36 protein-coding genes and 1 other RNA gene are annotated in these 40,691 nt (G+C 46.5%); 33 read left to right on the top strand and 4 right to left on the bottom strand.

The features are described 5' to 3' along the window. Positions 1–154, top strand: a 154-nt coding sequence (locus tag ABDK92_05225; protein MEN3186025.1) for a NifU family protein, incomplete at its 5' end; no start/stop codon positions are given. Between the two features lie 122 nt (positions 155–276). Here the strand turns inward: ABDK92_05225 and ABDK92_05220 are convergent. After that, the gene (locus tag ABDK92_05220; GenBank protein ID MEN3186024.1) at positions 277–1,047 is read right to left on the bottom strand and encodes a formate/nitrite transporter family protein; all 771 of its coding nucleotides are present in this window, start codon (positions 1,045–1,047) and stop codon (positions 277–279) included. A gap of 115 nt (positions 1,048–1,162) precedes the next feature. On the opposite strand from ABDK92_05220, the gene ABDK92_05215 reads away from it, so the two are divergent. The 17 genes from ABDK92_05215 to ABDK92_05135 all read left to right on the top strand — a co-directional run bounded on the left by ABDK92_05215 (position 1,163) and on the right by ABDK92_05135 (position 19,950). Next, complete coding sequence (locus tag ABDK92_05215) at positions 1,163–1,804, top strand: corrinoid protein (GenBank protein MEN3186023.1); 642 nt, start codon at positions 1,163–1,165, stop codon at positions 1,802–1,804. A 93-nt stretch (positions 1,805–1,897) separates the two neighbouring features. Beyond that, entirely contained in the window at positions 1,898–3,592 is a 1,695-nt protein-coding gene (locus ABDK92_05210; protein MEN3186022.1) for a formate--tetrahydrofolate ligase, read from the top strand. A gap of 20 nt (positions 3,593–3,612) precedes the next feature. After that, on the top strand, positions 3,613–4,599 hold the full coding sequence (locus ABDK92_05205; GenBank protein MEN3186021.1) for an FAD-dependent oxidoreductase: 987 nt from the start codon (positions 3,613–3,615) through the stop codon (positions 4,597–4,599). An 89-nt stretch (positions 4,600–4,688) separates the two neighbouring features. Then, complete coding sequence (locus tag ABDK92_05200) at positions 4,689–6,011, top strand: 4Fe-4S binding protein (GenBank protein ID MEN3186020.1); 1,323 nt, start codon at positions 4,689–4,691, stop codon at positions 6,009–6,011. Then, positions 6,008–6,379, top strand: a complete 372-nt coding sequence (locus ABDK92_05195) for a hydrogenase iron-sulfur subunit (protein MEN3186019.1) — start codon at positions 6,008–6,010, stop codon at positions 6,377–6,379. The genes ABDK92_05200 and ABDK92_05195 overlap by 4 nt, the downstream gene beginning before the upstream one ends. After that, positions 6,376–7,026: a methylenetetrahydrofolate reductase C-terminal domain-containing protein gene (locus ABDK92_05190; protein ID MEN3186018.1), complete on the top strand. Its 651-nt coding sequence runs from the start codon at positions 6,376–6,378 to the stop codon at positions 7,024–7,026. The genes ABDK92_05195 and ABDK92_05190 overlap by 4 nt, the downstream gene beginning before the upstream one ends. Further along, positions 7,023–7,940, top strand: a complete 918-nt coding sequence (locus ABDK92_05185) for a methylenetetrahydrofolate reductase (GenBank protein MEN3186017.1) — start codon at positions 7,023–7,025, stop codon at positions 7,938–7,940. Before ABDK92_05190 ends, ABDK92_05185 begins: the two co-directional genes overlap by 4 nt. A 2-nt stretch (positions 7,941–7,942) precedes the next feature. Continuing rightward, positions 7,943–8,437 (top strand): 4Fe-4S dicluster domain-containing protein, encoded by a 495-nt coding sequence (locus ABDK92_05180; protein ID MEN3186016.1) that lies wholly within the window; start codon positions 7,943–7,945, stop codon positions 8,435–8,437. Then, on the top strand, positions 8,427–12,905 hold the full coding sequence (locus tag ABDK92_05175; GenBank protein ID MEN3186015.1) for an FAD-dependent oxidoreductase: 4,479 nt from the start codon (positions 8,427–8,429) through the stop codon (positions 12,903–12,905). Before ABDK92_05180 ends, ABDK92_05175 begins: the two co-directional genes overlap by 11 nt. Then, on the top strand, positions 12,899–13,339 hold the full coding sequence (locus ABDK92_05170) for a hydrogenase iron-sulfur subunit (GenBank protein ID MEN3186014.1): 441 nt from the start codon (positions 12,899–12,901) through the stop codon (positions 13,337–13,339). Before ABDK92_05175 ends, ABDK92_05170 begins: the two co-directional genes overlap by 7 nt. After that, positions 13,332–14,270: a 4Fe-4S dicluster domain-containing protein gene (locus ABDK92_05165; protein MEN3186013.1), complete on the top strand. Its 939-nt coding sequence runs from the start codon at positions 13,332–13,334 to the stop codon at positions 14,268–14,270. Before ABDK92_05170 ends, ABDK92_05165 begins: the two co-directional genes overlap by 8 nt. 11 nt (positions 14,271–14,281) lie before the next feature. Further along, the gene (locus ABDK92_05160) at positions 14,282–15,295 is read left to right on the top strand and encodes a 4Fe-4S dicluster domain-containing protein (GenBank protein ID MEN3186012.1); all 1,014 of its coding nucleotides are present in this window, start codon (positions 14,282–14,284) and stop codon (positions 15,293–15,295) included. Further along, entirely contained in the window at positions 15,252–16,091 is an 840-nt protein-coding gene (locus ABDK92_05155) for an FAD/NAD(P)-binding protein (protein ID MEN3186011.1), read from the top strand. Before ABDK92_05160 ends, ABDK92_05155 begins: the two co-directional genes overlap by 44 nt. A gap of 18 nt (positions 16,092–16,109) precedes the next feature. Further along, complete coding sequence (locus ABDK92_05150; GenBank protein MEN3186010.1) at positions 16,110–17,441, top strand: folylpolyglutamate synthase/dihydrofolate synthase family protein; 1,332 nt, start codon at positions 16,110–16,112, stop codon at positions 17,439–17,441. Beyond that, positions 17,435–18,235, top strand: coding sequence for a dihydropteroate synthase (locus tag ABDK92_05145; protein MEN3186009.1), 801 nt, complete (start codon positions 17,435–17,437; stop codon positions 18,233–18,235). The genes ABDK92_05150 and ABDK92_05145 overlap by 7 nt, the downstream gene beginning before the upstream one ends. Positions 18,236–18,258: 23 nt before the next feature. Next, the gene (locus ABDK92_05140; GenBank protein ID MEN3186008.1) at positions 18,259–19,107 is read left to right on the top strand and encodes a hypothetical protein; all 849 of its coding nucleotides are present in this window, start codon (positions 18,259–18,261) and stop codon (positions 19,105–19,107) included. Positions 19,108–19,119: 12 nt separating this feature from the next. Continuing rightward, on the top strand, positions 19,120–19,950 hold the full coding sequence (locus ABDK92_05135) for a hypothetical protein (protein MEN3186007.1): 831 nt from the start codon (positions 19,120–19,122) through the stop codon (positions 19,948–19,950). Here the strand turns inward: ABDK92_05135 and hydF are convergent. Genes hydF through purH form a run of 3 tightly spaced genes read right to left on the bottom strand, consistent with a single transcriptional unit; the run spans position 19,947 to position 24,190 of the window. Continuing rightward, on the bottom strand, positions 19,947–21,200 hold the full coding sequence (hydF, locus tag ABDK92_05130; GenBank protein ID MEN3186006.1) for a [FeFe] hydrogenase H-cluster maturation GTPase HydF: 1,254 nt from the start codon (positions 21,198–21,200) through the stop codon (positions 19,947–19,949). The two genes, ABDK92_05135 and hydF, sit on opposite strands and share 4 nt — an antisense overlap. Next, entirely contained in the window at positions 21,196–22,623 is a 1,428-nt protein-coding gene (locus ABDK92_05125; protein ID MEN3186005.1) for an aspartate ammonia-lyase, read from the bottom strand. The genes hydF and ABDK92_05125 overlap by 5 nt, the downstream gene beginning before the upstream one ends. 16 nt (positions 22,624–22,639) lie before the next feature. Continuing rightward, positions 22,640–24,190 carry a bifunctional phosphoribosylaminoimidazolecarboxamide formyltransferase/IMP cyclohydrolase gene (purH, locus tag ABDK92_05120; GenBank protein ID MEN3186004.1) on the bottom strand — a complete coding sequence of 517 codons (1,551 nt, stop codon included), beginning with the start codon at positions 24,188–24,190 and terminating at the stop codon, positions 22,640–22,642. A gap of 133 nt (positions 24,191–24,323) precedes the next feature. Here purH and rbsK point away from each other — a divergent pair, with 133 nt between their 5' ends. From rbsK to ABDK92_05045, 15 genes are all read left to right on the top strand, one after another. Then, on the top strand, positions 24,324–25,292 hold the full coding sequence (gene rbsK / locus ABDK92_05115; protein ID MEN3186003.1) for a ribokinase: 969 nt from the start codon (positions 24,324–24,326) through the stop codon (positions 25,290–25,292). Next, the gene (locus ABDK92_05110) at positions 25,282–25,947 is read left to right on the top strand and encodes an MgtC/SapB family protein (GenBank protein MEN3186002.1); all 666 of its coding nucleotides are present in this window, start codon (positions 25,282–25,284) and stop codon (positions 25,945–25,947) included. Before rbsK ends, ABDK92_05110 begins: the two co-directional genes overlap by 11 nt. Positions 25,948–25,971: 24 nt before the next feature. After that, positions 25,972–27,264, top strand: a complete 1,293-nt coding sequence (hisS, locus tag ABDK92_05105; GenBank protein ID MEN3186001.1) for a histidine--tRNA ligase — start codon at positions 25,972–25,974, stop codon at positions 27,262–27,264. After that, complete coding sequence (aspS, locus tag ABDK92_05100) at positions 27,239–28,981, top strand: aspartate--tRNA ligase (protein ID MEN3186000.1); 1,743 nt, start codon at positions 27,239–27,241, stop codon at positions 28,979–28,981. The genes hisS and aspS overlap by 26 nt, the downstream gene beginning before the upstream one ends. 56 nt (positions 28,982–29,037) lie before the next feature. Next, positions 29,038–29,195: non-coding RNA, 6S RNA (ssrS, locus tag ABDK92_05095), on the top strand. Between the two features lie 38 nt (positions 29,196–29,233). Then, positions 29,234–31,186 carry a S1 RNA-binding domain-containing protein gene (locus ABDK92_05090; protein MEN3185999.1) on the top strand — a complete coding sequence of 651 codons (1,953 nt, stop codon included), beginning with the start codon at positions 29,234–29,236 and terminating at the stop codon, positions 31,184–31,186. Next, positions 31,183–32,178 (top strand): ExsB family protein, encoded by a 996-nt coding sequence (locus ABDK92_05085; protein MEN3185998.1) that lies wholly within the window; start codon positions 31,183–31,185, stop codon positions 32,176–32,178. The genes ABDK92_05090 and ABDK92_05085 overlap by 4 nt, the downstream gene beginning before the upstream one ends. Beyond that, a complete protein-coding gene (alaS, locus tag ABDK92_05080) occupies positions 32,178–34,808 on the top strand; it encodes an alanine--tRNA ligase (GenBank protein MEN3185997.1) in 2,631 nt (876 codons plus the stop codon). The genes ABDK92_05085 and alaS overlap by 1 nt, the downstream gene beginning before the upstream one ends. After that, a complete protein-coding gene (ruvX, locus tag ABDK92_05075; GenBank protein ID MEN3185996.1) occupies positions 34,786–35,187 on the top strand; it encodes a Holliday junction resolvase RuvX in 402 nt (133 codons plus the stop codon). Before alaS ends, ruvX begins: the two co-directional genes overlap by 23 nt. Continuing rightward, on the top strand, positions 35,184–36,170 hold the full coding sequence (mltG, locus tag ABDK92_05070; protein MEN3185995.1) for an endolytic transglycosylase MltG: 987 nt from the start codon (positions 35,184–35,186) through the stop codon (positions 36,168–36,170). The genes ruvX and mltG overlap by 4 nt, the downstream gene beginning before the upstream one ends. Continuing rightward, positions 36,151–36,669: a YqeG family HAD IIIA-type phosphatase gene (locus ABDK92_05065; GenBank protein ID MEN3185994.1), complete on the top strand. Its 519-nt coding sequence runs from the start codon at positions 36,151–36,153 to the stop codon at positions 36,667–36,669. Before mltG ends, ABDK92_05065 begins: the two co-directional genes overlap by 20 nt. After that, entirely contained in the window at positions 36,666–37,523 is an 858-nt protein-coding gene (aroE, locus tag ABDK92_05060; protein MEN3185993.1) for a shikimate dehydrogenase, read from the top strand. The genes ABDK92_05065 and aroE overlap by 4 nt, the downstream gene beginning before the upstream one ends. Then, positions 37,519–39,210, top strand: coding sequence for a type II secretion system ATPase GspE (gene gspE / locus ABDK92_05055; protein MEN3185992.1), 1,692 nt, complete (start codon positions 37,519–37,521; stop codon positions 39,208–39,210). Before aroE ends, gspE begins: the two co-directional genes overlap by 5 nt. Before the next feature lie 12 nt (positions 39,211–39,222). Then, positions 39,223–40,293 (top strand): type IV pilus twitching motility protein PilT, encoded by a 1,071-nt coding sequence (locus ABDK92_05050; GenBank protein ID MEN3185991.1) that lies wholly within the window; start codon positions 39,223–39,225, stop codon positions 40,291–40,293. Next, positions 40,293–40,691 (top strand): type II secretion system F family protein (locus ABDK92_05045; protein ID MEN3185990.1); only part of this gene is annotated, 399 nt, incomplete at its 3' end. The genes ABDK92_05050 and ABDK92_05045, both read left to right, overlap by 1 nt.

Below are 40,691 nucleotides of genomic sequence, written 5' to 3'. Positions count from 1 at the left end.
CGAACTTGTGGATATCGTCGACGGGGTGGTGAAAGTTCGATTGAAAGGAATGTGTGGCGCCTGCCCTATGTCGATGATTACCCTGAAAGATGGAATTGAAAGGGTAGTGAAAGAGGAAGTTCCCGAGGTAAAATCAGTCGAGCAGGTCTTTTAACCCTAAAAGAGGACAGGAGAGTCCTCTTTTAGGGGTTTTATGAACTTGCTTCATTTCGTGGTTTGTCAAAGATCTCCATTAAAGAGGAAAGTTACTTTGCTTACACAGAAATGTGATGGAAATCACTCATTACGGAGTATAATCCAATACAGAAATCCTACGAAGAAACTTCCTCCTACTATGTTTCCCAGAGTGACTGGGAAAAGGTTGGTAAAAATGACTTGACCCCAGGTGATGGGTGATGCTTCTCCCAGGTATTTTTGTGCCATTATTCCTGCAGGGAAAAAGTACATGTTGGCAATACTGTGCTCATAACCGAGGGCTACAAACGTGGTGATTGGGCCAGGAATGGCCAGAATACGATTTAGGTTGTTTTCCGCCATGATACAGAAGAAAACCGCAAGACAAACCAACCAGTTGCAGAGTATTCCCCTCACGAAAGCCTCGGAAAAAGTAAGACTGATTTTAGTCTGAGCAATATCTGCTATACGCTGTACCAGCACTCCTCCTCCCATTTTAAAAAGACCGGAGTGGGCGTAAAGTAGAGCAAGAAAGAAAGAGCCCAGAAAATTTCCCAAGTATACAACCAACCAGTTATAAAGGGTTATTTGGACGTAGCGGTACCCATGGAAACACTGCGCAAAAAGAAGGCAGTTTCCAGTGAATAGATCAGCTTTGCCCAAGACCACCATGACCAGTCCTACCGAGAAAGCCACGCCTCCCAGAAGTTGAGTCATCCCGAACGAGAGAACTGGCACTGCCGTGACCAGAGTGAAGAGTTGACTAGCAAAACCGATGTACACGCCAGCCAAAATTCCTCCAATAAAAAGGCTGAGGGCATCTTTTTGATTTTTAACCTGACACCATTTGACGAAAGTCTCCTTTCCTGACATATTTTCCTCCTTCTCATAACTTAATAATTTTTTAAAATTATATATCTATTTTATAGATTTTTCTCCTTTTTTTTGCTAATATTATTTTCAAATAATAGAGAGGGAGGGTTTCGATATGGCAGAAGTACTGGAACAGATTGCTCAGGAGCTTTTCGCTGGGAATGCTAAGGCAGTAGCTGAGTTGGTTCAGAGAGCCCTTGACGAGGGCATGACTCCGGGAGATGTTTTAACTGGTGGACTCATTAAGGGAATGAACGAGGTGGGGGTAAAGTTTAAGAACAACGAAATCTACGTCCCCGAAGTGCTCATTGCGGCTCGAGCTATGAAAGCAGGGATGGAAATTCTAAAGCCAAAACTTTCAGAGACTGGAGTAAAACCAATGGCGAAGATGGTCATTGGAACCGTGAAGGGGGACCTCCATGACATCGGGAAGAACCTGGTTTCCATGATGATGGAAGGAGCAGGTTTTGAAGTGATTGATTTGGGAATTGACGTACCAGCTGAAAAGTTCATTCAGGCTGTTAAGGAAAATGATCCTCAGCTGGTGGGCATGTCGGCTCTTCTTACCACTACCATGGTGCAGATCCGGGAAAACATCAAAGCTTTCAACGAGGCTGGTATCAGGGATAAGGTAAAGATTATGATTGGTGGGGCACCGGTAACCCAAAAGTTTGCTGATGAAGTTGGTGCTGATGGGTATGCACCCGATGCAGCTTCTGCAGTGGATAAGGCCAAGGAACTTTTGCATTTTAACTGAAGAGAAAGGGGGATTACCCCCTTTTTTGAACGCTTTTAATTAATTAACTTAACTAACGAATAATTAAGACACAAAATTTTCGGGAGGGAGATTATGCTCAGTGATCTTGAAATTGCCCAGAGAGCAGAAATGCAACCTATCACGGAAATTGCCCGGTCATTAGGTCTGGAGGAAGAGGATATTGAGCTTTACGGAAAGTATAAAGCAAAGGTTTCACTGGAAGTTTTGAAAAAGTTTCACCACCATCCACTTGGCAAATATATCGACGTTACCGCGATTACTCCGACTCCGCTGGGAGAGGGAAAAACCGTAACCACCATCGGTCTTTCGATGGCTCTTAATAGAATTGGTAAAAGGAGCATCGTCTGCATTCGACAGCCGTCCCTGGGTCCGGTATTTGGGATTAAAGGTGGTGCTGCGGGGGGCGGATATTCGCAGGTAGTTCCTATGGAAGATTTTAACCTTCACCTGACCGGGGACACCCATGCCGTTTCGGCAGCCCATAATCTTCTTTCTGCCTTCATTGATAATCACCTTTTTCATGGAAATCAACTTGGTATTGACCAGTTCAGTATAAGCTGGCCTCGGGTGGTGGACATCAGTGATCGTGCCTTGCGAAAGATCGTTCTCGGTCTTGGGGGAAAGGATAATGGGATTCCCCGGGAGAGTGGCTTTGATATTGCGGTGGCTTCAGAAGTCATGGCAATTTTAGCATTAACCACGGATATTTTTGACCTCCGCAAGAGGTTAGGAAAAATTGTAGTTGGATACACGAAGGATAAAAAACCAGTTACGGCGGAGGATTTGCAGTGTGCTGGAGCCATGACGGTGCTTCTTCGAGACGCTATTAAGCCGAACCTTTTGCAGACTCTGGAAAATACCCCCTGTTTTGTGCATGCTGGACCTTTTGCCAACATTGCCCATGGGAATAGTTCCATCATTGCGGACCAGATTGCATTGAGATTGAGCGAGTACGTGGTGACTGAAAGTGGTTTTGGAGCTGATTGTGGGATGGAAAAATTCATGGATATTAAATGCCGTTATAGTGGTCTTAAGCCTGATTGCGTGGTGATGGTCTGTTCCATCAGAGCTTTAAAGATGCACAGTGGTAAATATAAGGTGGTGCCTGGGAAACCCCTGGATGCAGAAATTATAAAGGAAGATCTTGATGCCCTGGTAAAAGGGTCAGAAAACCTCATAAAGCAAATTGAGAATGCCCGTCTTTTTGGGGTACCAGTGGTCGTAGCAATTAACGTTTTTTCTACCGATACCGACCGGGAAATTGAAACAGTGCAAAGGATTGCCCTGGAAAATGGTGCCTTTGCGGCTACAGTTTCTGAGGTATGGGCTAGGGGAGGAGAAGGCGGCCGGAAACTTGCTGAAGCGGTTGTCCAGGCCTGCGAGGAACCGAATCGATTCCAGTTCCTCTATCCTCTGGACATTGCGATTAAGGAAAAAATTGAAATCATCGCCACCAAAGTGTATGGTGCTGATGGTGTTGTGTATGAGCCCATGGCAGAGGAGAAAATAAAACAATTTACCGACTTTGGTTGGGATAAGCTCCCAATATGCATGGCGAAAACCCACCTTTCTCTTTCTCATGACCCGAAGTTAAAAGGAAGACCTCGAAATTTCAAACTTCCCATCCGGGACATTCGTCCCTCTATTGGTGCTGGTTTTCTTTATCCTCTTTGTGGTGAAATGCGTACCATGCCTGGATTGCCCTCTGTGCCAGCAGGAAATAAAATTGATATTGATTCTGAAGGAAACGTGATTGGTCTATTCTGAGAAAAGAGGAGGCAAACGTTTTGGATTTTGACGTCCTGATTTTAGGAGGAGGAGTGGCAGGATTGAAAACTGCAGAGTATCTCCAGAGTGATTTTCGGGTTGCCGTTCTGGAGGAGGAAAGATCCCCAGGGGGTCTTGCTTTGCAGCTGGGGTGTAAGGCCACTTCAGAGTGTCTATACTGTGGGGTTTGCAGAGCGCTCTCGGTGAAGAGGAAAAAACCAGAGTTTCCGGTATTCTCTGGGCGGACGGTTCAGGAAGTGCAAAAGAAAGCAGAAATGTTTTTCCTGTTTACCAATCGAGAAGTTCTCAATGGAAGGGCTCTCGTTGTTGCCACTGGTGCTTCCCCTTTTGATGCTCGAGAATTACCCAATTTAGGTTGGAAAAAGTTCCCAAATATTTATACCGGATTTGAAATTGAAACGAGTCTAAACCAGGGTATTTTTCAAAAGTTTGCCCACTGGAGGAGAATAGCATTTGTACAGTGCGTTGGTTCAAGAAACGTTAAAGAGAAACGTGGATACTGTTCTCAAGTGTGCTGCCGCTATGCTCTGCGTCTGTCTGAGGATTTACTCTTTCTGTATCCTCAGCTGGAAATCGACTTTTACTACATGGATCTCCAGATAGTCGGAAAGAAGACCGAGAAACTTTGGGAAACAACAAAGAAAATTCGGCTGGTACGGCAAATGCCTTTTGAAGCGAAGGAAAAGGACGGAAAGATTTTCTTGATTTTAGAAGGGAACTCTGGCGAGGAGCCCTCAGGATATGATGCAGTTATCCTTTCGGTGGGTATGGTTCCCTCACCAGGAACGCAAAAAATTGGGGAGATGTTACGGCTCAATTTTACTCCTGAGGGATTTATCAGAGATTATGGTGAGGGGACCACTTCACAGGAAAGAGTTTTTGTTTGCGGAACTGCCTGTGGTCCTCGCGATATCGAGGGCAGTCTGCATAGCGCCTGGCAAGTTAGCCAGAGAGTCCGAAAAACGATAGGGAGGATAAAGCTTTGAGGAAAGCACTCTGGCTTTATACAGACAATTGGAGCGTATCACCTTCCTGGATTTGGGAAGTGCAAAAGAAAACAGGGATTGACATAAAAGTGAAAAGATACGATGAAGATTTTTCTCCTGAATCTTTTGAGGAAATCTTTATTCTAACTGACAGTTTTTCCTGGGATAGAGAGCGAACGCTCAGATTCGCTCTAGAAAGAAAGGTAAATCCATTGAAAATCAGGGTTTTCCCCTGGGAAGAAATACAGCATGCTTTCCCCACCAAGGCTCTACAAACATTCGAACATTTCTTTATGGATGCTATAAAAAGGCAAAAGAAACCCCCCTCTGTTAAGGCTACTCAGCTTCTGCCCGAAAAACGAGTGCTCGTTACTCCTCGTCGAGAGACGATGCTGGAAGAAGCACTGTCCCGCTTGGATATTCCATACATTGTGAGAAAGGAACCGCTTCTGGTAAAAAGAGAGGGAATAAACTTTCTTCTCTATGATTCCCCTTCAGGGGAAACAGTAGGAGCAATCATTCTTCTTCCTGAATGGGATGAAAAACCACCGCTTTTTATTCCTCCTGAGGTCGAAGAAACAAGACGAATACTTCCCCTTAACCAATTTAAGAATGGTATGACTCGAAAGACGATGCGAAATAAAACCCTTGTTTTCATTGTGCCTCCAGATAGTTCCTCATTGTTGGAGGATTGGAAAGAAGTCTTTGGGCTTTCTCGGCGCCTGGCCGAGAGGGAACGAGCACAAGTTTTCGTTTTGGCCCAGGAAATCGTAGTGGCTGGTGCTTCCTTAGAGCAAGAGTATCGCGAGGCTCGAAATCAGGGAGTTTTATTTGAAAAAGTCAGGATGGATGCGGTGAAGCTACAACCTACTTTAGAAATGCAAGGAGCTTGGGTGGAGTTTGAAACTGAAAGAGATGGATACAGCCTCAAAATCAGAGCAGACTGGGTGATCTATGTGCCTCGACGAACATATCTTCCCTTTCCCGCCATACCCTGGTGGAAAGGAGAAAAGGAAGAAGAGGAATTTGGCGACCTTGAGAACCCAAATTTACCACCTTTTTCTTCGTTTCTTGATGGGGTATTCGTCTTCTCCCGACGTGATCAGGACAACTTCCTACAGCTTGCCCAGGCAGTGGAAGAGTACTTGAACCAGGGAAGGCTTACTCTTTCCGAATGTGCTTCAGTCGATGAGGAAAAATGTGTGCTTTGTCTCACTTGTTTTCGAACCTGTCCCTGGAGAGCCGTCAGTATCGAGGGAGAGAGCAAGAGAAAAAAAGCCCGGATTAACTGGGAACAGTGTCATTTGTGTGGTATCTGTATGGCTTTTTGTCCTGCCTCAGCTATCGGAATCAATAGCCTGTATACCGAAGATTTTTTCTTTATCAAGTCTACCTGGAGTGAAGAACAATGAGGATTGCATCGATTGGTTGTAATCAAGGCGGTTTTACGGCGCTCCTCCGCTTTCTTGAGGTATTTCCAGAGCATGAAATGGACGTTATGGCTGTCCCCTGCTTAGGGGTGGTTAATGAGGAAATGATGTTGAAGGTTTTGGAAAACGGCTATCAGTATTTGATTTTGGCGGGCTGTCCTTTGGGAAGTTGTGTGAATCAGCGAGGAAGTGATTTTGCATTTCGGAAAACTCAAAGAGTGAATACTCTTCTAAAAGAAGCGGACATCGATAAGAAAGTTGCGTGTGTGTTGGTCACAGCCGAAAAGGTGGGAGAGATTCAGAGAGTCCTTGAAAGTCTCTTATTGAACACCGTGGGAGAATCAAAATGATTGTTGGAGAGAGGAAACCCATTCGCGAAATCGTAGATAACCTAAAAACTTCTCGGAGTGTGCTGGTTTTAGCTTGTGGGACCTGTGTTACGGTATGCATGTCTGGGGGGGAGAAAGAAGCCAGGGAACTTGCTGCTATCCTCCGTTTGAAAGGATTTACAGCGCAAGCTTCGGTGGCGGAGAGGCAGTGCGAACCGGAATTCAACCTTGTGCTTCAAAAGGAGATTGCTTCGTACGAGGTGCTCCTTTCGTTGGCCTGTGGAATTGGAACTCAGGTTCTCTCCGAATGTTTTCCTGATAAGTTGGTTTTACCCGGTCTCAATACCACCTTCATGGGGGCGCCGGTCCACCAGGGAATATGGGAAGAACGCTGCTCAGGATGTGGAGATTGTACCGTTCATCACTTTGGGAATGTTTGTCCGGTGACTCGCTGTGCCAAAAGCTTACTCAATGGTCCCTGTGGAGGATCGAAAGGTGGTAAGTGTGAGGTGAAGTCAGAGCGGGATTGTGCCTGGCAGCTCATCTACGACCGTATGAAAATGCAGGGTAGGCTGGAAGAGCTTCTCTCGATTCAACCACCCAAAAATTGGTCTTCCTCTCGGTATGGGGGTCAGAGAAAGATGCTTCGTGAGGACGTGACATTATGAGCTTTTTAGCAGAAATTCTTGGTAGGGGAATCTTTGCTGTTACGGCTGAAGTGGGACCACCTAAGGGAACCGAAAGAAGTATCATTGAGAAAAAATGCTTGCAGTTACGAGGGTATGTTGACGCGGTAAACATCACCGATAACCAGACCGCCATTGTGCGCTTAAGTAGTCTTGCCAGTTGTCTTATCGCTCAGGATTGCGGAATAGAGCCAGTAATGCAGATGGTATGTCGAGATCGTAATCGCATTGCACTCCAGAGTGATTTTTTGGGAGCCTGTGCTCTGGGAATTGAGAACATCTTGTGCCTTACCGGTGACCACCAGAGTATGGGCAACCATCCTCAGGCAAAGAATGTTTTTGACGTCGATTCTGTCCAGCTTCTCAGTATTTTCCATAACATGCGTGACAGAAAGATTTTTGAAAATGGTGAAAATTTGAAAGGAGAAGTCAAAGTTTTTCTAGGCGCTGGGGAAAATCCTTTTGCTGATCCCATGGAGTTCCGGGTGTACCGTCTGGCAAAAAAAATCCAGGCGGGAGCCCAATTTATTCAAACGCAAGCTGTTTTTGATGTGGAGGCATTCTCCCGCTTCATGGAAGAAGTACGAAAGATGAAGCTTCATGAAAGGGCGTTCATTCTTGCCGGTGTCATACCAGTGAAGTCTATCCAGGCTATGCACTATATGCAAAAAGAAGTGCCTGGTCTTGTAATTCCTCAATACCTCGTGGAGAGGATGAAAAGGTCAGAGGACCCAAAGGAGGAAGGAGTTAAAATCTGTGTGGAAATTATCGAGGAACTAAAGAGAATAGAAGGAGTTCGAGGAGTGCATATCATGGCCATTGCCTGGGAAAGTATTGTACCGGAGATCGTCAAAAGGAGTGGCCTATACCCTCGACCCTTAAGAGAGGTTGAGTAACCATGATAGAAGAACGGTTGATTGATCCACAGTTTAAGTACCGGGTTGCTTCGCGTACCGGAGGAGAAGGGTTGCTGGTATGCTTTTCTTGTGGAGTGTGCACAGCTGGATGTCCGGTGGCGGAAGTGGAGGCGAATTTTAACCCCCGGCGCATTATCCATCAGGTTCTTTTAGGGGAAAAAGAAAAGGTGCTTACTTCTAAGTACCTGTGGATGTGTGTGGGGTGTTACCGCTGTACCGCCCACTGTCCCCAAGATGTTGAATTCACCAACATTCTCAAAGTCCTTCGAGAAATCGCCGTAGAAGAGGGATACGTGAGCAAAGAGTGGAAGGAGATTGTCGAAGACCTGGATCGAAGAACGCAGAAGCTACGGCGCGACTGCCTCGATTACCTTTTTGAGAATGCCATTTTTTCCTTTCCTAGATACCTCGGTTTTTATCAGAAAGAGATTGAAAAACTCTCTTTTGTAGATGGAGGGAGGGAAGATGAGCGATAACCACCTCAGCGGAGCAGTAATGGTGGTTGGTGGTGGTATTGGAGGAATCCAAGCTTCTCTCGACCTTGCAAATGCTGGCTTTAAGGTATACCTGGTGGAAAAAGATTTTTCCATTGGGGGAATGATGGCCAAGCTCGATAAAACTTTTCCCACCAATGACTGCGCCATGTGTATTCTTTCTCCGAAACTGGTGGAGTGTGGGAGGCATCTCAATATTGAGGTTCTTTCTTACGCTGAGGTTGAGTCGATTCAAGGTGTGCCGGGTGATTTCACCGTAAAAATAAGACAGAAAAGCCGATTTGTGGACGTAACGAAGTGCACCGGGTGTGGAGATTGTGCAGTCGTTTGTCCAATAAAGGTACCAAATGAATTCGACGGAAACCTTTCGGAACGTAAAGCCATTTATCGACCTTTTCCTCAGGCTTTTCCCAGTGCCTTTGGAATTAGAAAAAGAGGTGTACCAAACTGTCAGGCTGCCTGTCCTCTGGAACAGAAAGCCGAAGGATATGTAGCTTTAATCCGAGAAGGACGTTTTGAAGAAGCGCTTCGAGTGGTGCGTATGGACAATCCCTTTCCTGGTATCTGTGGTCGGGCTTGTCACCATCCCTGTATGGAACAATGTCAAAGGGGACTTCTTGATGAGGCAGTGGGAATTCCATATTTGAAGAGATTTTTGGCTGACTTTGAAGTGAAAAACAACATTGTTGCTCTTCCTAAAAAACAGGAAGAACAACAAAAGCGTGTTGCCATCGTGGGCGGTGGCCCCAGTGGGTTGAGCTGTGCATACTTTTTGCGACTCCTGGGATACCAGGTCACCGTATTTGAAGCCCAGGATCGCTTAGGTGGAATGATGACGCTGGGGATTCCTGCGTATCGCTTGCCAAGGGATATTGTGGAACGAGAGATTAATACCATTAAAAACATGGGTATTCAGGTTGCGTTGCAGAAGAGATGGGGAAAAGATTTCACAATTGAAGATTTGTTCCAGAACGGTTTCCAGGCGGTATACCTGGCCTGTGGTGCCTGGAAAGGGCTGAAAGCAGGAGTGGAAGGTGAAAACCACCCCCGGATTGTGGATGGTTTAAGTTATCTCATGCTGCTGAATAAGGGCGAAGAAGTGCCGGACGCCGAGACAGTAGTGGTCATAGGCGGTGGTAATGTGGCTATCGACTGCGCTCGAAGTGCCTTGCGGAAGGGAGCCAAAAAAGTAGCAATATACTACCGGCGTTCCCGGGAAGAGATGCCAGCCCGCGAAGAAGAGATTGAAGAGGCTCAGGAAGAAGGGGTAGAATTCTATTTTTGCGCCAGCCCCAAAAGGTTTTTGGAAAAGGATGGGAAACTTGTGATGGAAACCCACGTCATGAAGCTTTGTGCTCCGGACGAATCAGGGCGTCGGAGACCAGAGGTCATTCCAGGGATGGAGTACGAAGTGGAAGCAGACCTTTTTATCGTGGCCATTGGTCAAAAGATTGAACTTCCCGAGAGCGGTGTTGAACTGACTTCCTGGGGAACTGTGGCTACGGATGAAAATCTTCATACCTCCCGAAAGGGTGTTTTCGCCGGTGGAGACTTTGTGCTCGGTCCAGCAACTCTGGTTGAAGCCATTGCTCATGGGAAAAGGGCTGCTTTTGCCATTGACCGGTATCTTGCGGGGAAAAATGGGGACGTGTTATCCAAAATTCCCGCCCCATTGCATCTACCCTGGAAAGAACGAAGGATAGCAAGGGTGCAAACTCCAAAACGTGCTATTGATGAACGGATCAAGGGGTTTTTAGAGGTGACTCAAGGGTACACGATTCAGGAAGCTCAAGAGGAAGCAAGAAGGTGTCTTTCCTGTGGGGAGTGTTCGGAGTGCATGCGCTGTGTGGAAGCGTGCCAGCGCCGGGCCATTCAGCACGAAGAAAGGGAATACACGAAAGAAATTCGGGTGGGAGCTCTGGTTTTTGCTACTGGGAGCGAAATTTTCGACCCGACTACAGCGTACCGTGAATTGGGGTACAAGAAGTACCCCAATGTGGTCACAAGCTTAGATTTCGAACGTATCCTCAATGCTTCAGGTCCTTTTCAGGGTAAAGTCGTCCGTCCATCGGATAAAAAGGTTCCTCAGAAAGTTGCCTTTATCCAGTGCGTTGGTTCTCGTGATGAGGAGCGGGGCCATTCCTACTGTTCGTCGGTGTGTTGTATGTATGCCATTAAAGAAGCTTTGGTGGCCAAAGAACACTTAGCGGTGGAAAAGAGGGCAGAGAGCGCTTGTGCTCTGTGTGGTTGTGAAACCTCCTTGCCTTTAGTTGATGAAAGGGAAGAAAAATCGATTCTTGAAGTGGCTGTTTTTGCTATCGATGTCCGAGCTTACGGAAAAGACTTTGAACGTTACTATGAACGAGCCAAAAAAGAGGGAATTCGGTTCATCAAGGGAAAAGTTGGGAATGTCCGTGAGTTAGAAAACGGTGACTTGGAAGTGACCTATGTTGATGAACGTGGTTTGGTGAAGAAAGAGGTTTTCGATCTTGTGGTGCTCTCGGTAGGATTGCACATTTCCCAAGAAGAACAGGAAAAGCTGGAAAACCTTGGTTTATCCATTGCCCCCTGGGGACTCCCGTATACCGACGCTTCCTCTCCCATTCATTCCACAAAAGAAGGGATATTTCTCTGTGGTACCATATCCTCTCCCAAGGATATTCCGGATACAGTTCAGGAGGCCAGTGCTTGTGCCTGTGAAGTGGCTTCTTTCCTTCACTCCGCGCGCTTCAGTGAAGTGCGGGAAAGAGAGTACCCGATAGAAAGAGATGTGAGCACAGAACCAGTGCGCATTGGAGTTTTTATCTGCCGATGTGGGATTAACATTGCTGGCATTATTGATACAAGTGTGCTGGTAGAGTGGGCACGGAGTTTTCCTGGTGTCGTTTACGCCGAAGAAAACCTGTACACTTGTTCTCAGGATACTCAGGAACGGATTAAGGAAAAAGTTCGTGAGTATGCCTTGAATCGAGTCATTGTTGCCTCATGTTCTCCGCGAACTCACGAAGGGCTTTTTCGGGAAACCCTCCGGGAAGCAGGGCTCAATCCTTATCTTTTTGAGATGGCTAACATCCGCGATCAGTGTTCCTGGGTACATCAGGAATGGCCTAAGGAAGCTACCGAAAAAGCCAAAGATCTTGTGGCTATGGCCATTGCCAAAGCTTCTCTTCTTGAGCCTTTGGTTTCCGTACCTCTGGCCATTCAGAAATCTGTACTGGTTGTTGGTGGTGGACTCTCAGGCATGGTGGCTGCCTGGGAAGCAGCGCAGCAAGGGCTGGAAGTGTACTTAATTGAAAAAGAAGAAGAGCTAGGAGGGAGATTACGGGAATTTCGTGAGTACTTCACTGTGGAAGGGCAGAACCTTGTTCAGATTAAAAACGAACTCGCAGCAAAAGTCAGCAACCATCCTCGAATTCACGTTATGGTCAAAAGCAGGGTCAAGGAAAGTAGCGGTTTTGTGGGCAATTTTGAGACGGTGATTGAAGAGGATGGACAGATAAAAACCATAAAACATGGAGGAGTGATTTTGGCAACTGGAGGGATATCGTACCATCCTAAAGAATTCCTATATGGAGAAGACCCGAGAGTGATGACTCAAACTGAACTGGAAAAAATCCTTGGAAAAGAAGGCTTCTCCCAACCTGGAAAAGTGGTTATGCTTCAATGTGTAGGTTCTCGAAACACGGAGCATCCGTACTGTAGCCGGGTTTGTTGTCTTACAGCCATTAAAAACGCATTAAGAATTAAAAAACTCTATCCCGAAATGGAAGTGTATATCCTCTATCGCGATATTCGCAGTTATGGTCTTTACGAACGGTACTACCGGGAAGCTCGCCAAATGGGTGTGGTTTTTATCCCCTTTGCGGATGGTGATAATCCGGTGGTTTTCCGTGAGGATAATCAACTCTTGGTGCGGGTGCGAACAACTATTCTGGATGAAGAAATAAATTTACCAGCAAACTGGCTTATCCTTAGCACTGGTATTGAGCCTGAAATTGGAAATCGGGAATTGGCCCAGATTTTCAAGGTTCCACTTAATCAAGATGGATTTTTCCTTGAAGCGCATGTGAAACTTCGTCCGGTGGATTTTGCCACAGAAGGCGTTTTTGTCTGCGGTTTAGCTCATGGCCCCAAGTTGGCTCAGGAAAGCATGATTCAGGCAAAAGCCTGTATTGCTCGCCTTATGACCATCTTGAGCAAGGAAATCATTCATGCTGAGGCCCAAATTGCCAGGGTCATGGAACGTTGGTGCACGGCTTGTGGGGACTGTGAACGAGTGTGTCAGTACGGAGCTGTCCGGATCAATTTTGAAAAGAACGTGGCTGAAGTGAATCCCGCTCTCTGCAAAGGATGTGGATTGTGCAGTGCAACCTGTAAGAGTGGTGCTATCACGGTACAGGGTTTTGCTCCGGAGCAAATCCTCTCGGAGGTGGAATACCTCTCATGGTAAACGAAAATCAATGGGAACCTAAAATTGTGGCGTTTCTCTGTCACTGGTGTAGTTACGCTGGGGCAGACCTTGCTGGTGTGAGTCGGATTCAGTATCCTCCCAATGTTCGGGTCATCCGTGTGCCGTGTTCAGGTGCCGTAAATCCACTATACATTCTCAGAGCGCTCCGTGAAGGTGCCGATGGGGTGCTGGTTTCAGGATGTCACCCAGGAGATTGCCATTACTTCAGTGGAAACTACTTTGCCCGTCGGAAATTCTTTCTCCTTAAGGAACTCTTGAATTGGCTGGGCGTAGAAGAGGAGCGCGTTCAATTTTCCTGGGTTTCGGCTTCCGAAGGGCAGCGGTTTGCCCAAGTAGTGCAGGATGTGGTGGAAAGTGTGAAGCGGATCGGTCCTTCCAAAAAGATGGTAAAGGAGTTTTCTTCCCATGTATGAAGAAGAAATCCGTGCGTTGAGCGTCAAAATCCTTGGTGAGGTCGAATGGATCATTGGTTATGCCCATGGTACTCTTCCTTTTCGAGCTCGCCCATTTTTGTGTCAGAAAAAGGAAGATGTTACCCAGCTCACTTTTAATCATTTTTGTGGACATAACCTCGTCAAGTACCTCCTGGATAGAAACGCAAAAGAGAGAAAGGTCGCCATCTTTGCTAAGGCCTGCGATGTGAGAGCAATCATGGTACTCATTCGAGAGAGACAGGTCAAACGGGAAAACCTCGTTATCGCTGGGATTCCCTGTTACGGAATGGTAGACCGAAAAAAACTTGAGGAACATTTCGGATCAGTTCGGCCCTCGGATTTTGAATGGCACTTAGATAGCTTTACTTTTCGAGGAAAGACCATGAGCATTGGTCCTTTTTTAGATGCAACCTGTCAGCGGTGTCTTCATCCCAATCCTCCGCTTTATGACTACTTAGTAGGCCAGGAGGTTCAGTACATCCCCCGGGAACGATGGAATCAGAATGCTCTAAAGAAAGTTGATACACTTTCTAGAGAAGAACGGTGGACGTTTTTTGCTGGGGAGTCCAAAAAATGCATTCGCTGTTACGCGTGTCGAAATGCTTGCCCTTTGTGCTACTGTAAGGAGTGTTTCGCCGAAATGCAACGCCCCTACTGGTTGAGCGGAGCAGCAACGCCCAATGAAAATTTGCTTTTCCACATTGGACGAAGCCTCCACATGGCAGGACGATGTGTAGAATGCGGGGCTTGTGAAAGAGCCTGTCCAGTCGGTATTCCCATTGCCCTTTTGCCCTGTAAGGTTGAGGAGTTAATTCGGGAAAACTTTGATTTTGAAGCTGGCGTCAACCCTGATAAAGAACCACCGCTTCTCACCTATCGGGAGAATGATCCAAATGAGTTCATCAGGTAAGAGGGATGATCATGAGAGAAAAACTTATTACTCTGGAAACGTTCAGGAAAAAGGTGGCCGAGCACAGTGATTCGTTCCTGGTCACCGAGCAGGCACAAAAAATGTATTGTACACTTCTTCCCCAGGGTTTGAGAGTGGTTAAAACACCGAAAGAGGTCGTTTTTCCAGAATGGGAGGAAGTGTATCGGTTTTCTTTTCAGGATCGAAGCTGGAAATTGACAGAAACAGCAGGAAATGATTCCACTTTGCGTTTCCTTTTCCTCCTTCCCTGCGAAGCGAAAGCGGTGGTTGAAGTTTTGGATGGCAATTTTTTGAAAAAAGACTACGTCGATAAAAATTACTGGCAGAGAAGAAAAAACCTTCGTCTTGTCATTCTCGGTTGCTCCACTATGCCAGAAACTTGTTTCTGTTCCCTTGTGGGGGGTAGCCCTCTATGGCGAGATAAAGAGAGTATTTTTGTTTTCCCTTTCCAGGAAAGACTCTATGTGGAAAATGATGACCTCGCGCTTTTTGAAGAGGGAAAGAGAATCGACGCCGAGCAAAGGAAGGCCCTGATGTTTGCAGAAGAAGAACTCAAAGCCAAACTCCCGCCGTCTTTACCGCCTGATTTTCCCCAAAAGCTTTATGCACACTTTGAGGAAACGATATGGAAAGAATTGACCTGGCGATGCATCAATTGCGGTGCCTGTACTTTTCTTTGTCCTACCTGTTACTGTTTTGACTTGTCTGTGGACGGAAGGTTACAAGGTTTGGCCCTAAAAACCTGGGACAGTTGTATGTTTCCCAAGTTTACTTTACACGCTTCTTCGCATAATCCTCGCCCCACCGGAAAGGAACGAGTGCGACAGAGGGTTATGCACAAGTTTTCTTATCTTCCGCTGCGAGAAGGATACTATGGATGTGTGGGATGTGGAATTTGCCGGGAAATTTGTCCAGTGAATTGGGACATTCGAGAAGTAGTGGAAAGGATGGCGAAACACATTGGATACTCTATCCGTACCTGTCAAGAACATCTATCTTCCTGAATTAGTTCTAATTCAGGAAGTCATTGAGGAAACCAAAGATATTAAAACTTTCCGTGTTCGACGCCCCCAGGATTTCGAGTATCGTCCTGGTCAGTTTGCTGAAGTTTTTGTCCCCGGAAAAGGAGAAGCACCGTTTTCCATCACTTCTTCGCCCACTCAAGAGGTACTCTTGGAATTCAGTATTAAAAGAACTGGTACGGTTACCGAAGCACTCCATCGACTAAATCCTGGAGAGCTTATTGGAGTGCGAGGTCCCTATGGAAATGGTTTTCCGATTGACTCACTTAAGGGACAAAACCTCCTCTTTGTTGGAGGAGGGATTGGACTTGCTCCACTTCGTTCCCTCATCAATTATGTCCTGAGTGCTCCGTACCGCAAGGACTTTGGTGAAGTCTTTATCCTTTATGGAGCCAGGACGCCTCAGGACCTTGTTTTTCGTTGGGAATTGGAGGCTTGGGGGAAGCGGAAGGATCTCTCGCTTCTTGTTACCGTGGATCGCGGAGAAAATTCTTGGAATGGAAGAGTGGGACTTGTCCCAGAAGTACTGAAAGAATTACGTATCGATGCACGAAATTTCGATGCCCTCGTATGTGGACCACCAATTATGATAAAATTTACCGTTAAAACGCTCCTTGAAATGGGTTTTCAGGCAAACCGTATTATCACCACTCTGGAAATGCGGATGAAGTGTGGTCTTGGTAAGTGTGGTCGGTGTAACATCGGTCCTTACTACGTCTGTAAAGACGGACCGGTTTTTTCGTACGAGGAATTACAGAATATGCCTGAAGAGTACTGAAGTCGAAAGGGAAACGCGATGACCTATCGGGAAGCCATCCAGTATCTCTATGGACTTATTGATTACGAAAAAACGCCCCTTTCATATTCTGATCTGAAGCTGGAGCGGATGCGGGAGCTTATGGAAAGAATAGGAAATCCCCAGAAACGATTTCCCGTCATTCTTGTGGCAGGGACCAAGGGAAAGGGAAGTACTGCGTATTTTCTCATGCGCCTTTTTTCCGCTTGGGGGTTTCGATGTGGGTTCCATTCGAAGCCCCATCTTTTCACCTTTCGTGAGCGAATTCGTATCGGAGAAAAATGTATTTCGCCTCAGGATGTAGCTTTGCTCCTTGAGTACCTGATCCCAACTATCGAAGACATGGAACATCATTCTCCTTTTGGGCGACCCACCTATTTCGAGGTTTCTGTGGCCATGGCACTTCTCTACTTCTACTTTCAGGAAGTTGATGTGGCTATAGTTGAGGTAGGTCTTGGAGGACGTCTTGATGCTACAAACATCTGTGATCCATTGCTTACCATTATCACTCCGATCAGTTTTGATCACATGGAAATTCTTGGCGACACCCTGGCGAAAATTGCCCAGGAGAAGACTGGTATTCTCAGAAAAGGCGTGAAACTTATTCTTGCCCCTCAGGAAGAAGAAGCCAAAGATACAATCTTTGACGAAGCTTCGCGCAAAGGTTCACCAGTATTCCCGGTAGAACGGTTCTGTTGTTACGAGATTTTAACACGGGGTATCCATGGTTCTTCCATCTGCTGGGAAATTGAGGGATGGGGAGGCGGGGAAAGCCATGTACCTCTTCTTGGTGACCACCAAGTTTTGAATCTGATGGTGGCACTCCTGGCAGGAAAAGAATGGGGCTTACCATTTCGCAAGCAGAACGTGGAGGGAGCCCTTAAAGGAGCTCGGTGGCCCGGCCGGATTGAAGTGCTTTCCCAGCAACCATTAGTGGTATTTGACGTAGCTCACAACCAGGCTTCGTTTGCACAGTTAACTACAACGCTCAGAAGTTTTCTCCATGTTTCCAAAGCAGTTTTTCTTCTCGGTTTTTTAAAGGGAAAAGAGTACTGGAAAATTGCTGAAGAAATTGTCCCGCAAAGCCGGAAAATTATCCTTACTCAGCCACTCAATCCTAAAGCCGTAAGTCCATTGGAAATTGTTCCCTGCTTTGAAAGGCAGGGCATTCCAGTCGAAGTTGTGGAAGACCCTTTTGAAGCTCGAGAAGTTGCTTTTCAGTATAGCAAAAACATGCATTTACCCCTTATTGTAGCCGGGTCGTTTTACTTAGCTCAACCCTTTATACAAGAATTTTCTTTATCTTATAAAGAGGAGGTAGAAATATGCTAATCGTCGCTGAGCGGATCAACGCAACTCGTAAGCCCATACGGGAGGCTCTGGAAAGAAAGGACAAAACGTTTTTTATTGAAGAAGCTCAGAAACAAGAACGGGCTGGGGCTCACTTTATCGACATCAACGCTGGAACCGATGCCAAACAAGAGGTGGAAAATCTTCCCTGGCTTGTGGAATGCATCCAAGATGAAGTGCAGATTCCCCTATGTCTTGATTCGGCTAATGATGTGGCGTTAGAAAAAGCCCTCCAGGTGTACCGGAAAAATCAGGTTATGATTAACTCCTTTACCGTAGAAGAGGAACGGATTCGAGCCGTGCTTCCCAAGGCCAAAGAATATAATGCTTTAGTAGTGGGATTAGCCATGGGAAAAGGAAATATTCCCCAATCGGTGGAAGAACGGATGAAGCTGGTTGCCCAGTTAATTGAGGCCATCCAAGACTATGGTATAGAGAAAGAAAAGCTATTTATTGACCCCTTGGTCGTTCCCATTGGGACTGACCAGATTCAGGGTAAGGTGTTCTTGGAAACCATCAAGAAAATTAAAGAAACCTATCCCGAAGTTCGGACCATCTGTGGGCTCAGCAACGTCTCTTTTGGGATGCCCAACCGCCGTCTTCTCAACCGGGCTTTTATGGCCTTATGTGTAGGGTATGGCCTTGATGCAGCCATCATCGATCCCCTTGATGAGGAACTCATGGCCATTCTTTTTGCCTCTCGTGCGCTCATGGGTTGTGATGACTTTTGTATGGATTATATCACTGCTTTTAGAACCGGGAGGTTGAAGGTATAATAAGAAGAAGAATGTGAGGGGGGATGGTGAATGGTGTGTGTAAAGTGGTATTACGGGTGATAGGAGTAACCGTTTTTTTGGGAATCCTGACATTTTCCTCATTTTCACAGGAAGGCGATATCCTTGATTTTAGTCTTTGTCGAGGGCTGGACAAAGACGGGTTTCCTCTGGAACGAGTCGACAAATTCAGCACTGAGGATGAAAGAGTCGTTTTCTGGATTTTTCTCCAGGCTGTTCATAAGGGTGACGAAGCCAGATGGCAATTTTTCGGTCCTGGCGGTGAGGTGTACGAAAGCACCCTTATTTTTGAGGAGGATAAAAGCTATGTTGGTGTTCAGGGTGAACTGGATCTCACTCAAAATACAGGAAAACTCAGTCCTGGAAACTGGCAGGCCAAGTTTTACCTGAGGGAAGAAAAATTGCTTGAAGTACCATTTACCTTGGTGGAGAGTAAAATTGCGGAAAGCAAAAGTTTAGAAGAAGCGGTGGCAAAAACGGTTTCTCTTTTGAACCAATTTGGATATCAGGTTTTAGAAGTCAACATTTCTGAAGATGACCAAGCCTATATCCGCATGGCCATGGTGGGGCAATCTATTGACCAGATTTTCTGGAATCAGATTGGGTTAGGTTTTGAAGCCTTGGAACGGATTTTTCCTGAAGTTTCCTGGCTCCTTGTACAGCTCATCATGGATGAAGAATACCTACTCAGTTTTCAGGTAAAAGCTTCTGACTTCGATTACTGGCGCAAAGGGTATCTCAATAGTGACGACTTTTGGAAGAAAAAGGTATATCGCTACGTTTACAATATAAAGGAGAGAAAAGATGTGGATGTCCAGCGCTTTTATATGGAGAAATTTAAAGTGATGTATTAGGAAGTGAGAGAAATGCGGAGAATCTTTGAAAGGTTTTCTCCAGCTGATTTTCAGTTTATCGTCGATTTATTGTGTGAGGATGAAAAACAGAAACCTCGTTTCCTGGCTCTGGTCAGACAGGACCCTAAATCTTTGGATTCCCTTCTGGACCAGGATTGCATTTTTAAACGGATTTTCGAAAAGGAGGACCTTTTTGCCCGGATTAGTCCTTACCTTTACTTTGAATTGTTGCTTCGTCGGGCCATTCTTGATATTCGGAGAGAAGCTTATACGTTGGAAACCATTGGCTACAAAACCAGGGTCCCAGTTTTTGATCAGAAAAGAGTATTGGAGGTATTTTCAAAGGATATGCTTCGAGATTATCTGGTGGAAATGCTTGCTTCTTTTGTCCGGATCAACAATTTCACTGTTTATGTAAGGAAAGGGAAGGGCATTTATTTTAAAAAGACCTTTTCTGATTTTGATTTGGATTTCCTCTCCGAAATGGGGGAAAGGTCTGAAGAACCGTATCGTTTTTTCTTTTTGAAACGAGCAGGTGACGTAGCACTCTTTATAAGCGGAATTTTCCCTGAGTATATCTTTGGACGGCCTGATGCGGGACATTTCCACTCCAGGGGTAGTTGGTTGACAAAATGGGCCAACCGAGGCGAAGAACTGGAGGAACGAGGAGCTTTACTCTATCGTCAAGCCAGCGAGAGCCAGGTTGCTCGAGAGCAAAATCTTGATTCGGTGCTCGGTTATCTTGCCGAGAATTTTTGCTTTACTAAAAAGCCCTTGAACGTGATGACTGACCGGTACTTGATTTTCCGCAAATACGATATTTTTCAGATTCTTTCCAATTAAAGAGACCATCGTCCACCTATACTCCGGTAAACTTCTGGGGAATGAGCTTCCTTTTTGGTATTTTGTACTTCAGGAAATACTTCAATAACCCGAGGAAGAATACCCTGGAGGTGGGCAATGAGGACGCCATAATTGGTAATGGGCACGTGGCTTTCTTTGGCTCGGCGTAAACGATAAAGCATCCCTTTTTGATTGATCATGCAACCTCCACAGTGGATGATGAGTTTATATTGGGATAGGTCATCCGGAAGATTTGGTCCCGCCACCACATCAAATTGGAGACGCACGCCCAATCTCTGCTGTACCCACCGGGGGATTTTAACCCTGCCAATGTCGTCAGGAAGAGGATGATGGGAACAGGCCTCGGCAATGAGAACCCGATCGAAGGGTCGCAATTGTTCGATGGCTTTCACTCCTTCCACAAAAGTAAGGAGATCTCCCTTGTAGCGGGCAAAAAGAATGGAAAAACTGGTGAGGAAGACATTTGGTGGTATCGCTCCAGAAACCTTATGAAAGACCTGAGAGTCAGTGATAACCAGTTTGGGAGTTCCATTCAATTTCTGCAAACTTTCTACCAGCTCTCGCTCTTTGACCACAAGAGCTATTCCCTCAGCGTCGAGAATATCACGGATGGTCTGCACTTGCGGTAGAATCAGACGCCCCTTAGGAGCTCCCAAATCAATTGGTACGACCAGAACGACCAGGTCCCCCGGTTTGATAAGGTCTCTGACCAGTGGTTTTTCCTGGTAAACCTTTTGCAGCAGATCAACGATAGCAGTTTTGAGTTCTTTTATTCCCTCCCGATTCAGGGTGCTGGTACGAAAAACTGGAATGGAAAAAGGGAGGTTGAGGGAATTTTCATGATTCTGGTCGATTTTATTATGGACTCCAATCACAAGGATCTGTTCTTGGTTGAGAATCTGCAGAAGCTCTTTTTCCAGAGCAAAGTCGGTGTGGTTGTCCCACACCAGGAGTACCACATCGCACCGATGAAGAATTTCCAGTGATTTTTTCTTCCGTAACTCCCCCAGAAAGCCGACGTCGTCGAGCCCAGCTGTATCCACAATCACCACTGGCCCAAAGGGCAAAAGCTCAATGGCTTTAAAAACAGGGTCGGTGGTGGTACCAGGTACATCAGATACAATCGCTACTTCTTGGTCGGTCAGGGCGTTGATGAGCGATGATTTCCCCACATTTCTGCGACCAAAAATCCCAATATGTGGCCTAATACTACGCGGTGTTGTTTCAATCACCATTTTTTTTCAGTTTCCCCCATCCCGGTATTCCAGGTTTTAAGAACTCAGAAGGAGAGAGAATTATTTCCAGTTCTTCCCTGGTAAAGAAACCCCGTTCAATGAGTATCCCTCTCAAACTTTTATTTTCTGTCAGGCATTCCCTGATGAGCGCCGTGGTCTTCTCGTGTCCAAGGTACGGGACGATGTGGGTCGCCAGGGCAAAACTCCGGTCGAAGAGTTCCTGGCATCTAGAAATATCGGCCTTGATATTGGGAACATATTTTTCTGCGAAAACCGTTATCCCTACGGTTAATTCTTCGAGCATACTGAGGATATAGAACGCTACAAATGGCAAAAGATGGTTGAGCTCTAATTGTCCGCTTGAGCAAGCGAAAGTAAGAGCCTGGTCTTTTCCCATGACATCTATACTGATTCCTTCCAAATATTCACAGAGTATCGGATTTACTTTGCCTGGCATGATTGACGAGCCCTCTTGAAGAGGAGGAAGGATGATCTCCCCAATTCCAGCTCTCGGTCCCATAGAGAGGAGTCGCAAGTCATTGACCATCTTTCGCAAATTCACCGCCAAAGCTTTGAGGAGTCCAGAGACTTCTACGAAGACGTCCAGATTCTGGGTATTTTCAAAGGAATTCATCGAATGAGCTATAGGTAATCCAGTGATTTCTCTAAGGTACAAAACGGCTTTGCTGGTATAAAGAGGGTGGGCATTGAGTCCAGTTCCCACTGCAGTACCACCTAAGTTGACTTCCTTAATTCTTTCCTTGCTTTTCCAAATCCGCCACCTATCCCTGGCGATGGCTTCGGCCCAGGCTCCAAACTCCATACCCAGGGTAATGGGGACAGCATCTTGGAGCTCGGTACGGCCGACTTTGATAACCTGAGCAAATTCAAACTCCTTTTTCTGAAGGACATCCTGAAGGAGGACAATGGCTTTCTCCACTTTTTCCATTTCCCAGAGGGTAGCCACCCTCAGAGCAGTAGGAAAGACATCATTAGTGGACTGGCTGAGGTTTACCGTATCGAATGGGTTTACAACATCGTATCGTCCTTTTTCGAATCCCATGATTTCCAGGGCTCTATTGGCAATGACTTCGTTAAGATTCATGTTGAGCGAAGTACCTGCTCCACCCTGAAAAATGGAAACTCCAACTTCCGTATCGAATTGACCTTTCAAACCCTCCTGACATGCCTTGAGAATTGCTTGAGCTATGTCTTCCTCGATAAGACCAACATCCAGATTAGCCTTTGTACAAGCCCATTTTACGGCAAAGAAGGCTCGAATGAGAGAACAAGGCGGAGGGATGAAAAGTGGAAAATTCTCTCGGGCTCGTGCGGTGTGGATTCCCCAGTACCGTCCGGCAGGAATTTTTTTCTCTCCCAGAAAATCCCTCTCGATCCGGAAATTATCCTCTTTCACGGTTCCACCCCGTTTTTCAGTGTTTGAAGTGTCGTACTCCGGTAAAGACCATACTGATGCCCCAACGGTTACAGGCGTCGATGGAATCCTGGTCTCTGATTGAACCACCCGGCTGGATAATGGCTTTGATTTCGCATCTTCCTGCTTCTTCGACAACATCATTGAAGGGAAAGAATGCATCTGAGGCAAGCACAGCTCCTTTCTCCCGTCCCTGAGCCTTTCTTACCGCAATGTACATGGCGTCAATGCGACTCATCTGTCCTGCTCCGATACCAACAGTTTGTCCCTTTTTCGCCAGAACAATGGCATTGGACTTAACGTGTTTGGCAACTTTGAAAGCAAAAAGGAGGTCCTTCCATTCCTCTTCGGAGGGCGATTTTTCGGTGACCACTTGAATGTTTTCTGGCGAACAATCTATCCGGTCACCATCCTGGAAGAGGAATCCACCATCAATTTTTTTCAAATCAACGGGGGAAAATGGTTTGAGGGGTGCCGTAAGGATACGGATTCCCTTTTTACTTTGGAGGAATTCCAAGGCGTCATCGTCGTAAGACGGAGCAATAACCACCTCCAGAAAAAGTTTTTTAAACACCTCGGCACTCCGTAAAGTGACATTTCTATTGAAAGCCACAATACCTCCAAACGCCGAGACGGGGTCACACTGTAGTGCCATTTCTGCGGCGTGAGCTAAATCCTGAGCAGTGGCCACACCACAGGGATTGTTGTGCTTAACGATAACCGTAGCCGGTTCTTCGAATTCTCGAACGGCCGAAAAAGCAGCCTGAACATCGTAGAGGTTATTGAAAGAGAGTTCTTTGTCTTCGTGGAGGATTTTGAGCTCCCTGAAAAAACCAGTCGTATCCAGTGTACAGTCTTCGTAGAGCGCTCCTCTCTGATGAGGATTCTCACCGTAACGGAGCTCGGTTTTCTTGCGCATGACGATGGAAATTTGTTCAGGGAAGCGTTTTTCGTGGTTTGATAATTGTTCCAGATACTGGGCGATATGGGAGTCGTAGAGCGAACTCTTCCAAAATGCCTCAATGGCCCATCGTAGAGACTTCTCTTCTGGGAAGGCGCCGTTATTCTTTTCCATTTCTTCCATTAATTCTTGATACTGCGTAGGCGAAGAAACCACGACCACGTAGCGATGGTTCTTCGCAGAAGCCCGTAGGAGGGTAATTCCTCCAATATCGATTTCTTCCACCACTTTGGAAAGGTCCTTTTCTCCACTTTCCACCATTTTTTCGAAAGGGTAGAGATTACACACCACCAAGTCAATGGGCTGGATGTTATGTTTGACCAGGTCTGTCATGTCCGAGGGAAAACCTCGCCGGGCCAGAATTCCACCCTCAATGACCGGATGCAGGGTTTTGACCCGTCCTCCTAAAATTTCTGGGAAACCGGTCAGATCTGATACTTCTTGAACCCCTATTCCCAGACTACGGATAAATCGGGCTGTGCCTCCAGTGGCGACGATCTTAACACCTTTCTCAGATAGGAAACGGGCCAGTTGGTCTAAGTTGCTTTTATCAGAAACACTCACCAGGGCAGTATGTATTGGGATCATGTTCTCACCTTCCCCGAAAAATTTTGAATCGCTTTCATTCTACCTTACTGGTGTGGATTTGCAACTAAGGAATTTTGGTGATATTCCCTGAAAAGACTATAATAGGTACCGTAAAAGTTTCTCAGTAAGGGAGGTGCCACCGTTGCAGAAACCCCGAATCCTGGTTATAGGGAGTCTAAATCTGGACATGGTTTTAAAAATTAACCGGATGCCCGAAGTTGGCGAAAACCTCTTCGCCAGAGGCTTTTCTATGTTCCCTGGAGGGAAGGGAAATAACCAGGCTATTGCCTGTGCGCGCCTTGGAGCATGGGTGAGCATGATTGGCAAAGTAGGAGATGATGAATTTGGAGATCGCTTGCTCCTTAATCTCGAACAGGAAAACGTGGATTTTCATTTCGTCACCCGGAAACCACTAACTCATACCGGCCTGGCTTTCATCTTCGTAGATGAAAACGGTGAAAACCGTATCCTCGTTGCTCCTGGAGCGAACATGGAACTATCGGTGGAGGACATTGACGGGGCTACGGAACTCTTCAAATCTTCCGATTTTCTCCTCCTGCAGCTCGAGATTCCTAAGGAAGTGGTGTGGAAATCGATAGAAAATGCCCACCGGTACGGGGTACGAGTGGTGCTCAATCCTGCACCAGCGCAGCCTTTCCCTATAGAAATTTTGTCTTCAGATGATATAATTACTCCAAATAAATACGAGGCGGAAGTTTTAAGTGGAATAGAAATTAACTCTCTCGAAAAAGCCAAGGAAGCCATCAACACTCTTGGAAAACGTTGCAAGGCGCGAGCTGTGATTACGTTGGGAGAACAAGGAGCCATGGCAGCTTACGAAGACGGGAAATTCATTTATCTTCCCCCGAGAGCGATCAAAGTGGAAGATACCACCGCCGCAGGGGATGCATTTAATGCTGGTCTTGTTATGGGCATTGGAATGGGTAAAAGCTGGCTTGAGGCACTGAAGCTAGCCAATACTGCAGGAGCAATTGCCTGTACGAGAATTGGAGCTCAGAGTGCTCTTCCACACATGCGAGATATTGAAAAATTCGTCGAAAAAGCTGGGGATGGTGAGGTACAGATTATCGATGGAGATTAACCTTTTGACCAACGAATATACCCACTTTATTGTAAGGCTGCTTGCGGCTTTTTTTGCCGGTGGGCTTATCGGATGGCAAAGAGAACTGGCTGAGAAGCCAGCAGGTCTTCGGACTCACATTCTAGTTTGTGTTGGTTCTGCCCTTATTACTCTTATTTCGATCTTCGCGTTTGAGAAGATGGGTTCTGACCCAGCCCGCATCACCGCTCAAATTGTAAGCGGTATTGGATTTCTGGGAGCAGGTACGATCTTTCGATACGGTCCATCGGTAACCGGTCTTACTACAGCAGCCAGCCTCTGGGCGGTGAGTGGTATTGGGATTGCTCTGGGCTCAGGATTGTTTTTCGCTGGTTTCGTCAGCGCCGGTCTTATCTTTGTGACGCTCTGGCTTCTTGAATATCTTGAGGAAAGGTTTATCAAAAAAGGAGTTCTGGTACTTCGACTTTCCATTCTGAACCAGCCAGGTGTGCTGGGCCAAATTGGAACAAAGTTAGGTGAGCTAGGCGTTAACATTGAAAAAATAAGGCTTCGGGAGGAAAAAGGAGGGCGTATGGACTGCAGGTTGCAGATTGTTCTGTCTCCTTCACAGACCGTGACGCAGTTAATTTCTGTATTTCAGGAGATAGAAACTGTGAAGGAAGTGGAAATACTCTAAAGACTAGGAGGACAGAGGGAAGCGATGCCTCAATTAAAAGTCCCTAAAGGAACAAGAGATATTTTGGGTCGTGAAATTCATCTTTGGAGGAGGATTGAAGAAACAGTATATAGTGTAGCTCGGTTCTTTGGATATCAGGAAATTCGAACCCCAGTTTTCGAAAGTACCGAACTCTTTGCTCGAGGGGTAGGAGAAGGAACGGATATCGTTCAGAAAGAGATGTACACCTTTTTGGACAAGGGAGGTAGAAGCCTTACTCTTCGTCCGGAAGGAACTGCGCCGGTAATGAGAGCATACCTGGAACAAAGGTTTGCGGTACATGAACCACGGGTAAAGTGGTTTTACCTGGGACCGATGTTCCGCTATGAACGACCCCAGGCTGGGAGAATGAGGCAATTTCATCAGTTTGGCTTTGAGGCGATTGGTTTCGAAAGCTCAGCCTGTGATGCCGAAGTCATTCTTATTGCCTGGACAATATATGAAAAACTGGGTTTAAGAAAACTTTCTCTGGAAATCAACAGTTTAGGATGTGACTGCTGTAAACCAGCTTACGTTGAGGCACTGAAAAATTTCTTCCAAGAGAGGAGTGACGAGCTCTGCTCCAACTGTCAAAACCGGTTAGAGAGGAATCCTCTGAGGATTCTGGACTGTAAGGTTGAAACCTGCCAGGCAGTTTTGCGGTCGACTGCCTTTCCCAACTTGCAGGATTTTCTCTGTGGCGATTGTCGCAAGCACCAGGAGGAACTCCTTCAAACTTTAACCACTTTGAGTATTCCCTTTACTGTCAACCCTTATCTAGTGCGCGGACTTGATTACTATACAAGAACTGCTTTTGAAGTGAAAACTGGGGAATTGGGTGCTCAGGACGCTGTAGGGGGTGGAGGACGATATGACAATCTCTCCCAAGCCCTGGGGGACCAGAGAGTACCAGGGGTGGGATTCGCCGCAGGTATGGAACGGATTGTGTTACTCCTTCAAAAGGAAGAGAAAAACGTTGCTCCAGAGCATTTTGGGGTGTACCTTGCTCCTCTCGGCAAGGAAAGTGAAAAACACCTTTTGGTCTTGAGCAGGCTCCTGTTAGAGCATAGAGTTCCTTTCTATACGGAATTTGCCGATAAAGCGCTTAAGTACCATCTGAAGAGAGCCCAAAAGGTGGGAGTTCGCTGGGTGATTATACTTGGAGAAGAAGAAATCCAGAAATCTGTCTTTCTTCTCAAGGATATGGTTTCAGGAGAGCAGGTTTCTCTCTCACAGGAAGAACTTTTAAAAAAGTTACAGGAGGAGATTTCCATTGTTGAGAACACATACTTGTGGTGAACTGCGGAAAGAACACATTGGTAAAGAGGTGACTTTGGCTGGCTGGGTTAATCGGATTCGAGACCATGGAGGCATTGTTTTTGTTGATCTCAGAGATCGCTTTGGTATTACACAGATTGTTTTAGACTCTAACCAAAGGGAGATTTACGCTGAATCCCTGAAACTTAAACCAGAGTATGTTATCCAGGTAAAAGGCATGGTACGAGCAAGACCCGAGGGACTCGTTAATCCTAAGATTCCCACTGGAGCAATTGAGGTAGAGGTGAAAGCACTGAAGACGCTCTCTACTTCCGAGCTTCTTCCCTTTGAAATTGATGGAAAGAAAGAGATTGACGAAGCACTTCGGCTCCGATACAGATACCTCGATTTGCGACGTCCGAAAATGCGGGATAATATCATACTCCGTCATCGAGCCGCCCAGAACATACGTTATTATCTGAGTAGAGAGGGATTTGTAGAAGTGGAAACACCTTTCCTTACCAAAAGCACGCCTGAGGGTGCCAGAGATTTTCTGGTTCCCAGTCGTTTAAATCCGGGTGCGTTTTATGCCCTCCCTCAATCTCCTCAACTTTTCAAGCAGATGCTCATGGTTGCTGGTTTTGATCGCTATTTCCAAATCGTTCGCTGTTTTCGCGACGAAGATTTGCGTTCCGACCGACAGCCTGAATTTACGCAGATCGATATTGAAATGTCCTTTGTAGATTCGCTCGACGTAATGCGTCTTACCGAGAATATGGTTGCCTATCTTTTTAAAGAAGTCCTGGGACATGATGTAGAGGTTCCCTTCCCAGTTCTCCGATATCATGAAGCTATGGAAAAGTACGGCGTGGATAAGCCTGACTTGAGAATCCCGGTTACCATTGATGACCTCACCGAGATTTTTCAGGGAGAGTCATTTCCATCTCAGAAAGATCAGGGAATCCTGGTTAAGGCTCTGTTTTTCCCGGAAGGAGAGGTACTCTCTCGTAAAAAACTTGACGCGCTGGCTCAGGAAGCAAAGGGTAAGAATTTGACGCTATCATGGGTGAAGGGTTCAACCACCGAGTGGACTTCTCCCTTGAAGGGTAAGTTAAAGGAGTCGACATTTGCAGAACTTTTTGCTCAATATCAGTTTCAGAAAAACTCGGTACTCCTTTTGGTTTCTGGGGAAAAGGATTCGCTTCTTGAATTCATGGGCAATGTCCGTTTGCAAATTGGAAAGGAAAGCGTACGTGCTGGTGATTTCCAATTTTGCTGGGTGGTTGATTTTCCGCTTTTTGAATGGAATGAGGAAGAAAAACGTTGGGATTCAGTCCACCATCCTTTTACTGCACCACTCGACGGAGATCTTTCCCTCTTAGAAGATAATCCTTCCTTAGTGCGAGCAAAAGCCTACGATGTAGTCCTTAATGGATACGAAGTGGGGGGAGGGAGTATCAGAATTCATGATACCAACCTTCAGCAGAAAATTTTCCGGCTTCTAAATCTGAATGAGCAGGCCATTCAGGAAAAATTTGGGTTCTTCGTTGAAGCGCTTCGATATGGCTGCCCTCCTCATGGGGGAATTGCTCTAGGATTTGATCGGTTAGTTATGCTCATGTGTGGCGAAGATTCCATCCGGGAGGTCATTCCTTTCCCCAAAACTCAGAAGGGGGTGTGTCTTTTAACTGGCGCACCATCTAAGGTGGAAGAGGAGCAACTCAAAGTTTTAGGAATACGTATTGCAGAGAAAATTTGAAAAAATATTGTTCTTGTGCTATTATGTTTTTGCAGTCAAAAAAGGATAATCGGTTCGTGACCCTGCTTTGTTGGTGATGCCAAAGAAGGCTTTGACCCAACACCCTTGTCTCGGGAACCCGAACGTCAGGTAAACCAAGGTTTACTTGAGAGGGTACCCACCTTTTTGAGGACGAGGATCAAAGCGGTTGGCACACCGCAAAAGCGGGGTCACATATTGTGAGTACGGAAACCGAGGAAGGAGTGCGTGAAGGTGGAAAACGAAAACGTACAAGAACAGACCATGGACTTCCTGAACGAAAACCTGGACCAAATCCGCGTGGTAAAACCTGGAGAACTGATCAAAGGTAAAGTGGTTAAAAAGGGCGAAGAGGGGTATTTCGTCAACATTAACTATAAAGCAGAAGGAATTCTTCCCTTTAAAGAAAGGGCTCAAGGAAGAGAAGGGGAAGTTGAAAATCAGTTAGAAGAAGGGGAAGAAGTCTGGACTATTGTTACCCAGATTGACGATCAAGGCTATATATGGCTTTCTCGAGAACAGGCCCGCTATCATGGTGCCTGGATTGATATAGAAGAGAGCAAGGAAAAGGGGAAAATTTTAAATGCTAAAGTAAAAAAGAAGGTTAAGGGTGGCCTCATTGTAGATGTGGGGATTAATGCTTTTCTTCCTGCTTCCTGTGTTGATTTGACGCCCCGGAATCTGGATGAATTCCTGGATCAACCCATTCAAGTTAGGGTTATTGAGGCTGACCGTCGCAGCCGCAACGTGGTGGTTTCTCGTAAAGTAGTTCTGGAAGAAGAATTAAATCGTCGTAAACAGGAAACCATTGCTTCCTTGAAGGTTGGTCAAGTTCGCAAGGGAATTGTTCGTAATATCACCAGCTTCGGCGTTTTCGTAGACCTTGGTGGTATTGATGGACTTCTCCATGTATCCGAGGTATCCTGGGGGAAAGTGGGAAAACTGGAGGAACTCTTCCAGAAGGGCCAGGAAATAGAAGCCAAAGTCATTGCCTGGAATCCTGAAAAAGAAGAGATATCGCTGAGCCTCAAACGGCTTACTCCAGATCCATGGGAGAATATAGCAGAAAAAGTCAAACCTGGGGAAATCATCAAAGGTAAGGTGGTTTCCCTCAAGGATTTTGGAGTATTTGTGGAGGTTGAAGAGGGGTTAGAAGGACTCATTCATATCTCTGACCTTTCCTGGGGTTATGTGAAACATCCCCGGGAAGTGGTAAAGGTGGGAGATATTGTGGAAGCCCGGGTTCTCGAAATCGATAAAGAAAAAAAGAGAATTTCTCTGGGTCTCAAACAGGTCTTTCCCGATCCCTGGGAAAGCATAGAAGAAAGATATCCTCTGGGGAGCCAGATTAAGGTTAAAGTCAATAAGTTGAACACCCGTGGAGCACTGGTAGAAATAGAAGAAGGAATTGAAGGGAGAATTCCCCTAGAGGAACTTTCCTGGAAACGGGTAAGCCGGGTGAACGAAGTCTTGCGTAGGAACCAGTTGGTTGATGCTAAAGTCATCGCCATCGACCGGCAAAATCGACAATTCATTTTAAGCTTAAGACAACTCCGTCCCAGCCCTTGGGATGAGATTAAAGCCCGATTGAAAGTGGGAGACATGGTGGAAGGTCATATTCAAAGGTTAATGAACTTTGGTGCTTTTGTGGAGCTGTCTCCAGAAGTGGAAGCTCTACTTCCACTTTCAGAAATCAATTGGGAACCACTGAAACACCCTAGTCAGGTTTTGCGAAAGGGCCAGACTCTGCAGTTGAAAATCATCGAGTTTAAGCCAGAAGAACAGAGGATTGTGGTGAGTCGAAAGGCTTTGCTTCCTGACCCCTGGGAAAGTGTGAAAAACCGATATCCAGTTGGAAGCATTCATGAAGGAAAAGTAGTACGAGTAGTCGATTTTGGGGCCTTTGTGGAACTGGAGGAGGGATGGGATGGGCTGGTTCATATTTCCGAAATATCGGAGCAGAGGATCTCCGCTCCTTCCGAAGTTCTTAAAGAGGGTGAAAGGGTCAAGGTTAAAGTCATCAAGCTGGACGATGGAGAAAGAAAAATTGGTTTGAGCATCAAACAGGCACTGAAAGATGAAGAAGAAAAGGAACAACGTGAACACGCTACGCCAAATGGAAAGGTAACCTTGGGAGACGTTATCGGAGAGAAGCTTACCAACATCTTGCATAATCTCAAAAAATGACACTTTCCATTCGTGCGGATTCACCTTTGTCTTTAGCTGAAACGCTGATTGCGGAAATTCGAGCAATCAGCGTTTCGTTTTCCAAAGTGGTGGTGGCACTTTCAGGAGGTCTGGATAGCACCGTTGCCCTGTTCCTTTCACTTTTGGCTTTGGGGAAAAGTAAAGTTATCGCCTGTACCGTGGATTGGGGAGAATATTTTCCAGAAAAAGCTCGGCGTCAGGTCCTTTTTCTGCGAGATTATTTTGATGTTTCACATTGCTTCTTGCCAGGAAAGTCAATCCTTGAAGAAATAGCCAGAGGTGGCCCATCATGCAATCTCTGCACCAAGAAGGCCAAATTGGGAACCATTCGAAACCATTTCGGAAATGGTGTTCTCATCGTGGGTGGTGCTAACCAGAGCGATAGTTGGGGAAAACGTGGCATGAGGTTTCTTTTCAATACGTATTCTCCTCTTTTTGACTTAGAAAAGGAGGAAATTCAGAGTCTTGCTTCCTTCTTTCACCTGCCGGTGCAAAGAATTGGAGAACATCGCTTACGTGAAGGGTGCCTTTTAAAACACCTATTAAAGCCGCTCGTTTCCCCATATCATACTCAGGCAGTGGTAAGAAGCAATGAAATCCTCTGGCGGGTTCTCAATGAAGCAGCTTTTGAAAGGAACATAGCGAATGTGAAAATTGTCGGTCCCTTGCGCACAAATCAAGCACTCGTCAATATTCAGCCACTTCCACCCCAGCGTTTGCGAGAGAAAATCGACGATGCCCTGAGTAGGCTTCCTGAAATCGATGGAGTAATTTGGATTGATGAGCCGGTGACGCTGGTAGTCAGGACGAATCCTGGACAGTACCATAACATCGACACACTTTTCTGGTTAGAAAAGGGCCGGCTACAGCCTGATTTTGCCTTCCCGATAAGGGTAAAATGGATGTACTCTTCCAATCGCCGCTTACGGACATTTCAAGTGGTAGAATGCATAAAAGGAGCGACTGGGTAATGAAAAGTAGTGAAATCCGAGAGGCTTTTCTGAACTTTTTTGTTGAAAGGGGACATGAGCGTCTGGCCAGCGCTTCGCTCATTCCTGACGATCCCACCCTTCTTCTTACCATTGCAGGAATGGTGCCTTTTAAACCTATCTTTCTGGGGAAAGTACGTTCTCCATTTAAAAGGGTCTGTACCGTGCAAAAATGTGTGCGGGTCAGTGACCTGGACAGGGTTGGCTATACTTCCCGTCATCATACCTTTTTTGAGATGTTAGGCAACTTTTCTTTTGGCGACTATTTTAAAAAGGAAGCCTGCCAGTGGGCCTGGGAGTTTCTGACGCAGAATTTGGGATTGCCTCCCGAAAAGCTTTGGGTTTCGGTACACCAAAAGGACCATGAGACCTTTTCCATCTGGCAAGAAGTGGTAGGAATCCCCGAGAAAAAAATCGTCCATCTTGGAGATGAGGACAATTTCTGGTCCTCAGGGCCGGTGGGGCCCTGTGGGTACTGCTCGGAGATTTACTGTGACACCGGATTACAGCGAGGATGCGGAAAACCTGATTGTAAGCCAGGTTGTGATTGTGACCGATACCTTGAAATCTGGAATCTGGTATTCATGGAATTCGACCGCCAAGGCGATGGAACCCTTTTTGAACTTCCCCGTAAAAACATCGATACGGGAATGGGCCTAGAACGGATTGCCTCAGTCATGCAAAATGCAGAAACGAATTTTGAAACGGATCTCTTTCAGCCCATTATCGAGGCTTTGGAAAAGATGTCCGGAGAAAGATATGGCCCTCCCGAGACAAAGCCATTTTTCCGCATCATTGCCGACCACGTAAGAGCTATCACTTTTCTTGTGGCAGACGGTGTGTATCCGGCGAACGAAGGACGAGGGTATGTCCTCCGGCGCCTCATCCGTCGGGCTTATCGTCAGGGGAAAAAACTCACCCTGACTCGGCCCTTCCTATATGAACTCTCTTTCACGGTTATCGGGACCATGGGTGTGGCCTACCCGGAACTCCGCCACAAAGAACGGCTCATCTCGCAGATTGTTTTCCAAGAAGAGAAACGATTTGAAGAGACCATGTCTTTGGGTATGGAGTATCTGGGAAAAATACTCCAGGAACGAAGGGCCTCCGGAACCAAACAACTCTCGGGAGTCGAGATTTTTAAACTCTACGATACCTATGGGTTTCCCCCTGACCTTACTCGAGAAATTCTCACCGAAGAAGGTTTTTCATACCAAGAAGAAGAATTTGAAGAGGAAATGCGCAAGCAAAAAGAGCGAGCTCGTCAAGCCCATGAAATGAAAGCTGAAGAGCTGAGGGGTAAAAAGAAACTGGAAGAACTCTTCCGAGGTTTTGAGACAACCTTTACCGGCTATGAATGCCAGGAAACCGAGGGGAAGGTGCTGGCCCTTGTAGGCGGGGAGGATTTTCTGGAAGCAGTGCAAAGTGGCAACAGGGTAACGATAATTCTGGACCAAACTCCTTTCTATCCTGAAAAGGGGGGACAGGAGTGGGATACGGGATGGATTTTCGGACCCTCTGGAAGAGTGGAAATCCAGAAAGTTCTGAGCCCTTTGCCTAACCTCATCGTTCACGAAGGTGTGGTGCGGGATGGGACGATAAAGTCTGGAGAACAAGTAAAAGCCGTTATCAATACAAAGCGCCGCAAGTTGCTTGAGACGCATCACAGTGTCACACACCTTCTCCACCAAGCGCTGCGGGAAATCCTGGGAGAACAGGTAAAGCAGGCTGGTTCTCATGTAGCCGAAGAAGGGTTACGCTTTGACTTCACCCATTTTGCCCCTCTCTCGCCTCGAGAACTTGAAGAAGTAGAATCCCGGGTTAATACTCAGATTCTTGCCGCTCTCCCAGTATGCATTTCGTACTCTACTCTGGAGGAAATTCAGAGGCGAAAAATCGTCGCACTCTTTGAGGAAAAATACGAAAGCGTGGTGCGAATTGTACGAATGGGGAATTATTCTGCCGAACTCTGCGGTGGAACGCATTTGCGCAACACCAGTGAAGCTGGCCTCTTTAAAATTGTGTCGGAGAGTAGCATCGGATCCGGTTTAAGAAGAATTGAGGCTGTGGCTGGTGCAAAAGCTCTCGAATTATTAAGCCGCCGGGAGAAAATCCTCGCTGAGGTTCAGAAGTCTACGGGAATCAATGCGGAAAATCTTTCGTCTTTCATAGAGAAACTGGAAGAGGAAAACAGGAAACTGAGAAAGGCTCTGCGCCGAATGGAAAAAGAAAAGCTGGTTCGGGATGTAGTCACTCTTGCTCAGCGTGAAGGAGAAAAATTCCTCATAGTCTGTCTTCTTCGAGAAACCACTCTTGACCTAAACCAACTCAAAGAAGTGGTTGACGAGGTACGTCACCAAAGGCTCGAAAAAGTGATGATTCTGGGCCTCCTCCAGGATGGTCGTATTCAGGGGGTTGCAGCAGGGCTGGGAAGATTTGAAAAGCTAAACCTCAGCAATGTCATCAAAGCGGTGATGAAAAACTTTGGAGGGGGTGGAGGAGGGAAACCCCATCTTGCCCAGTTCGGTGGATTACTAGAGAAGGATTGGGAATCCTTCCTTTCCAGGGTAGAGGAATTACTTGGTCACCATGAAAAGGATTCTGGCACTTGATATCGGAGAAAGACGCATCGGGGTAGCCTTTAATCGTGGGGGTCCTATCGCCTTCCCCTATGGAACTCTAGAAGAAAAAGGGCTGAGGTTTTTGCTTTGCCTTGCCCGAGAACTTGGTGCTGAAGAAATCGTCCTTGGCTGGCCACTCCGCACCGATGGTCTGGTCGGTGAAAAGGCAAAAAAAATCCAGGCTCTCAAAGAGGCTATGGAGAAAGAATTCCCTGGAAAGATAGTCCTTTGGGATGAACGTTTTTCCACTAAAGAGGTGGAAAAACGGCTCATCGAAGCTGGAGTAAAGCGGAAAAGGCGAAAAGAAACCGTCGATCAACTTGCGGCAGCACTGATTTTGCAGAATTATCTTGACAGAGGAGGACAATGAAACCCCGATACTTTATCTTTTTATGCTGGACATGGGTTCTCTGTATATGGTTAAAGATGGCGTTCTACGAAGACTTGGAAAAAGGGGTAGCACACACAGTTTTTATTCCCAAAGGTGCTCCGATTTTAAGAGTTGCCTTTATTTTAGAACGTGAGGGTATCGCCTCCGGACGCCTTTTCCTTCTCTTTATGTTTCTCACCCAGAAAGAAAAAGTCGTTGCTGGGTCCTATCGCATCCCACCCGGACGATCCATTCACAGGATTGCTCAGGAACTGGAAAATGGTCCACCCCAGGAGAAAGTGACCTTTCCAGAGGGATTGACCTCAATGCAGATGAGCAAAATCCTTGAAGAAAAGGGAATATGCAGTGGCGAAGCATATCTCCAATTTGTGGCCCATCCTGAAATTTTTCAAAAAAGATGGTTACAGGGAGTTTCTCATCTTGAGGGTTTCCTCTTTCCTGACACATATTACATTTCCCTCTCTTCTTCTCCCCAGGAAGTTGTTGAAATGCAGCTTGAACAGTTTGAAAGGTTGGTTCTCCCTCTTTATGAGAGAAGTTCTACCAGACTTTCTCTTAACGAAGTGGTTATTCTGGCTTCCGTTGTGGAAAAAGAAGCAAGCGATGACGCAGAAAAACCGTATGTGGCTTCAGTTTTTTTAAACCGCTTGCAAAAGGGAATGCGGCTTCAGTCCTGTGCCACAGTGGTATACGCACATTACTGGGAGAGAGGAGTGTATCGGGAAAGCTTGAGTACGGAGGACCTCCAGATCGATTCTCCCTTTAATACCTATCTCTATAGGGGCCTTCCACCCCAGGCCATTGGGAACGCTGGCCTTGAAGCGATTCGAGCAATCCTTTTTCCGGAAAAGACCGATTACCTTTACTTTGTCCTTCAGGAGAACGGGAAACACAGTTTTTCCACCAATTACGAAGAACATCTGAGAAAAAAGGGAGACCGCAATGGCAACGTTGGAAAATAGGGGTTTCTGGAAGCGTTTCCTTCCAAATCTCTATGTGAACGATTTATCGCAGATATCCCTCGAGTTCCTGAGGGAGAAGGGCGTTAAGGGATTGATTCTCGACTTAGATAACACCTTAGTGGCCTGGAATCAGTACGAACTTCCTCCCCAGACTGTTAATTGGGTCAGAAAAGCCAAAGAAATGGGATTTCTGGTATTCATCGTTTCCAATGCCTTGGAAGAACGGGTCCAGTATTTTTCCTGGGCCCTCGGTATTCCCGGTATTTCTAAAGCGCAAAAACCCCGTCGCTCGGCATTACGCAGCGCCATACTCAGAATGAACCTTTCTCTTCCCGAGGTAGCGGTGATTGGTGACCAAATGCTTACCGATGTGTGGGGTGGAAACCGCCTGGGGATCTACACCATTCTGGTCCGACCCATTAACCCCAAAGAGTTTTTTTTCACTCGGATAGGAAGGATGTTTGAACGAATGGTCTTGCGGAGGTTCTCTCTGCGATGATTGATTCTCGAGTTCGGTTGCTGGCTCTCATTGGTCATCCGGTATCACATTCCCTTTCTCCCTTTTTCCAAAACGCCGCGCTTCAGTTTCTGGGACTTCCATTTGTGTATCTTGCTTTCGATATCCTCCCTAAGGATCTTTTCAAAGCCGTTGAAGCCATGAAAACATTAAACGTGCGGGGTTTTAATGTGACTATCCCCCATAAAGAAAGGATATGTTCTCTTCTTGATCACCTGGAAGAAGAAGCAAGAATCGTTCAGGCAGTGAACACAGTGGTGAATGAAGAGGGTCGACTTCTGGGGTATAATACGGATATATATGGTTTTGAAAGGAGTATGGAAGAGGAAAGAGCAAGCGTCAAGGGGAAAAATGTCCTTCTTCTTGGAGCTGGGGGAGTGAGTCGGGCTATCATGTTTGTTCTGAGAAAAAAGGAAATTGCTTCGCTGGTCATCGCTAACCGTACCCCACAACGAGCACAGGAGCTCCTTCTTTTTGCGCAGGGGCTCTTTTCTTTTCCGGTAAAGGTTGTTTCCTGGGAAAGCGCAATGAAAGGGGAAGGAGAACATTTGGAGAGAGTGGATGTCATTATCAACGCTACTTCTCTAGGAATAAAGGGAGAAAATATCCCCCTTAATTGGCATAAATTTTCATCCTGCTCTTTAGCGATAGACGTAGTGTACCGAAAAGAGAGCGAAACTGCCTTGGTAATCGAAGCGCGCAGCAGAGGAATTCATGGCTTCAGCGGAAAGTCCATGCTCCTTTATCAGGGCGTCAGAAGTTTTGAGCTTTTTACCAATCATGCTGCTCCCGTAAAAGTCATGAAAAAGGTTCTTGAGGAGGGACAAAAAAATTAACGGTCAAAAATTAGGGGAGATTTTGATCCAGCAAGGGAAAATCACCCCAGATAAACTCAAGGAAGCTCTGGAGATTCAGGAACGGACCGGCGAAAGATTGGGAGAAGTCCTTCAGAAGATGTACGCTATACAAGAGAGGGAAGTCTACGAGGCCCTGGCAAAACAACTGGGAACACTCTATATCGAACTTGATAAGTACGTCATTGACCCTAAGGTGGTCACCAGGCTTCCGGAAAAATTCTGCCGTCAGCATCAGGTGGTTCCTGTAGCTGAGGAAAATGGGGCGATTATTCTCGCTATGGTGAACCCCGTGGACATCATGACCATCGACCGGGTTCGCCTCATGACCAAAAAAGAAGTAAAACCGGCTATCGCTCCTCCCCAGGAAATTGAACGGATTCTCAATGCCTACTATGGGGTAGTTGAATCGGTAGACGACCTCTTTAAGGAAGCAGAAGTCAAGGAGGGACTCTTTATCCCTTCTGAGGAGGAAGAAATCAAAATCGACCAGCTTAAAGCCCTGGGTGAAGAAGCCCCTATCGTGCGGGTAGTTAACATGGTTATTCTCCAAGCCATCCGTTCTGGTGCCAGCGACATTCACATCGAACCCCAGGAAGAGCAGGTCCGGATTCGATTTCGCATTGACGGCATCCTCCGAGATGTGACTTCTACTTCTATTAAGGTCCATCCGGCTCTGGTATCCCGAATCAAAATCCTATCCCGGATGAACATCGCCGAAAGGCGTCTTCCTCAAGATGGACGTTTTCAGGTGACCATGGATGGTCGCAACATCGACTTCCGGGTTGCGTCACTTCCCACTATCTTTGGTGAAAAAATTGTTATGCGTATCCTTGATAAATCAGCTATTCTTCTTGATCTTGATCACTTGGGTTTTGATCCGGAAGACCTCACCAAAATCTACCGTCTTATTCAGCACCCCTATGGGATGATCCTCCTCACCGGTCCTACAGGAAGCGGAAAAACCACCACCCTCTATTCAGCTCTCAACTACATCAATAAACCCGACCTTAATATCATAACCATTGAAGACCCGGTGGAGTACAGGCTTGCAGGCATTAACCAGGTCCAGGTTAAACCCAAGATTGGACTCACCTTTGCCAATACGTTGAGAGCCATTATGCGCCAAGATCCCGATGTCATCATGGTGGGGGAAATTCGAGACCGTGAAACGGCTGAAATTGCCATTCACGCTGCTCTCACCGGACATCTTGTTTTTTCCACCCTGCACACGAACACTGCTGCTGGAGCTGTGGTACGCCTGCAGGAAATGGGAGTGGCTTCATACCTCATTGCTTCTTCGGTGATCGGGGTTATTGCCCAGCGCCTGGTGCGACGAATATGTCAGGCCTGCAAGGTGGGGTTTGAAGTCAAAGGAAGTGTTGCTGAAGAACTTACCGGAGGAAAGGAAGAACGTTTGGTCCTTTACCGTGGCAAAGGCTGTAATCTCTGCAATAACACCGGTTACAAAGGTCGGACGGCGGTCACCGAAATTTTTATTATCGATGACGACTTTCGGCAGTTAATCCTCCGTAATGCTATTGAGAAAGACCTCATGGAACTTGCCCGGAATAAAGGAATGAAAACCTTGCGAGAAAACGCGGTACAAAAGGTCCTTCAGGGTGTGACTACCCTGGAAGAAATGTATCGAGTTACCACAGATATCTAAGGAAGAAGAAGAATGGAGTTCAATATTCAAGAATTACTCCAGAAAGTATTTGAGAAAAAGGCTTCTGACCTTCACCTCACAGTTGGAGTTCCACCCGTTTTTCGGATTCATGGTCAGCTCTCCTTCGCTAAGGAGTATCAACCCCTTCGACCAAAAGATACGGAAAACCTTACTCAAGTGCTTCTTGGGGAAGAACGCTGGCAGAAATTCCTTAAAGAAAAAGAGGCCGACTTTTCGCTGGGGATTCCGAACATTGGTCGGTTTCGAGTGAATACCTATTTTCAGCGGGGTTCAATCGGCATTGCCATCCGGGCGTTGAGCTATGTTATTCCTTCCATGGAGGAACTCCATCTTCCCAAGGAAATCCTTCAAAAAATGGCTCTCCTGCCCCGGGGGTTAATCCTTGTTACCGGTCCAACCGGGAGCGGGAAATCAACTACTCTTGCTTCCATGATTGATTATGTCAATGAAAACCGTTCCTGCCATATCATTACCATTGAAGACCCCATCGAGTATCTCCACACTCATAAGAAGAGTATCATCAACCAGCGGGAGGTGGGAGCCGATACCCCCTCCTTTGAAAGCGCCCTGGTACATGCTCTGCGGGAGGATCCCGATGTGATTCTGGTTGGTGAGATGCGTAACCTCGAAACCATTGCCATTGCTCTTACTGCCGCTGAAACCGGGCACCTAGTCATGGCTACCCTTCATACCAATAACGCTCCACAAACCATCGACCGTATCGTGGATGTATTCCCACCTCATCAACAAACTCAGATCCGGATTCAGCTCGCCGGCGCCATTCAGGGAATTGTTGCACAGCAGCTACTGCCCTTGGCCGCTGGCCAAGGGCGCATTCCAGCCATTGAAGTCATGATTGCCAACAATGCCATCCGTAATCTCATCCGGGAAGGCAAAACGTACCAGATTTACAGTGTCATGCAGACTTCTCTCGCTGAAGGGATGATCACTATGGACCGGGCCCTTTTTGAACTCTATAAGCGGGGTCTTATCAGCTGGGATGAAGCCTATAACCGGGCTATCGATCCCAAAGAGTTTGCCACCTGGAGGAATCGATTCTGATGCCGGTTTATGCCTATAAAGCCCGCGATCGTCAGGGTAAACCCAGTGAGGGAACCATTGAAGCCCAGAATATCAAAGAGGCTGCAAGCCACCTCAGAGAAAGGGGATTCTTCGTTACCGCCCTTTCTGAGGAAAGCTTGCCTCTTCCTCTTTCCCGTAAAGAAACCACCCTTTTCTCCAGCCTCAGGATGGGGCGGGTCAGGCTCCAGGACCTTGCGAACTTTGCCCGAGGCATTGCCACCATGCTTGAAGCTGGTGTTCCCCTCCTTTCAGCCCTGCGGAGTATTGCCAAACAACTCAGCAACCTCAACTTTGTTGTTACCATCGAAGAAATCGCCAACAAAATTGAACGGGGGTACTCTCTGTCCCAAGCCCTTGCCGATTATCCCAAAACCTTC

Source organism: Atribacterota bacterium (genome assembly GCA_039638595.1).
Taxonomy (GTDB): Bacteria; Atribacterota; Atribacteria; order Atribacterales; family Caldatribacteriaceae; genus Profundicultor; species Profundicultor thermophilus.
This window is presented reverse-complemented; position numbering and strand designations above follow the sequence as displayed.

Bases quoted from the DNA above. Each gene is read 5' to 3' on its own strand.
- ABDK92_05220 (MEN3186024.1), bottom strand. From the start codon at position 1,047: ATGTCAGGAAAGGAGACTTTCGTCAAATGGTGTCAGGTTAAAAATCAA.
- ABDK92_05215 (MEN3186023.1), top strand. From the start codon at position 1,163: ATGGCAGAAGTACTGGAACAGATTGCTCAGGAGCTTTTCGCTGGGAAT.
- ABDK92_05210 (MEN3186022.1), top strand. From the start codon at position 1,898: ATGCTCAGTGATCTTGAAATTGCCCAGAGAGCAGAAATGCAACCTATC.
- ABDK92_05195 (MEN3186019.1), top strand. From the start codon at position 6,008: ATGAGGATTGCATCGATTGGTTGTAATCAAGGCGGTTTTACGGCGCTC.
- ABDK92_05190 (MEN3186018.1), top strand. From the start codon at position 6,376: ATGATTGTTGGAGAGAGGAAACCCATTCGCGAAATCGTAGATAACCTA.
- ABDK92_05185 (MEN3186017.1), top strand. From the start codon at position 7,023: ATGAGCTTTTTAGCAGAAATTCTTGGTAGGGGAATCTTTGCTGTTACG.
- ABDK92_05180 (MEN3186016.1), top strand. From the start codon at position 7,943: ATGATAGAAGAACGGTTGATTGATCCACAGTTTAAGTACCGGGTTGCT.
- ABDK92_05175 (MEN3186015.1), top strand. From the start codon at position 8,427: ATGAGCGATAACCACCTCAGCGGAGCAGTAATGGTGGTTGGTGGTGGT.
- ABDK92_05170 (MEN3186014.1), top strand. From the start codon at position 12,899: ATGGTAAACGAAAATCAATGGGAACCTAAAATTGTGGCGTTTCTCTGT.
- ABDK92_05165 (MEN3186013.1), top strand. From the start codon at position 13,332: ATGTATGAAGAAGAAATCCGTGCGTTGAGCGTCAAAATCCTTGGTGAG.
- ABDK92_05160 (MEN3186012.1), top strand. From the start codon at position 14,282: ATGAGAGAAAAACTTATTACTCTGGAAACGTTCAGGAAAAAGGTGGCC.
- ABDK92_05150 (MEN3186010.1), top strand. From the start codon at position 16,110: ATGACCTATCGGGAAGCCATCCAGTATCTCTATGGACTTATTGATTAC.
- ABDK92_05145 (MEN3186009.1), top strand. From the start codon at position 17,435: ATGCTAATCGTCGCTGAGCGGATCAACGCAACTCGTAAGCCCATACGG.
- ABDK92_05140 (MEN3186008.1), top strand. From the start codon at position 18,259: ATGGTGAATGGTGTGTGTAAAGTGGTATTACGGGTGATAGGAGTAACC.
- ABDK92_05135 (MEN3186007.1), top strand. From the start codon at position 19,120: ATGCGGAGAATCTTTGAAAGGTTTTCTCCAGCTGATTTTCAGTTTATC.
- purH (MEN3186004.1), bottom strand. From the start codon at position 24,190: ATGATCCCAATACATACTGCCCTGGTGAGTGTTTCTGATAAAAGCAAC.
- ABDK92_05110 (MEN3186002.1), top strand. From the start codon at position 25,282: ATGGAGATTAACCTTTTGACCAACGAATATACCCACTTTATTGTAAGG.
- hisS (MEN3186001.1), top strand. From the start codon at position 25,972: ATGCCTCAATTAAAAGTCCCTAAAGGAACAAGAGATATTTTGGGTCGT.
- ABDK92_05085 (MEN3185998.1), top strand. From the start codon at position 31,183: ATGACACTTTCCATTCGTGCGGATTCACCTTTGTCTTTAGCTGAAACG.
- alaS (MEN3185997.1), top strand. From the start codon at position 32,178: ATGAAAAGTAGTGAAATCCGAGAGGCTTTTCTGAACTTTTTTGTTGAA.
- ruvX (MEN3185996.1), top strand. From the start codon at position 34,786: ATGAAAAGGATTCTGGCACTTGATATCGGAGAAAGACGCATCGGGGTA.
- mltG (MEN3185995.1), top strand. From the start codon at position 35,184: ATGAAACCCCGATACTTTATCTTTTTATGCTGGACATGGGTTCTCTGT.
- ABDK92_05065 (MEN3185994.1), top strand. From the start codon at position 36,151: ATGGCAACGTTGGAAAATAGGGGTTTCTGGAAGCGTTTCCTTCCAAAT.
- aroE (MEN3185993.1), top strand. From the start codon at position 36,666: ATGATTGATTCTCGAGTTCGGTTGCTGGCTCTCATTGGTCATCCGGTA.
- ABDK92_05050 (MEN3185991.1), top strand. From the start codon at position 39,223: ATGGAGTTCAATATTCAAGAATTACTCCAGAAAGTATTTGAGAAAAAG.